The sequence below is a fragment of the Synechococcus sp. UW179B genome (assembly GCF_900474245.1).
GTDB lineage: Bacteria > Cyanobacteriota > Cyanobacteriia > PCC-6307 > Cyanobiaceae > Synechococcus_C.
Genome location: NZ_UCNZ01000006.1, coordinates 115,344 through 169,404 on the forward strand (window position 1 = coordinate 115,344; position 54,061 = coordinate 169,404).

At 58.9% G+C, this 54,061-nt stretch carries 60 protein-coding genes and 1 tRNA gene (2 of these 61 only partly in view); 29 read left to right on the forward strand and 32 right to left on the reverse strand.

Annotated features, from left to right (window positions below; all coding sequences use genetic code 11):
* On the forward strand, positions 1–98 hold the 3' portion of the coding sequence (locus DXY38_RS03175; RefSeq protein ID WP_115070439.1) for a nucleotide sugar dehydrogenase. 1,342 nt of this gene lie to the left of the window's left edge; the window shows 98 of its 1,440 coding nt (coding positions 1,343–1,440); its start codon lies beyond the left edge, outside the window; the stop codon is at positions 96–98.
* Complete coding sequence (locus DXY38_RS03180; RefSeq protein ID WP_115070440.1) at positions 95–1,147, forward strand: NAD-dependent epimerase; 1,053 nt, start codon at positions 95–97, stop codon at positions 1,145–1,147. The genes DXY38_RS03175 and DXY38_RS03180 overlap by 4 nt, the downstream gene beginning before the upstream one ends.
* On the opposite strand, the gene DXY38_RS13830 is transcribed toward DXY38_RS03180, so the two are convergent.
* The 7 genes from DXY38_RS13830 to DXY38_RS03215 all read right to left on the reverse strand — a co-directional run bounded on the left by DXY38_RS13830 (position 1,138) and on the right by DXY38_RS03215 (position 4,016).
* Positions 1,138–1,371, reverse strand: coding sequence for a hypothetical protein (locus DXY38_RS13830; protein WP_179948493.1), 234 nt, complete (start codon positions 1,369–1,371; stop codon positions 1,138–1,140). The two genes, DXY38_RS03180 and DXY38_RS13830, sit on opposite strands and share 10 nt — an antisense overlap.
* 321 nt (positions 1,372–1,692) lie before the next feature.
* The gene (locus DXY38_RS03190; protein ID WP_006853747.1) at positions 1,693–1,893 is read right to left on the reverse strand and encodes a photosystem II reaction center protein J; all 201 of its coding nucleotides are present in this window, start codon (positions 1,891–1,893) and stop codon (positions 1,693–1,695) included.
* An 11-nt stretch (positions 1,894–1,904) separates the two neighbouring features.
* A complete protein-coding gene (locus DXY38_RS03195) occupies positions 1,905–2,024 on the reverse strand; it encodes a photosystem II reaction center protein L (RefSeq protein ID WP_006853746.1) in 120 nt (39 codons plus the stop codon).
* 18 nt (positions 2,025–2,042) lie between these two features.
* Positions 2,043–2,180 carry a cytochrome b559 subunit beta gene (gene psbF, locus DXY38_RS03200; protein ID WP_006853745.1) on the reverse strand — a complete coding sequence of 46 codons (138 nt, stop codon included), beginning with the start codon at positions 2,178–2,180 and terminating at the stop codon, positions 2,043–2,045.
* A gap of 3 nt (positions 2,181–2,183) precedes the next feature.
* Positions 2,184–2,432 (reverse strand): cytochrome b559 subunit alpha, encoded by a 249-nt coding sequence (psbE, locus tag DXY38_RS03205; protein ID WP_006853744.1) that lies wholly within the window; start codon positions 2,430–2,432, stop codon positions 2,184–2,186.
* A gap of 109 nt (positions 2,433–2,541) precedes the next feature.
* Positions 2,542–3,552: a photosynthesis system II assembly factor Ycf48 gene (locus DXY38_RS03210; RefSeq protein WP_115070441.1), complete on the reverse strand. Its 1,011-nt coding sequence runs from the start codon at positions 3,550–3,552 to the stop codon at positions 2,542–2,544.
* A 17-nt stretch (positions 3,553–3,569) separates the two neighbouring features.
* Positions 3,570–4,016: a rubredoxin gene (locus tag DXY38_RS03215; protein ID WP_115070536.1), complete on the reverse strand. Its 447-nt coding sequence runs from the start codon at positions 4,014–4,016 to the stop codon at positions 3,570–3,572.
* 100 nt (positions 4,017–4,116) lie between these two features.
* Between DXY38_RS03215 and DXY38_RS03220 the strand changes: the two genes are divergently transcribed.
* Genes DXY38_RS03220 through DXY38_RS03230 form a run of 3 tightly spaced genes read left to right on the forward strand, consistent with a single transcriptional unit; the run spans position 4,117 to position 5,810 of the window.
* Entirely contained in the window at positions 4,117–4,479 is a 363-nt protein-coding gene (locus tag DXY38_RS03220) for an NAD(P)H-quinone oxidoreductase subunit 3 (protein WP_006853741.1), read from the forward strand.
* A gap of 3 nt (positions 4,480–4,482) precedes the next feature.
* Positions 4,483–5,262 carry an NADH-quinone oxidoreductase subunit NuoB gene (gene nuoB, locus DXY38_RS03225; protein ID WP_170952837.1) on the forward strand — a complete coding sequence of 260 codons (780 nt, stop codon included), beginning with the start codon at positions 4,483–4,485 and terminating at the stop codon, positions 5,260–5,262.
* On the forward strand, positions 5,259–5,810 hold the full coding sequence (locus DXY38_RS03230) for an NAD(P)H-quinone oxidoreductase subunit J (RefSeq protein ID WP_115070442.1): 552 nt from the start codon (positions 5,259–5,261) through the stop codon (positions 5,808–5,810). Before nuoB ends, DXY38_RS03230 begins: the two co-directional genes overlap by 4 nt.
* Here DXY38_RS03230 and yvcK read toward each other — a convergent pair whose 3' ends face one another.
* On the reverse strand, positions 5,811–7,166 hold the full coding sequence (gene yvcK / locus DXY38_RS03235; protein ID WP_115070537.1) for a gluconeogenesis factor YvcK family protein: 1,356 nt from the start codon (positions 7,164–7,166) through the stop codon (positions 5,811–5,813). It lies immediately after the preceding gene.
* Positions 7,167–7,306: 140 nt separating this feature from the next.
* Here yvcK and DXY38_RS03240 point away from each other — a divergent pair, with 140 nt between their 5' ends.
* On the forward strand, positions 7,307–8,134 hold the full coding sequence (locus DXY38_RS03240; protein ID WP_115070443.1) for an ABC transporter ATP-binding protein: 828 nt from the start codon (positions 7,307–7,309) through the stop codon (positions 8,132–8,134).
* A gap of 3 nt (positions 8,135–8,137) precedes the next feature.
* Positions 8,138–9,031, forward strand: coding sequence for an MlaD family protein (locus DXY38_RS03245; protein WP_115070444.1), 894 nt, complete (start codon positions 8,138–8,140; stop codon positions 9,029–9,031).
* On the opposite strand, the gene DXY38_RS03250 is transcribed toward DXY38_RS03245, so the two are convergent.
* Positions 9,028–11,127, reverse strand: a complete 2,100-nt coding sequence (locus tag DXY38_RS03250) for a putative cobaltochelatase (protein ID WP_115070445.1) — start codon at positions 11,125–11,127, stop codon at positions 9,028–9,030. The genes DXY38_RS03245 and DXY38_RS03250 overlap by 4 nt on opposite strands.
* Before the next feature lie 21 nt (positions 11,128–11,148).
* Here DXY38_RS03250 and folK point away from each other — a divergent pair, with 21 nt between their 5' ends.
* The 3 genes from folK (at position 11,149) to DXY38_RS03265 (ending at position 13,813) form a co-directional block, all read left to right on the forward strand.
* Positions 11,149–11,697: a 2-amino-4-hydroxy-6-hydroxymethyldihydropteridine diphosphokinase gene (gene folK / locus DXY38_RS03255; protein WP_115070538.1), complete on the forward strand. Its 549-nt coding sequence runs from the start codon at positions 11,149–11,151 to the stop codon at positions 11,695–11,697.
* A 77-nt stretch (positions 11,698–11,774) separates the two neighbouring features.
* Entirely contained in the window at positions 11,775–12,335 is a 561-nt protein-coding gene (locus tag DXY38_RS03260; RefSeq protein ID WP_115070446.1) for an NUDIX hydrolase, read from the forward strand.
* Positions 12,335–13,813: an FAD-binding domain-containing protein gene (locus tag DXY38_RS03265; RefSeq protein WP_115070447.1), complete on the forward strand. Its 1,479-nt coding sequence runs from the start codon at positions 12,335–12,337 to the stop codon at positions 13,811–13,813. Before DXY38_RS03260 ends, DXY38_RS03265 begins: the two co-directional genes overlap by 1 nt.
* On the opposite strand, the gene DXY38_RS03270 is transcribed toward DXY38_RS03265, so the two are convergent.
* The gene (locus tag DXY38_RS03270; RefSeq protein WP_115070539.1) at positions 13,792–15,006 is read right to left on the reverse strand and encodes a DegT/DnrJ/EryC1/StrS aminotransferase family protein; all 1,215 of its coding nucleotides are present in this window, start codon (positions 15,004–15,006) and stop codon (positions 13,792–13,794) included. The two genes, DXY38_RS03265 and DXY38_RS03270, sit on opposite strands and share 22 nt — an antisense overlap.
* 10 nt (positions 15,007–15,016) lie before the next feature.
* On the reverse strand, positions 15,017–15,634 hold the full coding sequence (locus DXY38_RS03275) for a thioredoxin family protein (protein WP_115070448.1): 618 nt from the start codon (positions 15,632–15,634) through the stop codon (positions 15,017–15,019).
* Positions 15,635–15,704: 70 nt separating this feature from the next.
* Between DXY38_RS03275 and DXY38_RS03280 the strand changes: the two genes are divergently transcribed.
* Positions 15,705–16,208: a hypothetical protein gene (locus DXY38_RS03280; protein ID WP_170952841.1), complete on the forward strand. Its 504-nt coding sequence runs from the start codon at positions 15,705–15,707 to the stop codon at positions 16,206–16,208.
* 24 nt (positions 16,209–16,232) lie between these two features.
* Here the strand turns inward: DXY38_RS03280 and DXY38_RS03285 are convergent, their stop codons facing one another.
* Together DXY38_RS03285 and DXY38_RS03290 are read right to left on the reverse strand one after the other, a co-directional pair.
* Positions 16,233–16,661, reverse strand: a complete 429-nt coding sequence (locus DXY38_RS03285) for a hypothetical protein (protein ID WP_115070449.1) — start codon at positions 16,659–16,661, stop codon at positions 16,233–16,235.
* On the reverse strand, positions 16,661–17,620 hold the full coding sequence (locus tag DXY38_RS03290) for an FAD-binding domain-containing protein (RefSeq protein ID WP_115070450.1): 960 nt from the start codon (positions 17,618–17,620) through the stop codon (positions 16,661–16,663). Before DXY38_RS03290 ends, DXY38_RS03285 begins: the two co-directional genes overlap by 1 nt.
* Positions 17,621–17,729: 109 nt before the next feature.
* On the opposite strand from DXY38_RS03290, the gene fabI reads away from it, so the two are divergent.
* The 6 genes from fabI to DXY38_RS03320 all read left to right on the forward strand — a co-directional run bounded on the left by fabI (position 17,730) and on the right by DXY38_RS03320 (position 23,747).
* Positions 17,730–18,512 carry an enoyl-ACP reductase FabI gene (gene fabI, locus DXY38_RS03295; RefSeq protein WP_006853726.1) on the forward strand — a complete coding sequence of 261 codons (783 nt, stop codon included), beginning with the start codon at positions 17,730–17,732 and terminating at the stop codon, positions 18,510–18,512.
* Entirely contained in the window at positions 18,509–19,408 is a 900-nt protein-coding gene (locus tag DXY38_RS03300; protein WP_244278987.1) for a bestrophin family ion channel, read from the forward strand. Before fabI ends, DXY38_RS03300 begins: the two co-directional genes overlap by 4 nt.
* A 54-nt stretch (positions 19,409–19,462) precedes the next feature.
* On the forward strand, positions 19,463–20,068 hold the full coding sequence (hisB, locus tag DXY38_RS03305; RefSeq protein WP_115070542.1) for an imidazoleglycerol-phosphate dehydratase HisB: 606 nt from the start codon (positions 19,463–19,465) through the stop codon (positions 20,066–20,068).
* 73 nt (positions 20,069–20,141) lie between these two features.
* Positions 20,142–21,629, forward strand: coding sequence for a carotenoid oxygenase family protein (locus DXY38_RS03310; RefSeq protein WP_115070543.1), 1,488 nt, complete (start codon positions 20,142–20,144; stop codon positions 21,627–21,629).
* 126 nt (positions 21,630–21,755) lie between these two features.
* Positions 21,756–22,508 carry an SIMPL domain-containing protein gene (locus DXY38_RS03315; protein WP_170952842.1) on the forward strand — a complete coding sequence of 251 codons (753 nt, stop codon included), beginning with the start codon at positions 21,756–21,758 and terminating at the stop codon, positions 22,506–22,508.
* 39 nt (positions 22,509–22,547) lie between these two features.
* Positions 22,548–23,747 (forward strand): MFS transporter, encoded by a 1,200-nt coding sequence (locus DXY38_RS03320; protein WP_115070451.1) that lies wholly within the window; start codon positions 22,548–22,550, stop codon positions 23,745–23,747.
* Here the strand turns inward: DXY38_RS03320 and DXY38_RS03325 are convergent.
* The 6 genes from DXY38_RS03325 to DXY38_RS03350 are packed head-to-tail and all read right to left on the reverse strand — an operon-like array spanning position 23,732 to position 30,715.
* On the reverse strand, positions 23,732–25,288 hold the full coding sequence (locus DXY38_RS03325; RefSeq protein WP_115070452.1) for a BCCT family transporter: 1,557 nt from the start codon (positions 25,286–25,288) through the stop codon (positions 23,732–23,734). The two genes, DXY38_RS03320 and DXY38_RS03325, sit on opposite strands and share 16 nt — an antisense overlap.
* An 18-nt stretch (positions 25,289–25,306) precedes the next feature.
* Positions 25,307–26,494, reverse strand: coding sequence for an FAD-dependent oxidoreductase (locus DXY38_RS03330; RefSeq protein WP_115070453.1), 1,188 nt, complete (start codon positions 26,492–26,494; stop codon positions 25,307–25,309).
* Positions 26,491–27,555, reverse strand: coding sequence for a Glu/Leu/Phe/Val dehydrogenase dimerization domain-containing protein (locus tag DXY38_RS03335; protein WP_115070454.1), 1,065 nt, complete (start codon positions 27,553–27,555; stop codon positions 26,491–26,493). Before DXY38_RS03335 ends, DXY38_RS03330 begins: the two co-directional genes overlap by 4 nt.
* The gene (locus DXY38_RS03340; protein WP_115070455.1) at positions 27,555–28,592 is read right to left on the reverse strand and encodes an SAM-dependent methyltransferase; all 1,038 of its coding nucleotides are present in this window, start codon (positions 28,590–28,592) and stop codon (positions 27,555–27,557) included. Before DXY38_RS03340 ends, DXY38_RS03335 begins: the two co-directional genes overlap by 1 nt.
* A 42-nt stretch (positions 28,593–28,634) precedes the next feature.
* The gene (gene rdgB, locus DXY38_RS03345) at positions 28,635–29,255 is read right to left on the reverse strand and encodes an RdgB/HAM1 family non-canonical purine NTP pyrophosphatase (protein WP_115070456.1); all 621 of its coding nucleotides are present in this window, start codon (positions 29,253–29,255) and stop codon (positions 28,635–28,637) included.
* Positions 29,252–30,715: a phosphoglucomutase/phosphomannomutase family protein gene (locus DXY38_RS03350; protein ID WP_115070457.1), complete on the reverse strand. Its 1,464-nt coding sequence runs from the start codon at positions 30,713–30,715 to the stop codon at positions 29,252–29,254. Before DXY38_RS03350 ends, rdgB begins: the two co-directional genes overlap by 4 nt.
* A gap of 52 nt (positions 30,716–30,767) precedes the next feature.
* Between DXY38_RS03350 and DXY38_RS03355 the strand changes: the two genes are divergently transcribed.
* Positions 30,768–32,255, forward strand: coding sequence for a TM0106 family RecB-like putative nuclease (locus DXY38_RS03355; RefSeq protein ID WP_115070458.1), 1,488 nt, complete (start codon positions 30,768–30,770; stop codon positions 32,253–32,255).
* Here DXY38_RS03355 and DXY38_RS03360 read toward each other — a convergent pair.
* Complete coding sequence (locus DXY38_RS03360; RefSeq protein WP_115070459.1) at positions 32,252–33,106, reverse strand: folate-binding protein YgfZ; 855 nt, start codon at positions 33,104–33,106, stop codon at positions 32,252–32,254. The two genes, DXY38_RS03355 and DXY38_RS03360, sit on opposite strands and share 4 nt — an antisense overlap.
* The gene (gene pyrE / locus DXY38_RS03365) at positions 33,103–33,672 is read right to left on the reverse strand and encodes an orotate phosphoribosyltransferase (protein WP_115070460.1); all 570 of its coding nucleotides are present in this window, start codon (positions 33,670–33,672) and stop codon (positions 33,103–33,105) included. Before pyrE ends, DXY38_RS03360 begins: the two co-directional genes overlap by 4 nt.
* Before the next feature lie 90 nt (positions 33,673–33,762).
* Here pyrE and DXY38_RS03370 point away from each other — a divergent pair, with 90 nt between their 5' ends.
* The 4 genes from DXY38_RS03370 to DXY38_RS03380 all read left to right on the forward strand — a co-directional run bounded on the left by DXY38_RS03370 (position 33,763) and on the right by DXY38_RS03380 (position 36,688).
* A complete protein-coding gene (locus tag DXY38_RS03370; protein ID WP_115070545.1) occupies positions 33,763–34,251 on the forward strand; it encodes an occludin/ELL family protein in 489 nt (162 codons plus the stop codon).
* 14 nt (positions 34,252–34,265) lie between these two features.
* Positions 34,266–34,338: transfer RNA gene (locus DXY38_RS13630), tRNA-Ile, on the forward strand.
* A 14-nt stretch (positions 34,339–34,352) separates the two neighbouring features.
* On the forward strand, positions 34,353–35,630 hold the full coding sequence (locus DXY38_RS03375) for a hemolysin family protein (RefSeq protein ID WP_115070461.1): 1,278 nt from the start codon (positions 34,353–34,355) through the stop codon (positions 35,628–35,630).
* 53 nt (positions 35,631–35,683) lie between these two features.
* Positions 35,684–36,688, forward strand: a complete 1,005-nt coding sequence (locus tag DXY38_RS03380) for a Gfo/Idh/MocA family protein (protein WP_115070462.1) — start codon at positions 35,684–35,686, stop codon at positions 36,686–36,688.
* A gap of 33 nt (positions 36,689–36,721) precedes the next feature.
* On the opposite strand, the gene DXY38_RS03385 is transcribed toward DXY38_RS03380, so the two are convergent.
* Complete coding sequence (locus tag DXY38_RS03385) at positions 36,722–39,970, reverse strand: glycoside hydrolase family 15 protein (protein ID WP_244278996.1); 3,249 nt, start codon at positions 39,968–39,970, stop codon at positions 36,722–36,724.
* Here DXY38_RS03385 and DXY38_RS03390 point away from each other — a divergent pair.
* Positions 39,963–40,748 carry a WecB/TagA/CpsF family glycosyltransferase gene (locus DXY38_RS03390; protein WP_115070463.1) on the forward strand — a complete coding sequence of 262 codons (786 nt, stop codon included), beginning with the start codon at positions 39,963–39,965 and terminating at the stop codon, positions 40,746–40,748. The two genes, DXY38_RS03385 and DXY38_RS03390, sit on opposite strands and share 8 nt — an antisense overlap.
* Here DXY38_RS03390 and DXY38_RS03395 read toward each other — a convergent pair.
* Both DXY38_RS03395 and tgt read right to left on the reverse strand, forming a co-directional pair.
* The gene (locus tag DXY38_RS03395) at positions 40,687–40,830 is read right to left on the reverse strand and encodes a photosystem II reaction center protein K (RefSeq protein WP_006853705.1); all 144 of its coding nucleotides are present in this window, start codon (positions 40,828–40,830) and stop codon (positions 40,687–40,689) included. The two genes, DXY38_RS03390 and DXY38_RS03395, sit on opposite strands and share 62 nt — an antisense overlap.
* A 30-nt stretch (positions 40,831–40,860) precedes the next feature.
* A complete protein-coding gene (gene tgt, locus DXY38_RS03400; protein ID WP_115070547.1) occupies positions 40,861–41,979 on the reverse strand; it encodes a tRNA guanosine(34) transglycosylase Tgt in 1,119 nt (372 codons plus the stop codon).
* Between the two features lie 58 nt (positions 41,980–42,037).
* On the opposite strand from tgt, the gene cobS reads away from it, so the two are divergent.
* Complete coding sequence (gene cobS, locus DXY38_RS03405) at positions 42,038–42,802, forward strand: adenosylcobinamide-GDP ribazoletransferase (protein WP_115070464.1); 765 nt, start codon at positions 42,038–42,040, stop codon at positions 42,800–42,802.
* Here the strand turns inward: cobS and DXY38_RS03410 are convergent.
* A complete protein-coding gene (locus DXY38_RS03410; RefSeq protein WP_115070465.1) occupies positions 42,759–43,895 on the reverse strand; it encodes a sensor histidine kinase KdpD in 1,137 nt (378 codons plus the stop codon). The genes cobS and DXY38_RS03410 overlap by 44 nt on opposite strands.
* On the opposite strand from DXY38_RS03410, the gene DXY38_RS03415 reads away from it, so the two are divergent.
* Both DXY38_RS03415 and DXY38_RS03420 read left to right on the forward strand, forming a co-directional pair.
* Positions 43,882–44,178, forward strand: a complete 297-nt coding sequence (locus tag DXY38_RS03415) for a hypothetical protein (RefSeq protein ID WP_206749674.1) — start codon at positions 43,882–43,884, stop codon at positions 44,176–44,178. The genes DXY38_RS03410 and DXY38_RS03415 overlap by 14 nt on opposite strands.
* Before the next feature lie 108 nt (positions 44,179–44,286).
* Positions 44,287–44,655, forward strand: coding sequence for a DUF3155 domain-containing protein (locus DXY38_RS03420; protein ID WP_115070467.1), 369 nt, complete (start codon positions 44,287–44,289; stop codon positions 44,653–44,655).
* Between the two features lie 34 nt (positions 44,656–44,689).
* Here DXY38_RS03420 and DXY38_RS03425 read toward each other — a convergent pair whose 3' ends face one another.
* On the reverse strand, positions 44,690–45,313 hold the full coding sequence (locus DXY38_RS03425; RefSeq protein ID WP_115070468.1) for an alpha/beta hydrolase: 624 nt from the start codon (positions 45,311–45,313) through the stop codon (positions 44,690–44,692).
* A 60-nt stretch (positions 45,314–45,373) separates the two neighbouring features.
* Here DXY38_RS03425 and purH point away from each other — a divergent pair, with 60 nt between their 5' ends.
* Both purH and DXY38_RS03435 read left to right on the forward strand, forming a co-directional pair.
* On the forward strand, positions 45,374–46,981 hold the full coding sequence (gene purH, locus DXY38_RS03430) for a bifunctional phosphoribosylaminoimidazolecarboxamide formyltransferase/IMP cyclohydrolase (RefSeq protein ID WP_115070469.1): 1,608 nt from the start codon (positions 45,374–45,376) through the stop codon (positions 46,979–46,981).
* 50 nt (positions 46,982–47,031) lie between these two features.
* Positions 47,032–47,493 carry a DUF4079 domain-containing protein gene (locus DXY38_RS03435; RefSeq protein ID WP_006853698.1) on the forward strand — a complete coding sequence of 154 codons (462 nt, stop codon included), beginning with the start codon at positions 47,032–47,034 and terminating at the stop codon, positions 47,491–47,493.
* Between the two features lie 20 nt (positions 47,494–47,513).
* On the opposite strand, the gene DXY38_RS03440 is transcribed toward DXY38_RS03435, so the two are convergent.
* From DXY38_RS03440 to sfsA, 4 genes are all read right to left on the reverse strand, one after another.
* Complete coding sequence (locus DXY38_RS03440; protein ID WP_115070470.1) at positions 47,514–48,140, reverse strand: DUF1997 domain-containing protein; 627 nt, start codon at positions 48,138–48,140, stop codon at positions 47,514–47,516.
* Positions 48,141–48,200: 60 nt separating this feature from the next.
* On the reverse strand, positions 48,201–49,397 hold the full coding sequence (locus DXY38_RS03445) for a 4-hydroxy-3-methylbut-2-enyl diphosphate reductase (RefSeq protein WP_006853696.1): 1,197 nt from the start codon (positions 49,395–49,397) through the stop codon (positions 48,201–48,203).
* 129 nt (positions 49,398–49,526) lie between these two features.
* Complete coding sequence (locus DXY38_RS03450) at positions 49,527–50,999, reverse strand: ammonium transporter (RefSeq protein ID WP_115070471.1); 1,473 nt, start codon at positions 50,997–50,999, stop codon at positions 49,527–49,529.
* A gap of 132 nt (positions 51,000–51,131) precedes the next feature.
* Entirely contained in the window at positions 51,132–51,884 is a 753-nt protein-coding gene (sfsA, locus tag DXY38_RS03455; RefSeq protein WP_115070548.1) for a DNA/RNA nuclease SfsA, read from the reverse strand.
* 80 nt (positions 51,885–51,964) lie between these two features.
* On the opposite strand from sfsA, the gene murJ reads away from it, so the two are divergent.
* Positions 51,965–53,572, forward strand: a complete 1,608-nt coding sequence (gene murJ / locus DXY38_RS03460; protein WP_115070472.1) for a murein biosynthesis integral membrane protein MurJ — start codon at positions 51,965–51,967, stop codon at positions 53,570–53,572.
* On the opposite strand, the gene DXY38_RS03465 is transcribed toward murJ, so the two are convergent.
* A complete protein-coding gene (locus DXY38_RS03465; protein WP_006853692.1) occupies positions 53,559–53,822 on the reverse strand; it encodes a hypothetical protein in 264 nt (87 codons plus the stop codon). The two genes, murJ and DXY38_RS03465, sit on opposite strands and share 14 nt — an antisense overlap.
* Before the next feature lie 25 nt (positions 53,823–53,847).
* Positions 53,848–54,061: the 3' portion of a DUF3181 family protein gene (locus tag DXY38_RS03470; protein WP_006853691.1), read on the reverse strand. The gene runs 77 nt beyond the window's last position; the window shows 214 of its 291 coding nt (coding positions 78–291); its start codon lies off the right edge, out of view; the stop codon is at positions 53,848–53,850.

Below are 54,061 nucleotides of genomic sequence, written 5' to 3' on the forward strand. Positions count from 1 at the left end.
AACCAGCCTGGGTGTTTGATGCCCGGGGGGTTGTGGACCCCAAACAATTGGAGTCCTCCGGTTTGAATGTCTGGCGTGTTGGAGAGGGCGACGCATGAGCCAGCTCTCTTCTCAATTGTCTTCGCGGCCGATTCTTGTCACCGGTGCTGCCGGATTTATTGGAGCCGCTTTGTGTGAGCGACTGCTCCAACGCGGTGATCGTGTGATCGGCATTGACAATCTCAATGATTATTACGACCCAGCCCTGAAGCAGGCACGCCTGGCTCGTATCGAGACGCTGGCCGCGCCAACGCCGGCAGCGTGGCGTTTCCAACGGCTGGCCTTGGAGGATGGTGAGTCCTTGCTCAAGCTGTTTGCGGCAGAGCAGCCGCGCGTGGTGGTGAATCTTGCGGCCCAGGCGGGTGTTCGCTACTCACTGGAAAATCCAGCTGCCTATATCCAGAGCAACCTCGTGGGTTTTGGCCACATTTTGGAAGGTTGTCGTCACCACGGCGTTGAGAATTTGGTGTATGCCTCGAGCAGCTCGGTGTATGGCGGTAACCGCAATTTGCCGTTCCACGAACAGCAAGCGGTGAATCATCCAGTGAGCCTTTACGCAGCCAGCAAGAAAGCGAATGAGTTGATGGCGCACACCTATAGCCACCTGTATGGGTTGCCAGCCATTGGCCTGCGCTTTTTCACGGTTTATGGCCCATGGGGAAGACCGGATATGGCACCCATGTTGTTTGCCAAGGCGATCTTGGCGGGTGAACCGATCAAGGTGTTTAATCACGGCAAAATGCAGCGCGATTTCACCTTCATCAATGACATCGTGGAGGGTGTGTTGCGCTGTTGCGATAAACCAGCCACACCGAATCTCAACTTTGATCCGATGCAGCCTGACCCAGCGACGGCAGCGGCTCCCCATCGCGTGTTCAATATTGGCAATAGTCAACCCACCGAACTGCTCCGTTTCATCGAGGTGATGGAAGAGGCTTTCGGCAGGGAAGCAATCAAGGATTTTCAGCCCATGCAGCCCGGTGATGTGGTGGCTACGGCTGCAAATACAGAGGCGTTAGAGGCCTGGGTGGGATTTAAGCCTTCGACCCCGATTGAAGAGGGCATCCAACAGTTTGCTGATTGGTATCAGCACTTTTATCAACCGTAAAAGCATTCCCCATCCACCCATTTTTGTTGGTGCCTGAGGGCTTGCTTGCGGGTGTATTTGCTCACGGTTGGATGGCCACGCTGGGGGTCAACATGGGTCACCTTCTCCCATAGATGCTGGGGCGCCCAGCGCACGCTGTATTGATCAGGGGAATATTTGGTGATGTGGTAATGATTGCTGCTGCATTGTTCGCAAAACAGCTCTTCAAACCACTCGTTGCTCAACGCAAAAACTGGAAAAGTATTGAACACGAGTCGAGCAGTTTTGGCTGCTATTTATACCCCGTTGCTGAAGGGCTTCTGTGCCCAATAAATGCAAAAAATATTTTTTTCCGTTTCCTCGCAGGATTTGATCCTGGTGCGATGGGACTCCTTTTCTGGTCGTGATCCACTGAACAGGACATGCCGTAACAGCCTTTTCTGTTACGGCTACAAGAGTCGGCTTAGTCTGTCCCTGACGGCGTGATGACTTGATTGTTTTATGGCCAAAAAAAATCCCATCCACAACAGTGAATGGGAAGCAATGAAGTCAATGTTGAATGGTGCTTAGGCGGAACCCACGCCTGTGTAGGAGCCGTAGAAGAAAAGACCTACAACGAAAATGACAGCCATCCCACCAGCCGTGGCAACAAGCCAAAGAGGAAGAGTGCCTTCAGTCCAGCGTGACTTCCAGGCAACTGCTGGTCGGCCATCGGGGAGACGATCTGGAATACGACCGTCAGGCAGATTAGATTTCTTGCCGCTCATGATTCAGTCCTTCAGTTGAAGAAGTAGCTGGAGAAAAGGATTCCAGTCGTAAAAACAATCAGCAGACCTAAGTAAAGGCTGGTTCGGTTGAGTTCAACCGGGAGATTGTTTGGGTTGGGATTGCGCTCCATGGAGATTTCGTTGGGTGATTAGCGGCGAATAAACTGCATCGCAGCTAGGGCACCCAAGAAAAAGACTGTGGGAACACCCAAGGTGTGCAAAGCAAGCCAACGCACCGTAAAGATGGGGTAATTGCGAGGCGTTGAGGTGGCGGGAGTCTGTGTCATGGCTTATTTCAAGCGCAGGTCGAGTTCAGATTTGCCCTCATAACGCTGGCTCACAACGGGAGCTTTGCTCTCAGAGGCTTGGAAATAAGCATCTGGACGAGGTGTGCCGAAGGCGTCATAAGCGAGACCTGTGGACACAAACAAGAAACCTGCCAAGAAAATGGATGGCAAGGTGATGGCATGAATCACCCAGTAACGAATACTGGTGATGATTTCAAAAAACGGGCGTTCCCCGGTGGAGCCGGCAGCCATAGCGTCGGGCGTATCAGCTGATTGATCTTAGGGCAGCTGCCCCAAACTCGCGCTGCTCAAACCGCACTGGTTACAGAGCGTTGTCAGAGCAGCTGTCGAATTCCTTGGATCAGCTGGTCGCCGACCAGCGCAGAAGGTTTCCGCGTTCGCCGAGAAGGAAGGCATGTAACTGATTGCCGCTGTGATCGAACACGAAACGGTTGAAATTCGTGGGGGTCTGATTGGCTTCAGGATCCCGCTCCCAGCTATCGCCGTTGTCACGACTCACCAGCAAGGTTCCATTGCCGCCACCTGCCCAAATCGCACCGTCATCGGACCAGGCCATGTCCATGTAGCCGTAGCCATTGGTGATCGGGATGATCGCCTTGCTCCAGTTCTCGTTGTCAACGTCGTCTTCGTTGAAACGAATCTGAGCCCCGCGAGCCACCATCCACAGCTTTCCATCAGGTTGGTAGCCGATGCTTTGCAGTCGCTGACTGCTTACTCGTTGGTGGACTTGCCAGACGTCTTGCCCAGGGGCCCATCCGGCATAGAAGTTGCCCAGGCTGCTCACGCTCACATATCCCCCTTCAGGGCCGCGGCGTAGGTCGCGAATTGCTCCTGCGGCATCACTCACTTCAGCTTCCCAACTTCCGCCTCCGTCACTGGTGCGATACACAGCGCCAACATTGGTGGCTAGTTCGGCTGTGTTGGGTCCAAGCGCCGTAATCAAATAGGGCTCGCCGGGAAGTTTCGTGTCAAGGAAGAGCCTGGTCCAGTTGTTGCCACCATCGGTGGTGTGCATCAGCAAACCAGGCTGACCGGCAATCCAACCATCGTCACCGTCGAAGGCAATGCTGATCAGGCGAAAGTTCTCTTCTTCTGGAAGATCCAGGCTGCGTTCATTCCAAGTGGCGCCGCCATCATTGGTCTCAAGAATCAGTCTGTTGCTGCCTACCAGAAATCCGTGATCCGCGTTCGTGAAGGCCACATCCAGAGGATTTCCCTGGGTGTTGAGGTCGATGGCTTGCCAGGGGCTGGACTGTGCCATCGGTAATCGCGTGGTGACACACCCGCCGAGACCGAGGCCGATGCAGGCCACCAAGACAAGGTTGAAGAGAGGGGTAAGCAGTTGCTTCATTGGGATCAGAGGGGGTCTCAGCGCAGGGAATAGAGGGAGAGGAAAAATGCAAAGCCAAGGGCTAGCCCGCCAAAAATCAGAACATTTTTTTGGCCAGGAGTGAGGCGGTTAACTCCAAGACCGAAATTAAGGTTCTCTTCAAAGCCACTGGCCTTGGAGCGAGGCCCGATATCGGTAAAGGCTCCGACCCTGCTGCGGCACACAGGACAACGGAAGCCGATCGGGTCGAGATCTTCAAAGGCCGTGCCGACAACGATCCCGAGCTTCTTAACCCCTTCATTGGGGTCGTAGACGTAACCACAGCTTCGGCACTCGAACCGGTGCGTGCGTGGGTCGGTTGTTTCGCTCTCCTTGCTGACAGGAGCCTCGTCTTCCTTCGCCATGGTTTCAGGCGCTACTGACAGCTCTGCAGGGGGGTCAACTTCGGCGGGAACTTCCGCTGATGGGCTGATCTCGTCGCTCACCGCTCCTCTTCCAGGTGACAAGACTCTATCGGCGTTGGGACGTTGAACGACAGAGGTGGTCTGCGAATGCCAGACTGAGTTCCACAAAGGGGCTGCCTTGATGTTTGTGCTGCCGGGTTATGACGCATTCCTGGGGTTCCTGCTGATTGCCGCAGCGGTGCCGGTCTTGGCGTTGGTGACCAACAAGCTATTGGCTCCACGCAGCCAGGGCGGAGAGCGTGAACTCACCTACGAATCCGGGATGGAGCCGATCGGTGGAGCTTGGATTCAGTTCAATATCCGCTACTACATGTTTGCGCTTGTTTTTGTCATCTTCGATGTCGAGACGGTCTTCCTCTATCCCTGGGCTGTGGCATTCCACCGCTTGGGATTGTTGGCATTCATCGAAGCCCTCGTTTTTATTACCATTCTGCTCGTGGCATTGGCCTATGCATGGCGCAAAGGCGCACTCGAGTGGAGCTGATTGATGACCAACCCCATCACCATGACTTCAACCGGCGATAGCCCTTCGATTCAGTCCCTTCGCGACCTTCGTGAAGCAAGTTGTGGGCCCGTTGGTGGTGCCGCAGACGGGTCGCCCACGGTCACCAATGACCTCAGCGAAAACGTCATCCTGACGAGCTTGGATGATTTGCACAATTGGGCTCGTCTCAGCAGCCTTTGGCCCCTGCTGTACGGAACGGCCTGTTGCTTTATCGAGTTTGCCGCTCTACTCGGTTCGCGTTTCGACTTTGACCGCTTCGGACTGGTTCCTCGCAGCTCACCCAGGCAAGCCGATCTACTGATCGTTGCTGGCACGGTCACGATGAAAATGGGTCCTGCTTTGGTTCGTCTCTACGAGCAAATGCCGGAACCGAAATATGTCATCGCGATGGGAGCTTGCACGATTACGGGGGGCATGTTCAGCGCTGACTCCACCACCGCTGTTCGTGGCGTCGACAAATTGATCCCGGTGGATCTTTATCTGCCCGGATGTCCGCCACGCCCGGAAGCAATTTTTGATGCGGTGATCAAGCTGCGCAAAAAAGTTGGGAATGAGTCGATCAGTGATCGCCGCCAGCTCAAACAAACTCACCGCTATTGCACTGTGGATCACGCAATGGTTCCGGTTGAGCCGATCGTGAATGGTTCTTACTTGCGCGCTGAGACGCAGGTGGCAGCCCTGGCCGCTGGAACAGGCGTTCCGATGGCTGCCCCAGAGCAAACTGAATCCGCTGAGCCCGTCTCCTCCGGTACGTCCTCATGAGTCCTAACTCTTCCGAGAAGCAGTCATCTGCAGAGGTTCCTGTTGCTGCATCTCCTCAGCCGGGGCCTGTGAGCCAATGGCTGAACAAGCAAGGCTTCGACCATGAGGCCCTCGACGCCGACCATCTCGGGATCGAGCAAATTGGCGTTGAGGCTCTCTTTCTGCAAGTGATCGCTGCTGCCTTGAAAAGCAATGGTTTTGATTATTTGCAGTGTCAGGGCGGATATGACGAGGGCCCTGGCGAGAGGCTTGTCTGCTTCTATCACTTTGTGGCGATGGCTGAGCTCATCGACGGCAAGAGAGACACCCTGCGTGAAGTGCGTTTGAAGGTGTTCTTGTCCCGGGAAGGAGAACCGAGTCTTCCAAGCCTTTACGGGCTGTTTCGTGGCGCTGATTGGCAGGAGCGTGAAACCTTCGACATGTTTGGCATCCATTTCGAGGGCCATCCCCATCCCAAGCGTTTACTGATGCCTGAAGACTGGACTGGTTGGCCGCTTCGCAAGGATTACGTGCAACCCGACTTCTACGAGATGCAAGACGCTTACTAATTAAGCGTTTTGATTGTCACGCTTATGCCGCCTGTAAAAGCGCATGACGGCTAGGGCGAGACTTCGAGGATCGTGGCGGAGTGTTGCGGTGGGGCGGCTCCCTTGAAGGGGGGCTTGCATCACGTCAAATCCTTCTTGTTGCAACTGCCTGCTGTCGCAGATCACGGGTTCTGCGCCCAACTTGCGATAGTGAGCCAACAGGGCAGATTCCCCGATGGGCTCCTGAGCAAGCACGCAGTCGAAAAGGCGTTTGCTCACACCGAGCGAAGCCAATTGCGCTTCGATGGCGCGAAGGTGACCACTCACATCCAACCCATCGGTTTCTCCTGGTTGGGTCATCAGGTTGCAGATGTAAAGCCTGGGCGCGCGGCTGCGTTGAATCGCCGTGACCAATTCAGGCACGAGCAAATTCGGGAGAAGGGAGGTGTAGAGACTTCCTGGTCCCAGCAAGATCAAATCGGCATGGGCAATGGCTTCCAGGGCTCTGGGCAACGCCGGTGGCTTTTCCGGAAGGCATCCCATCCGCACTATCGGACTACGAGCCTTGCCGATCGCCGATTCCCCTTCAATGCGGGTGCCGTCCTCCAGTTCAGCCCAGAGACGGACATCGGCATTGGTGGCAGGGACCACCTGGCCCTGAACGGCAAGGACGCGACTTGAGGCTGTGATCGCTGTTTCCAAGCTCCCCGTAATGGCGCTGAGGGCTGAAAGAAAGAGATTGCCAAAGCTATGGCCTTCCAGGCCGCTCCCGGCCGAGAAGCGGTATTGGAACAGACGGGTGAGCAAGGGCTCTTCGGTGGAGAGCGCTGCAAGACAGTTGCGGATGTCGCCTGGAGGCAACACACCGAGTTCGCGACGCAGCACGCCACTGCTGCCTCCGTCATCGGCAACGGTCACGATCGCAGTGATGTGGCTGCTGTAGCGCTTCAGCCCACTCAGCAGGGTTGATAAGCCTGTCCCACCACCAATCGCCACGATGCTGGGGCCTCGATTGAGGCGACTTTTGGCTCGCAGTGCATCCACCAACACCGTGTCTTTTTCCGGCGCTAAGGCCTGTTGGATGGAGCCAAAACTCTGGCTCTGCCCCCAGAGCAGTAGGCCAATGCCCAGCAGAAGAACGAGGGGCCCCGTGATCGCTCCCGGTAGCACCCTTGTGATCCAGCCAAGGGCTTCTTGGATCGCCCAGAGCATCCAATAGATCGGTTGCAGGTCTGCCCAAACAGCAGCGCCTAACAGGGCTAAGACCAATCCAAGCCCGGATGTGAACAGCCAACGCTTCACCACCAGTCCGGGTTGCAACCAGCTCATCGCTCTGCGGGAGCGCAGTATCAGATCGCGCTGCCGCTCCGCCTGCATGGCTCGGACGCGCTGACGATTTCCGCGGCGTGGAGGGCTGGTCAAAAGGAATCAGGTGCGATGGCGTCAAATCCATCGATATGGGTGAACTGTACGGAAGTTGAACCTGATGACCATCCTTTTACGGCAATCCAGGCAGGATGAGTCAACGTTCAGCCTTCAGCCCTTTGGTTCACGCGCGGGATTCCTCGTTCAAACCCGTTGTTGAGATGCGAGATCTCACGATGCAATGGGGTTCCCATCCGGTGCTGGACGGGGTGAATCTGTTAATGAAACCAGGAGAACGCATCGCGGTGGTCGGCCCGTCAGGAGCAGGGAAATCCACGGTCTTGCGCTTGTTGGCTGGTTTGCAAGTGCCCACATCCGGAGAACTGAGGTTGTTTGGCGAACCTCAGCCCTACCTGCGCCTCGATCAGCGCCGCCCGCCTGATGTTCGGCTGGTGTTCCAGAACCCAGCCCTGCTGGCCTCCTTAACGGTGGAGGAAAATGTGGGCTTCCTCTTGAACCGGCTTGGACGGATGGGTCCGGCCCAGATTCGTGAGCGCGTCATGGCCTGCTTGGAGGCTGTGGGTCTGTATGAAGTCGCCCATCAATATCCCGGCGAGCTCAGCGGAGGGATGCAGAAGCGAGTGAGCTTTGCTCGCGCTTTGATTGACGATCCAGATCGCGATGAAGCCGCGATGCCTCTCTTGCTCTACGACGAGCCCACAGCAGGCCTGGACCCAGTCGCAGCGACGAGGATTGAAGATTTGATTGTGAAAACCACCACCGTGGCGCAGGGGTGTTCGTTGGTGGTTAGCCATGTGCACAGCACCATCGAACGCACGGCGGAACGCATCGTGATGCTGTACGGCGGCCGCTTCCAATGGGACGGAACCGTGGACGATTACCGAACAACCGATAATCCCTACGTTGTTCAGTTCAGGACGGGTAACCTTCGCGGACCGATGCAGCCTGCTGAGCACTGAATTATGCGTAGGAGCGTACGTGAGGGGATTGTTGGATTTTCAGTGATTGCTGCTGTGGCTGCCTTTGCCGGCACCATGCTTTGGCTCCGGGGTGAGAGGGCCTTCTCGAAGAGCTGGAGTGTGACGGCCGATTTTGAGGATGCAGGCGGATTGGCGGTTCGCTCCCCTGTGACCTATCGGGGGATCATGGTGGGCAATGTCTCGGACATCAAGGTGACGCCCCAGGCGGTCAGGGTGTCGATCGAGATTTCTGAGGATGATCTCCAGCTAACCCTTCCTGTTCAAGCCACTGTGGCTTCAGCCTCGTTGTTGGGTGGCGATTCTCAGGTGGCCCTCAGCAGTCTTGGCCCGCCCCTGAAGAAGGATGCACCGATGCCTAAATCTGCACGCTGTAAGGGCCAGGGTGTTCTGTGTGAGGGCGCGACGATTCAAGGCAGCGAAGCCCCCAGCATCGCAACCATTACCAATTCACTCCAAGAGATTTTGGAACAGGTCAAGAAGGAAGACCTGGTTCCCAAATTGGTGGGATCGACCCAACAATTTGATGCCACATTGACGGATATTCAAAAGCTTTCAAATCAACTCAGCCTTGATTTGGCGAGGGCTGCGCCCACGATTTCCAACCTCAACGAAGCCACGGCCCAGGCCGCGAGTGCCAGCCGTCATATCAACAATGTGGTGAGTGCTTTCGACAATCCAACAACGATTACGGACCTCAAGCAAACGGTGAGCAATGCTCGATCGTTAACGGCGACGTTTGATGAAGTGGGTGGTGACGTTGAAAAACTCACGGCAGACCCCCAATTCATGGCGGCCGTGCGCAGCGTCACGATTGGTTTAGGGCAGTTTTTCCACGAGCTTTATCCAGCTGGCACCCCAGACGTCACCAAGCCTTAAACCGCGTTCAGCGCATCCATCGCGACGGCGGCAATCGCCTGATCGCTCGCTTTAGGGAGCTGCACATATTTTCCTCCGGCGGCTTCGGCAAGATCTTTGCCCATGCCACTCCCGATGAATTTGCGCTCGGTGTCGATCACCAGCAGCTTGAGGCCGAGCATGCGATAGCGCGTGGCAACATCCAAGACTTCTTGCTTTAAATCGGGCTTGTCCTCGCCCTCCAACACGGGTTGTCCAAGCGAGGTGCTGAGGGGAACGTTGCCTCGCCCATCCGTGATCGCCACCACCACCACTTGGCCGAGATCACCAGTCGCTAAGGCATTGGCTCCCACCCGTGCGGCTTGGGTGAGGCCGTGGGCGAGCGGTGAGCCACCGCCGCAGGGCATGGATTCCAGGCGTCGCCGTGCGGCCGTAATCGAGCGGGTAGGAGGCAGCAGCACTTCGGCTTGATCGCCTCGGAAGGGGATCAGTGCCACCTCATCTCGATTTTCGTAGGCCTCGGTTAAAAGTCGGATCACGGCACCTTTGGCACTCTGCATGCGGTTCAGGGCCATCGAACCACTGGCATCCACCAGAAAAATCACCAGGGCACCGGCCTGACGCTGCAACAGCTTGGCGCGCAGGTCGGATTCTTCCACGATCACGACGCGGTCAGGCTGCCGCGCTCGGCGCGCCTTTTGATACGGAGCGGCAGCGCGCAAGGTGGCATCAACGGCGATGCGGCGCACCGGGCCGCGGGGCAGCATCGGTTTCACATAGCGGCCGCGGCTGTCACTGAGCACGACGGAGCGGCTGCCGCTGTTGCCGCTTTTGCTCTTGGCAGCGTTGAACAGCAGCAGATCGGGATCAATCGCCACGGCTTCTGGGTCGAGCATGAATTCTTCTGGCACCGACGGTGGTGCCTGCTCTTCGGGGCTGTCGTCCTCGTCATCCTGATCACTGTTGTCTTCATCCTCTGGCTCCTCGCTCTCCTGCTCGTCCTCTTCCCCAGAGCCCTCAGGTGGCGGCTGTTGCTCTTCAGGTGGCTGTTGCTCCTGCGGCGGGGGCGGCTCCATCTGTTGTTCAGGGGGGGGCAGTTGAGAGGCGCGTGGGACGATTACCAGCGCTACGGCTACTTGCAAGTCATCGGCTTCCACCTGATCGCGCCCGCTGAGGGCGGCATGGGCTTTGGCGGCACGCACGGCATAGAGCTCAGAGCGATGCCCTTCCACACCTCCTCGAATCGCTTCGGTGACCAGATATTCGATCTGTTCACTACTGATCTGCACATCCGGCAGCCATTGCCGCGCCAGGAGCAGCTGAGTGGCGAGCGCGTCGGTTTCTTCGCTCCACTTGTCTGAGAAGCTTCGGCTGCACTGACCGTGGGCCAGCACCGCATTGGTGATCTCCACCCGTTGCTCGGTGCTAACGATTTGATTGGCAGATAAAACGATCGCAAAGCGATCCAGCAGGTGATCTCGGATGGCCCCTTCTTCAGGGTTGTAGGTGGCAATCAACAGCGGCCGGCAGGGGTGGCTCAGGCTGAGCCCCTCCCGTTCCACCTGATTTTCGCCACTGCCAACGGCAGCCAGCAAAAGATTGATGATCCCGTCGTCGAGCAGGTTCAGCTCATCCACGTAGAGCACACCGCGGTGTGCTTCCGCCAGCAATCCCGGCTGGAAAACGGGCGAACCACTGGCCAAGGAGGCGGCGACGTCAACGGAGCCCACCAGGCGATCTTCCGTAACGCCAAGGGGAATCTGGATGAATGGGGCTGGGATGACGGCTGTTGGTGGATCTGGCTGCCGTTCGCTCCAATCCTGGGCACTGTTCGGATCGAGGTTGCGTCCGGGCAGCTTGGTCTCTCCAGCCGCCTCAAGGTCAACGACGTCGATGGGAGGAAGCAGGGCATGCAAGCCGCGAGCCAGCACCGACTTTCCCGTTCCACGGCCGCCGGCAATGATCACGCCACCTAAGCCTGGATCGACCGCTGCTAGCAGCAGAGCCAGCTTGAGTGTGCCGTGGCCCGTGATCGCCGCCAGCGGAAAAGCGCGGCTGGCTTGATCCAGCGCCGCTGTGCTGATGACTCCGTTTGATGTCACCCCGCTTGCAACCATGGATGCGCCTTGACTCCACCTGTGAGAAACAGTCTCGCTGATCAGACCCACAGCCTTGCTGTGGCCCTGGGCGCCAATCAGGCCGGCCCTGGTGGTTCGCCGCTGCAGACTCTCAAGGCCGTAAGGCCCTTGCTGGAGGGTGTGGTCAGCAGTTGGGCGCAGACGGTTGAAGAGAACAACCCAGAGAAAACCGCTTCGAACAGGGTCTCTTCAGCGCTGACATTTTCTTGGTCCCCGTTGCAGCAGACCGTTCCGGTGGGTGGACCGCCCGATCAACCGTCGTATCTCAATGCCGTTCTGCTGGTGAAGGACCTGGAGCTGAAACCTGCCTCGATGGCTGCGTTGCATTTGTTGGATGCACTTCAACAGTTGGAGCGATCGTTCGGGCGCAACCGCTCCCAAGAGGAACGTTGGGGACCGCGATCGTTGGATCTCGATTTGTTGTTTTGGGGCGAGTTGCGTTTGGATCATGCGCGTTTAACGCTGCCCCACCCCCGCTTGCATTTGCGTTGTTTTGTGATGGAGCCCCTGCTGCAGGCGATGCAGGCTTCAACGCCTTGGCTGAACTGATTGGCGGAGCTGCGGGCCTGAGCGCACGGCTGTGGACCTGAACCCGTCATGCTGGTTTTAACGATTGCGCCCCTTGCATGGCCCCGCTGCCCGCGCCTGAGCCCTCCACCTTGTTGGAGACCCTCGAGACCATGGATGCGCGCAAGATTCGTTTCGAGCGCAATCGCATCCGTTTGCCGATGGGAGTGGAGGGCACGTTTGGGATCATTCGCCACCCCGGGGCTTCACTGGCGGTTCCGATCACCGCTGACGGCCAGGTGGTGATTTTGCGTCAATACCGTTTTGCGGTGCAGGCCCGTCTCCTTGAATTCCCTGCGGGCACGCTTGAACAGGGTGAAGATCCTTTGGAATCGATGCAGCGCGAGCTTGGGGAAGAAGCTGGATACAGCGCGGCCCGTTGGGATTCGCTCGGTCCGATGTTGCCTTGTCCCGGCTACTCCGACGAGGTGATTCATTGTTTTTTGGCGCGGGAGCTCACGCGCTTGGAGCATCCACCCGCTGGCGATGACGATGAAGATCTTGAGGTGATCCTGATGCCTCCGTCCGAACTGGATGCCCGTCTGGCGTCGGGTGCTGAATGGCTGGATGGCAAGAGCGTCACCGCCTGGTTCCGTGCCAAGCAACTGTTGGGTCTCTGATGTCAGCGTCTCGCGTTCTGTTTTGGCATCGCCGCGACCTGCGCTTGGCCGACAATCTCGGCTTGCAGGCGGCAGTGGAGATCAGCCCTGCGGTGACGGGCGTGTATGTGCTGGATCCAGCGCTAATTCACCCGCCTGAGTCCTTGCCACCGATGGCTCCGGCCCGGCTTTGGTTCCTGGTGGAAACCCTGCGCGAGCTTCAGCAACGCTGGCGAGACGTGGGAAGCCGTTTGCTGGTGGTGGCTGGCGACCCGGTGCAGGTGATGCCGCGGCTGGCGTCTTTGCTTGAAGCGCCTGCGGTGGTGTGGAGCCGGGACGTGGAGCCCTACTCCCGGGAGCGTGACCGTCAGGTGGCCAAAGCCTTGCAAGCCGATGGGCGCAAGGTGCTGGTGGATTGGGATCAGCTCCTGCTGGCACCGGATCTGATCAAAACGGGTGGTGGTGATCCTTACCGGGTGTTTGGCCCTTTTCTGGGCAATTGGCGCGGTCAGGTGGAGCGCAGCCAGCCCAGAACCGCGGAGGCTCCCATCGCGTTGATCGATTTGGAGGCCGAGTCGCTAGAAGACCTTCTTGGCGGTGAGGGGGCTCTCGGAAGTTTGTGCGCGGAGGGTCAGCGGCAGCTGGAGCAGCTGCAGGCGGAACACGGTTTTCGAGGCACGGATCTCTGCCCGAGCCGCCCAGGAGAGGTCGCGGCTGCGAGGCAGTTGGCCACGTTTGCTGATCGGGCGTTGCTGGCCTATGAACCCGATCGCAATTTTCCGGGGATTCCCGGCACTTCTTATCTGAGTGCGGGCCTGAGCGTGGGTACGGTGAGTCCACGACAGGCCTGGTGTGCTGCCCAAGGGGCCAAGGAGATGGCCCGCAGCGATGAGCAGCGCCAGGCGATCACGGTGTGGGAGCAGGAACTCTGCTGGCGTGAGTTTTACCAGCAGGCCCTATTCCATTTCCCTGAACTGGCGGATGGTCCTTACCGCGAGCAATGGCGGCGTTTCCCTTGGGAAAACAACCGCGACTGGTTTGAGGCTTGGAAGGAAGGACAAACGGGGATGCCGATCATCGATGCGGCGATGCGACAGCTCAATCAAAGCGGCTGGATGCACAATCGTTGCCGCATGATCGTGGCCTCATTCCTTGTGAAGGATTTGATCTGTGATTGGCGCTGGGGCGAGCGCGCCTTCATGGAGCTTGAGGTGGATGGAGATTTGGCTGCCAACAATGGTGGCTGGCAATGGAGCGCCAGCAGTGGCATGGATCCCAAACCTTTGCGGATCTTCAATCCAGCCACCCAGGCCTCAAAATTTGATGCTGAGGGCGAGTACATCCGTGAATGGGTGCCTGAACTGCGGCACGTGAACACCAAGGATTTGATCAGTGGTGAGATCCCTGCCTTAGAGCGCAGGGGCTATCCGGAGCTGCTGATTGATCACAAGGTGCAGCAGGCCAAGTTCAAAGCCCTTTACGCCACCATTCGCTCTTGAGTCTGAGCAACAAGTTGCTGGCGCAACACCGTGATCACCCGTTCCTGTTGCTCGGAGGTTAATTCCGGGAAAATGGGCAGGCTGAGCACCTCGCTGCACAGTTGATCCGTAATTGGCAGGTTGCCGTCAGCCTGAGCTTGGTCTTCGTAGGCCGGCTGGCGATGGATCGGGATGGGGTAATAAATGATCGTATTCACCCCTTGTTCTTGGAGGCTTTGCTTGAGCCAGTCACGGCAACGACTGGGGGGCAAACCAAAATGGCTGGCTGACTCTGAGCAGGTTTTCCTGCAGGACGGCTGGTTGTCAGGGCAGAGGCCAACGCGCACCACAAACTGATTCCAGCCGTGCCCCACGCTTGCATCAGTGGCGGAATCGGGGAGTTGGACGCCGGGGAGGTCTTTGAGCGCTTCGAGGTAGCGCTTGGCAATCGCTGCGCGCTTCTCAACCCAGCCGCTGAGGTAAGGCAGCTTCACGTTGAGAACGGCGGCCTGAATGGAATCCAGGCGGCTGTTGTAGCCCAAGGCGGTGTGGAGATAGCGGCGGGGCATGCCGTGCACGGCGAGTTCACGCATGCGTTGGGCCAGATCGTCGTCTTGGCAGGTCATGGCGCCGCCATCGCCTGCAGCTCCGAGATTTTTCGTGGGAAAAAAGCTGAAGCAACCCACATCGCCCCAACTGCCAACAGGCTTGGAGTTCCAGCTGGCACCGGTGGCCTGTGCGCAGTCCTCCACCACCTTGAGCCCATGGCGCTGGGCGATGTCCATCAGGCGGGCCATATCCACCGGACGACCAAACAGGTGGACGGGGATGAGCGCTTTGGTGGCGGGTGTGATCGCGGCTTCAATCAGGTTGAGGTCGATCAGATAGGTCGCAGGATCCACGTCCACGAACACCGGCGTTGCGCCCACGGCACTGATCGCTTCAGCCGTTGCAAAGAAGCTGAAGGATGCGGTGATCACCTCATCGCCGGAGCCGATACCCAGGCCTCGCAACGCCAAGACAAGGGCATCGGTACCGCTGTTACAGCCCACGGCATGGCGACTGTTCACGCTTGCGGCAAACGCGTCCTCGAATTTTTTAATTTCGGCGCCACCGATGTATTGCCCACTGCGCAACACCCGAAGGACGGCATCATCGAGCTCCGATCCGAGGTTGGCGAGCTGATCTGTGAGGCTGAACGGAGGCACCTGCATGGCGGGCACCTTAAGTCGACTGACCAAACCATGGCGGTTCTTGGCCCGGCTCCCATTTGATATTGCAGCCCACCGAAGGCTGCTGCCTCTCGATCACAGGGGTTCCAGCCAAGATATTTATGAGGGCCGCCCGTAGATCTGCTCCGTCGAGCGGCTGGTGATTCCCAGGTCGGCTCGCATCCAGTTGGCCGCGATAGCGGAGGGTTTGCGTGCCATCAGTGTCCGGTGCGAAGGCATAGAACTCAGGCGTGCAGGCGCCACGGAGGTCTTTGGCCAGCGTTTGCTGCTCATCCAGGAGATAGGGGAAGCGCCAACCCTGCTGTTCGGCCTGTTGTCGCAACCCATCACGACCGTCTTGCGGATGGGTGGTGAGGCTATTGCTGGAGATGGCGAGCAGGGTGACGTTGTCTCCGAAATCCGCCTCCAAACGGCTGATCTCTGGCTCCACGTGTTTCACGAAGGGGCAATGAGCACAGATCAGCATCACCAACACAGGCTGTCTTGGCAGGTCCCCGCTCCTCACCAGGTCATCCCGCGAGGCCCAGGGCGCATGACCTGACACCAAGGGCAGTGAAAATTGAGGCAGAGGATGCTGAAGAGGCAGCATCGTGGATGGCGTCAGAACCATGGCGTTGAGCGATGGTGGTTGTTGCCATCCTGGGCCGGTCAGAATGGCCTGTCAAAAGAGGATCGAGTTGATGGTGCGGGTGCTGACAATGGTGGTCATGGCAGGACTGTTCAGCGCCTGCACGCAGAAGAAAGCAACCACCTGGAAAGTGTTTCCTCTCCAGCGCCAGACACCCCACGACGGACTTGCTGTTGTGAGTCAACCCGATGGCTATGGGGTTCATCTCTACCTGGAGACCGACACCAGCGATCCCGCTGTGTGTTCCCCGCGTTGGCTTCCAGACCCGGCGCGATTATTCAATGGCAACGGAACGGCTCCGTTTAGTTCGGGATTGGCGCCTCGCTCAGAGTTCCTTGCAGCGGTGAATCGAAGAGATGTTCGCAACACCCTGAAGCAAGAGCTCGAGGCGCTGTGCAAGCTTCGAGCTCCTCAGGCGCGTTGGCAATGGCTGGAACCACCGCTGAAGGCATCAGAGCTGACGCCCGTGAGCCTGCCAGCCTTGGAATATCCAGACCTTCTCATCGATCCTGCTGAGGAAAAAGAGCGTGAGGACAAGCTTTTGAAGGAGAACTAATGAAGGAGAACTAATGAAGGAGTATTAAAACCCTTCCCAGACCACAGCTTCCGCCTCTCGCCAATAGCGGCTGAAGCGCCCCAGCCGCGGGGGTTTGGCTAGCGAGACAAAGGGATCGGGATCGAGCATCCAGAGGGGCAGCTCCCGATCAATGGCCGCAGCGATGCGTTGCAGGCGGGGATCCACCACGGCGCTGGTGACCACAGCATCGGCTCCGTGGCGCTGGGCAAAGCGCAGCACTTCACTCGCAACGTCGCCTCGGCGCAGGGTGAGCGGCAGGCTTAAGGCGGATTCGTACAAAAATCCGATGCGTTTGCGGCTGATGGCCTGCTCTTGAATCCAGGCGTCGTCGAACACGAACAGACCTGGTGCGTCTGGATAGTCCTGAAGGGCTGGGTTGGCTGGTCCCAGGGCTTCTTCATGCACCCAGAGGATTGGTTTGCGGGGGTCCATCAAAATCGCTGGGTGCTGGGGCGTGAGTTGGGGTGTTGAGTTGACTTTTGGTTTGGCTTTTGGTTCGAGCGGCTGCTGGATCGCGAGGATCGCCGAGCGCTCCCCTCACGGATGGCTGGCTGAACCTTGAAGAGCTGCTGCTCTAACTGCTCGTAACTGCCATCAAAGGGGCAGGAATCGTGGCTTGGACAGTCCTGGCAATACCGCCCATTGCTGTAGCGCTCCAAATTTTGACGATTAAAGAAATAGGGCTTGTGACTGAAGCAGCTGGCCACCCACTGCCAGCTGAGGTGGTTGCTGGCGGGGTCGCCATCCAGCAGATGTTCGAGGAACCAGTCAGCCCCTGCACGCCAGTGCACCCGTCTCCAGTGCACGAGGTAGGCCGCCATCCACATCCGCGCGTGGTTGTGGAGCCATCCGTGGCTCACCAGTTCGTTTCTGAAACCGTCGATGCAGGCCAGTTGTGTGCGTCCTTCTCGGATGTCATCGGGAAGAGCTTGCTGATACTCAGCGGCGGCAAAGCCAGTTTTGTGCTCTTCCTGATCGTCATGAATGCGATCGCCGAGATCAAGCCACATCCGCTGCCAGAAATCACGCCATCCCAGCTCGTTAATTAGTTTTCCGCCGTCATCCCTCCCTTGGTTGTTCTGTTTCAGCTGTAAGAAGACAGCATCTCGGACCTCCGCAAGCGTGAGAATTCCGTGGCGGATGTAGGGCGATAGGCGTGTGACAGCGCCATTGAGGTGGTTGCGACTGCGGCCGTAGCGCTTGGCATCGATCGCAGCGAGCTGCCGGTCAGCTGCGGCGCGACCGCCTTCGATCGGACTCAGCTCCCCGGAGGCGGTTGGAAATTCCTGCAATAACAGCGAATTCAGCGCCGAGCGCTCGTTGAGATCTCGGGGCAGATCTGTGGATTCGCTCGGCCAACTGAGCGGTGCAGCGTGCGGCAGCCTGGACACCGGTGCATGTCAAACAACACCACACCATGCTGTCGATGTGTCGTTGTGAGCGTGAGTGCCCCGGCATGGGAGAGAATCGCTCGAATCAACCACTCCGGGATGCGGCCTGATGCTTCTTGATCTCACTGGTAAGAAGATCCTTGTTACTGGCATCGCCAACAATCGCTCCATTGCCTGGGGCATTGCCCAGCAGCTCAAGGCGGCTGGAGCCGAGCTCGGGATCACCTACCTGCCTGATGAGAAGGGCCGGTTTGAAACCAAGGTGCGTGAGCTCACGGCTCCATTAGAGCCTTCCTTGTTTTTGCCTTTAAACGTCCAGGATGCCGCTCAAATGGAGACGGTGTTTGCTGAGATCAAAGACAAGTGGGGGCAGCTCGATGGCCTCGTGCACTGTTTGGCGTTTGCAGGAAAGGAGGAATTGGTGGGCGACTTCAGCGCCACCACGGCCGAGGGGTTTGCGCGTGCTTTAGAAATCAGCGCCTATTCCCTTGCGCCTCTGTGTCGGCACGCCAAGCCATTGTTTAGTGAGAAAGCAGGTGTGGTGACCTTGACCTACCTCGGCGCTGAGCGGGCAATTCCCAACTACAACGTGATGGGTGTGGCGAAGGCGGCTCTGGAAGCCTCCGTTCGCTATCTCTCCGCTGAGCTTGGCCCCGAGAAGCAGGTGCGCGTGAATGCGATCAGTGCTGGTCCGATCCGCACGCTGGCGAGCTCTGCGATCGGAGGCATCCTCGACATGATTCACAACGTGGAGGAAAAGGCGCCCCTGCGCCGAACGGTCACTCAGAACGAAGTAGGAAACACCGCTGCTTTCCTGCTCAGTGATCTGTCGAGCGGCATTTCTGGCCAAACCATTTACGTGGATGCGGGCTACTGCATTAACGGGATGTGATTCGACCGCGCGGATGTCTTGATTACCTGCAGCTCTCCTGGTGGCTGATGAGACGCCAGGGGAGGAGCTTGGGCCTGGCAACGTTGTTATGCGTGCTCAGCCTCCCCTTAAACGAAACGATTGCGAAAACGTTGCTACCGGAATCGTTGGCGCAGGTTCTTGGCTTGCTTCTCGGCCTGTTCCTTAGTTTTCGCTATGGCCAGGCCTTCAACCGCTGGTGGGAAGCGCGTGTGCTCTGGGGCGTTTTGGTGAATCAAAGTCGCAATTGGCGAGATTTGCTCACGCGCGTTCTGCCTAACGAGTTGCCGCTGTCTTTGCGGCGGCGTCTTCTGAAGCAGGTGGTGCTGCTGATGTGGTGCCTGAATGCTGAGTTGAGCGGCTCTGATCGTGAACAGCCAGTGCTGGCTACCCAAGCCCAGGCGCTTGCCCTCAAGCTTGGATTCCGCAATCCATCCGTTCAGGATCTGCTTCGGCAAATGGCAGAGGAGCAGTTCAAGCTGCATCAGGCCGATTGGCTCGACAGTGTCGAAAGCCGTGAGTTTGGACACGTGCAGCAGGAGATCACCAATGCCCTTGGTGGTTTGGAACGGATCCGTCACCAGCCCCTACCTGCCTCATCGACCTTGTTTATCCGGCTTTTGACATGGGTGTATGGCTATTTGGTGTTCCTCAAGCTGGATGCGATCGGCCCGACTCCTTCAGCGTTGGTGGGGTGGCTGGTGTTTCTTGTTTTTCTGATGGCTGAGCGCATCGGCACCTTCCTGGAGAACCCATTCGTTGATGCACGCTTCGCCTTGCCCATGGACCGCTTGTGTGCCCTGATCAGCTTGGATCTTCTTGGGGCCTCCGACCCACTGGCCCAACCTTCCCCTTCGGAGGGCCCCTGGCTGCGCTGAAGGTCATTCGCGATGATCAAGGCAGTCACGGGGCGTCGAGCGGCGCCGGAACGCATGCGTACTGGGGAGATTCACCGTGTTACTGGGGAGACCGATGTCAACGTGCGGCTCGGACTTGACGGCGGCGGCCGCTGCCAGGCCAGCACGGGTGTGCCTTTTCTCGATCACATGCTTCATCAGATCAGTAGCCATGGCCTGATCGACTTGGAGATCACGGCCACTGGCGACACGCATATTGACGACCATCACACCAATGAGGACGTCGGGATTGCCGTTGGCCAGGCGCTCTCGAAGGCCCTTGGTGATCGGCGCGGGATTTACCGTTTTGGCCATTTTGTGGCGCCGCTGGATGAGGCCTTGGTGCAGGTGGTTCTTGATTGCTCCGGACGCCCCCATCTCAGTTGGGGGCTCACCATCCCAACGCAGAAGATCGGCACCTACGACACCGAATTGGTGAAGGAGTTTTTTGTGGCTGTCGTCAATAACTCAGGCCTCACCTTGCACATTCGTCAGTTGGATGGGGTGAACTCCCACCACATCGTTGAGGCCTGTTTCAAAGCCTTCGCAAGGGCGCTGCGGATGGCCACGGAGATTGACCCGCGCCGCTCTGGATCGGTGCCCAGCAGCAAGGGGGTGTTGGAGCAAGCGGGTGGCTCCTAGCCAACGGATCTTCTCTCAAGGCCACGCTTCATGGTCTGTTACGAGAGGATGGTGATTGCCTCTGGGTAACCCAGTGACCGTTGCACCCTCCTCTGTTCGTTTCAATCGCTCGGAGTGGTCCAGTGCCTTCCGCAACGTGGACGAAGAACTCACGGATGTGCCCTTGAAGCCCGTGCGTGGCGCGCTGCCGGATGCGTTGCGCGGTTCGCTCTATCGCAATGGGCCTGGCCGTTTGGAACGCGATGGTCAGCGCGTGCATCATCCCTTTGATGGTGACGGGATGATTACGGCTCTTCACTTTGATGCGGACGGCGCGCGCTGCAGCAACCGTTTCGTGCGGACCAGTGGCTGGAAAGCGGAGGAGGCTGCCGGGAAGGTGTTGTTCCGCGGTGTTTTTGGCAGCCAAAAACCTGGAGGTCCGCTGGCGAATGCGTTTGATCTGCGGCTCAAAAATATTGCCAACACCAATGTGGTTCGGCTTGGAGATGATCTCCTGGCTCTATGGGAAGCCGCTGAGCCCCATGCCTTAGATCCCCAAACCTTGGAGACAAGAGGCATCTCTCTTCTTGGCGGGGTGCTCAGCAAAGGGGAGGCCTTCAGTGCACACCCCCGTTTCGACCCAGGTCATCACGGTGACCCGCGGATGGTGACCTTCGGCGTGAAAACCGGGCCTCGCAGCACTGTTCGCTTGATGGAATTTGCGACCGCAGATGATGCTGCGGCTGGGATTCGAGCCGGTGATCTGCTCAGTGATCGTCGCGATACGTTTGCCGGATTCGCCTTCCTGCATGACTTCGCTATCACCCCGAATTGGGCGGTGTTTCTGCAAAATTCGATCAATTTCAATCCAGTCCCCTTTGTGCTCGGACAAAAAGGAGCGGCTCAATGTCTCACGTCCAACCCCAATGGAAAGGCCAAGTTTTGGTTGGTCCCCCGAGATAGCGGCGCTTTCGCGGGTCAGCAACCTCGCGTCATCGACGCTCCTGATGGCTTCGTGTTCCATCACCTCAATGCCTGGGAAGAGGACGGGGAGGTGGTCGTGGAGAGCATCTACTACAGCGACTTCCCATCGATCGGTCCTGATCAGGACTTCGCTGATGTGAATTTCGACCTCATCCCCGAGGGCTTGCTCGAGCAATGCCGCATCAACCTTGATTCAGAGTCGATTCAAACCACCCGCCTGAGTGAGCGCTGTTGTGAGTTCGCCATGGTGAACCCCAAACAGCAGGGTCTTCCTTGCCGCTTTGCCTGGATGGCGGCCGCGGCGCGAGAACAGGGGAATGATCCCTTGCAGGTGATTAAAAAACTCGATCTTCAAACCGGCGAACGACACATCTGGAGTGCAGCCCCCTCTGGCTTCGTGAGTGAACCTTTGATGGTGCCTCGACCCGGCGCCAGTGCAGAGGACGACGGCTGGGTGTTGGACCTCGTTTGGAATGGAGCGAGACAGGCCTCCGATCTGGTGATTCTCGCCGCTTCTGATCTCGCAGAAGTGGCCGTGTTGGAGCTCCCCCTAGCCATTCCTCACGGACTTCATGGCAGTTGGGTGCCAGAGGCCTGAACGCAAAGGGAGGAGGTCATGGTTAGACACATCTCAAGGGATGGTTAGCCGCTCTTTTTCCGTCTTTCCCTTCAGGCTGGGAATGGATTGAGAACGTTCTAGATGACTGCCTCGATGACTGCCTTGATGACTGCCTTGATGACCGCTGCCTTAACGCGTCGGATCGTTTGCTCTCGGCAGAGACGGAGATCAGGATCGGCGGTTTTGATTCCGGTTGTTGTTGGTGTTGGCCTTGGCGCAGCGACGCCTGCCTTGGCGTCAGCTCAGGTCTGCAAAGGCACCTTGTTGGAATTACAAGTGCAAGAAAGTGCAAGCACCGCCAGTGATCGCTTTCGCTTTTCGCTTGGATTGCTAGCGGAAGCTTCTTCCAAAGCGGCTGCGATGGCGCTTCTCAACCAGCGCCTTGATCGGGCGCGCCAAGACCTGAAGCCCCTCGTTCTTGGTGCCCTGAACATTCCCGCTCCACGCAGCTACTCCTTTGGTGGTGGCAGTGCCTCCAGTCCCAAATTGGAGCGCGCCTCGACGAATGTTCGTGGTGAGGTGAGTCGCGGGAATTACGATGCGCTGATTCAATTGGCTGGTCGCTTGCCTGGCGTTCGCCTCCAAGGGATGACATCCCTGGCCTCCAGCCGTGGGGGTGTGGCCTTGGAGGATCAATTGCTGAAACAGGCCCTGAAGGAGGGGCGTCGCCGCGCGAACGTCACGGCGAGCGCCTTGGGGTTAGGCCGCGTGGACCTGCTGCGAATCAACCAACGCGCTGGTGGTGTGCGGCCCGTTGCCTATGCAGAGGCAAGGATGTCCAAGCCAGCGTTTCGTCCTGACGAGGCCCCAAAACCTATGCGGTCGCTCACGCTTGGCTTGGATTATTGCCTGCGCTGATGCTGGTGGACACACTCAAGGGCTGGTGCCTTTGCCCGGATGCCCCATCGCCGCCTCTGGTTGGTCAGCTTGCTGTTTGTGGCCTGGCTGGTCTGGGCAGAGACCAGTTTTCAGTTTTACGACCATGCCCTTGGCCGTGATCTTCAGCTCTCGGCAAGTCGGGTCTCGCTGATTGCAGGCAGTTTCCTGGTCCCCTACGGCTTGTTGCAGATCCCCGTCGGGCGTCTGCTTGACCAGGGCCGAGTGGATCGCTGGATCTGGATTGCCGCCCTGATGGCCTCCGGGTTCAGCTTGACGTTTGCATTCAGTACGGATCTTGTGGGGCTGATGCTCAGCCGGATGGGAACCGGGGTGGCCTGTGCCGTTGCCTTTCCTGCCTCGGCTTTGCTCGCTCGTCGCGCCTTGCCGGCGCACAGATTTGCCTTGGCAATGGGCCTCACCGATAGTTTGCTCGGCTGGGGTGCTGTCTTTGCTGCCCTGATTCCGCTGGTGTTCCCCTGGACGGTTTGGCGTCAGTTGGTGGTTTTCCAAGCGCTGTTTCTGGCCGTCATGGTGGTGGTGCCGGTGATCGCCCTTGGCCGAGGGGTGCCATCCCCTGAGCTGCCCCAAAACCTGGGGGGCTTGGCCTCCCCTGCCCCCCCGATCCAGTGGGATCGCGCTGGTGTTGGCAAGGTCATCAAGGCTTGCTTGATGTATGCCTGGGGCGGTGGGTTTGTGTTTGGTTTGGCCCAGTACGGGCTGATTTCAGGATTGCGTGTTTGGGGCGTTGAGCGCACGCAGTGGATGTCCCTGACGATGTCGTTTGGGATTGGTGTTGGGATGGTGTTGGCTGGTTGGATCGGGAGCGTCGCAAGCCGCCGGGGGCTGGTGCTGCTCACAGGCACCGGCATGAGTGTGTTGGCCTTGATCGCCTTGCTTCAGCTCCCGAATGCCATGGGAGGCCTGTTGTTGCTGGCAGCCCTCGGACTGGGTCTTGGGCTTGGATCCTCGGTCCTGGCGTTCCCGATTGCTGAAGACGCAGCACCTGCGGGTCAAACCGGCCTGATCGTGGCCATCGTGAACACCACTGGCACCGTCACCGGCGGGGTGATGTCGGTCGTGTCGGGGTTGATCCTCGAGGCCTCAGGACCGGGCGATCTCAACCCGGTCCTTGTTGTTTATGGCCTCTTAGGTCTGTTTGGTGTCGCGGTCGCGGCTTGGATTCAGTCCAGTGGCGTGCCCGCTCAATCAGCAGCCTGACCATTGCGTTGCCATTCCTTAAACGCCAACCTTGGCGCGCTCCACAGCGTGAATAACACCAGCGGTGTGACGGGTACGGCTGTGATCACGATGAAGGCCTGGAGGGCGTCAATCGAGGTGCTGTCGCCTAATCCCGTCCCGATTCTCAACAACACCAAGGTGAGGCTGCCGATCATCAACGCCCAGAACAGCCGCAGCCGCTGCGATGGCTCATTGCGTCCGCTCACCACCATGGCGGCGGCATAACTCATGGAATCGGCACTCGTGCACATGAACAGCACCACCAACAGGAGGCCAACGGGGATGAGCAAGCCTGAGATGGGCAGGGCACTCAGGATCGCGAGCAAGGCGGCAGCAGCCCCGTTTTGTGCCAGGGCATCACTAATGCCTGCCCCGGCGAGTTCCAGGTGCATTCCCGTTCCGCCAAGCAAGGTGAACCAGAGATTCGTCACGATCGGGCAGAGGATGGCTACAGCGAGAACCAGTTCACGGATGCTGCGGCCGCGGCTGACTCCGGCCGTGAAGAGACCCATGAGCGGCGCATAGCCCAAAAACCAGCCCCAATAAAACACCGTCCAGCCGTTCAACCACGGTTCCGTGACTTCAGATCGAGGCATCAAAGCCATCTGAGGCAGATGCACCAAGTAGGTCCAAAAACCGCTCAAAAAATGCTGGAGTAGCCAGATGCCAGGTCCGAGTATTAGCAACCCCGCCCCGAGTAGAAGGGTGAGCCAGACGTTGAGTTCCGAAAGCCACTTAATCCCCTTTTGGATGCCGCTCACGGTGGATGTGGCAAACACGGCTGTGAGCAGGACCACCACTAGGGACTGAAGCCCGGCACTGTCGCTGAGCCACGGGAGTTGTCCCGCTGCATTGCTGAGTTGAAGCGACAGGAAACCGAGAGGCCCAACGGTGCCGGCGATAGCAGCGACAACCGAAAGGCCGTCAGCAAGATGGCCGATGGGGCCGTTCACCCAACCCTTGGGAAGGATGTTGACGAGGAGAGTGCGAGGCCGCAGCGGTTCTCCCCGCTGTTCCAGCATTGAAAACGTGATGGTGGTGGTGGTGGCCACGAGCGCCCAGGCGAGGAAGCCCCAGTGCAGGAAGCTCACCGCCAAAGCAGGATCGACAGCGGCCGCGGTGCTCCCCACCACGCCTGCAAAGACAGGAGAGGGTGTTTGAAAGTGGTACAGCGGCTCCGCAGCAGACCAGAACACACCCCCGCCCGCCAGCAGGGTGCAAATCAAGACCGCGCACCAATCAAAAAATTTCAGACTTGGCTGCGCTGTTGCTCCCCCTAGCCGCAGTTTTCCTACCGGGCTGATTGCAATGGCCAGGGCGATCAGGAACAGCAGCATCACCATCCATTGCCACAACCCCCCGAGCGACTGGCTAACGATGGTTTTGCCGGTTTCCGTGAAGTGCTTCGCTAACGCCAGATCGATGGCGGAGACCAGCAGGAAAATCAGCAGCGGAATGGCTCCAACCCAAAGGGGTGGCTGGGTTAAGGACGAGCGAACTGGGGTGGGGGATTCAGACAAGGGTCGTAGGAGAGGGGGTCAGGCGCGGACAGCGTCGCGTTGATGGCTCCAGCAGGAGATGTCTGCAGCGGGTTGATCGCCGCTGGCAAGACGGGCCAGCGAATCACCGATGAGCGGCGCAAATTTGAACGATTGCCCGGAACCGCCGGCAAACAAGCTGAGTTTGGGGGTGAGCCGATCCAAGACGAAATTCACATCGCTCGTCATCGAATAGGGGCTCATCACCGTTTCCACCCGCTCTTGCACGCCGTCCAGCTCGTTGAACAGGAAGGTGTCCAGGAGCTCCAGGAGGCGGGCAGGCGCCTCGGTGCACATGGCGTTGGGTTCAGCGACGCGGAGCTCCTTGGGAGACCAGTCGATCCCGGCTTTGATGCGAGGACGCCCGTCAGCAGTTGTGCTGAGAGAGGGGAAGCCGTAATAGAGGCCGCCGTCATCGCCGCGCTCTTTCTGGAAACAAAACCACTGGGGATAGCGGCTGGCGAGCGCTGGATCCACGGTGTAGTGGGCCCAGAGCATTGGCCAGATTTCCAGCTTTGGTGCCAGTCCTAATGGGGCCAGCAGGAGTTGACTCCAAATGCCGCAGGCCACAACAACATGGCCAGCGCTGATGTGATGACCAGCTTCGAGGGTGACACCGCCCCCATCGGCATCAATGCTGCTCACCGGACAGTGCTCTTCGATCTGATGGCCTGCTTGACGGGCGGTCCGAACCCAGTGAGCAATCACCTTGTCGCTGCGGACGGCACCAGCGGTGGGTTCGAACAGTCCGGTGAAATCGGCCTTGGGTTTCAGCGGGAAGCGCTCGGCGATTTGAGCGGCACTGAGGGCTTCGTAGGGGATCCCCTGATCATCCATCACTTTGCGGGCTCCGGGGATCGATCCTTCGATCGTCTCCTCATCCCAGCTCTCTCCGTAAAAAAGAAGCCCATGGGTGTCTCGCAACACTTCCCCGGCATGGGTCTCCTCTTCTCGCCAAAGGCGATTGGCTTCCTGCGCAAGGCGGCAGAGCACCGGGTCGGAATACATCTCCCGGAACATTCGGGTTTCTCCGAAGCTGCTGGCTCGCGCGTGGGCCAGGGTTTTGCCTTCAAGAAGAATCACGTCGCCGATTCCTCGGCGCGCGAGCGATGCGGCACAGCTGAGGCCGGCCATGCCGCCACCGATGATCACGACGGCGGCGCTAGCTGGGAGCGAGGTGGATGTCATGCGGCTGTTCCGAAGCTGAGTCCAATGGGATCTTTGCCGGTGTGGGCGGCAACTTCAACCAGAGCGTCACTGACGGTGAGGCCATCGCCACGCTGTTTTAAAAAATCCGTGGCGCGCTGACGCACTTCGTGGCGTACGAAGTCGTACACCTCTTGAGCTGAAGCCTGGTCCCAGGCCTCAGGGGAGAAGCGCTCGATGGAGTCGGCGATGACGGCGCCAGCATTCACGAGTGGATCTGGCAGGACGCGAATGCTGCGTCGACGCAGATCATCGGCAATCTCAGGTTGCTGGAAAGGAGCATTGGCCGCTGGAACAATCGCGTTGACCTGCATGGCGTTGGCCATTTCCGTGTCGATCAAACCGGAGATGGAGCAAGGCAACAGCAGGTCGAGTGGTTTCTCCCACCAGGAACTGCTCGGTGGCAGAGGTGTTGCGCCCTGAAGCCCCGCCCGCTCGGGGTTCATATCAACGGTGAAAACGTCCCAGCCATGCTGAATCAGCGTTTTCGCCACCGTTCCACCCACGGCCCCACAACCGTGCACAAGCGCTTTGCCTGGCTGCGCTTCCGTTAACGATTGCGCAAGCACGGCTTCAATGGCACCCACGGTGCCGAAGGCAGTGGCGGCGCTGGCATCCACAGGACTTCCGACGGCAGCCAAGACATGGGGTGTGAGCGACATCAATCGCTCCATGTCTTCCAGGCTGGTGTTGAGATCACAGCCCGTGATCATGGCGCCGTTCAAGGATTGGAGCAGTTCAGCGGTGACGCTGATCAACTCATCTTTCACAGTGGCGGGTTCCGCAGCCCTGGCCACAATTTTTCCGCCCGCAAAGCCCGTTCCGTAGAGGTCGTGCTTGTGCGTCATCAGACTGGCCAAGCGATGCCCATCGGCGATGCAGGCCTCATCACTGGAGTAATTGAGCAGCCGCAGGCCACCGTTAGCGGGTTTGCCGGTATCGCTGCTTTCGGCTACGACAAACACCGAAAGATGATCGGAGACGTGTTGAGCCAGCACCGACACCTCAGGGGGGCCGGCGGATTGCAGAGAAGCCATGGTCATCAGGCCACGCGCTCCATGATCTGGTGGTGCTCCACGTAATCGAGGCTCCACTCCTCTGGAGAGGCTGCGATGCGCTGCTTCAGGCGCTCATAGACAAGATCGGCTGTCTCATCACCAGCGACGGAGGCAAAACTGTGGCGGCTCCAGCTGCGGATGGTGGCCATCAGTCCCTCGGCGAACGCCGCGGTGTCTGCGTCTTCGTTCCAGCGCTTGCGATAGGGGCAGGGCACGTAAACGGTGCGCTCGTCAACGAGCCTGAGGCCATTGAGATAGGCCGCTGAAGTCTTGTCCTTCAGGGGGGCCATGAATTCGTCCGGAGACTTGTAGAAATTCAGGATCGTGCCCTTGCGGTAGATCTCTTCGCTGATCACTCCCTCATCAGCAAGGCTGCGCCAGATTTGATGGAGCTGGTCGTGAACATTGCGGGTCACCCCACCGTTGTGACCGAGGTATCGGCCCTCCTCATCACGGGACAAATTCACGGTGAGCAGGCGGCCGCCCACGGCGAGTTCAACGCTGCGGAGCTCGAGGATGCTCGCCCAATCCTTCATGGCCTGAGCCGTGAACCGCGCAAGGGCCTCTTTGTCGTCTGATGCGAGCACATGGGTGTGCGTGTTGAGGGGTCCAGGGGATTCACTCAACCAATGCATGGCCGTTGCTGAGAAGCCGAAGCTCACGGTCTCAGGGGCCACAAGGGGTTCGTAAAAGCTACGAGCACTCACCAGGACGGTGGGATTGGGCGCGCGGCCCAGCTGCTTGGCAATATTTTCGGCCAAGGCAACGTTGTCGTTGCTGGGGAGATCGTTGCCGATCAAGGTGAGATGGGCCTTGGGCTGACGTTGGTGCAGCCGATCCAAAACCTGGGACCACAGCCCTACAGCGGTGCCTCCGTCGGCAGCGCCGTAATCCATCAGCACGTGGCTGCAATCGTTCGTTAATTGTTCAACACAAGTCAGGGCCCAGTCCGAGGCTGCATCAATGCAGAGGCGTGCGCCTTCGGTTTGAGCGCTGTAACCCGTGGTCATGGCGATGGCCATAGACCTCGTCAGCAGCAAGGGGCACCGTACAGGGTTGTTCCGTTAGGGATTCGACGGGTTGTCGGCGTCTTGGCTGGGGTTATGGGCGAGAAGCTTCTCCAGTTCTGGCGTTAGCAGGGCAAAGGCGCGCCCTCGATGTCCGTGTTTTTTTTTGTAATCCAGACTCATTTCCGCAAAGGTGAGTCCAGTGTTTTTGACCTCAAACACGGGGTCGTAGCCGAACCCTTGCGTTCCCCGGGCGCTGAAGGTGATCGAGCCTTCGCAGTGCCCCTCCACGGCTGCAAGCACGCTGCCGTCCGGTGCTGCGATGCAAAGCGCCGCACTGAAGCGCGCCTGGCGGTCGTTGCGGTCTCCCAGCTCTTGGAGGAGACGTTGAATCCGTTCAGGGTCGGAGTCTGCGTAGCGGGCCGAATAGACCCCAGGGGCACCCCCCAGTGCATCCACGCTCAGGCCCGAATCATCGGCGAGTGCCCAATGGCCAGTGGCTTCTGCAACGGTCCTGGCCTTCAGCAGGGCGTTGTCGCGGAAGGTGCTTCCGGTTTCCTCCACCTCGATCCCCTCGGGTTGGGGTTCCACTTGCAATGGCCAGGGTTGCAGCAGGTTCGAAAATTCTCGGATTTTGCCGGCATTGCCGCTGGCAATCACCAGGACGCGGTTGCTCATATGGCGGCAGCAAAGGTGCGGGCCCAGCTCAGAACCTCCTCTACCCGCGACGGGCTTGGGGCTTCGCAATAAAGGCGAAGCAAGGGTTCTGTCCCAGAGAAGCGGAGCATCAGCCAATGGCTCGGCCCCAGTCTGAGTTTGACGCCGTCTGTGGTGACCACCTCGAGCACAGGGGATCCAGCAACCTCCTGGGGAGGCGTGTCTGCCAGCAGGGCTTCCAGCCGCCGGCGGGAAGCCATATCGGCGAGGCGGAGATCGAGTCGGTCGTAATGGGCCTCGCCTCCACACCGCTCCTGGATGGCTTTCATGCGCTCGCCAAGGGGCTTCTTCCCTTCCACCAAGGCCTCCAGCACGAGCATCGCGGCAAACAGGGCATCCCGTTCTGGCAGGTGCATGCCAAACCCCACGCCGCCCGACTCTTCGCCGCCGATCAGCACCTCTCCGGCCAACATTTCAGCAGCGATGTACTTGAAGCCCACAGGCAGTTCAAGAACCTCCCGCCCCAGATCTTCCGCCACTAAGCGCATGAGGTCGGAGCCGCTCACCGTTTTAACCACCGATCCAGGAAGATTTTTGGCGCGTGCCAAGTGATCGATCAGCAGGGGCATCAACTGCTGGGTGCTGCAGAACCGTCCGTTTTCATCCACGGCGGCGATGCGGTCTCCATCGCCATCAAACACCAGCCCAACGGCATCACGGCCGGCTGCTTTTGAGTCCTTCAGCGCTGCGATCAGCTCCCCAAGGTGAGGGGCCAGGGGTTCCGGTGCACAGCCGCCAAAGAGGGGATCACGGTTGGTTCGGATCTCGGTGATCAGATCCTTGGCGTCGTCTCCCAGGAGGTCTGCAACGCAACCGGCCGCCGACCCATGCATGGGATCGACGAACACGTGCAGCCCCATGGCCCGCAGGCCAGTGGTCAGAGCTTTGAGGTCCAGTTTTGTTCGCAATCCTGCGAGATGTTCCTCGCGGCCATCAAAGCGTTCGCAACGTCCAGCTACCGGTGCTGTGATCCCTCCAGCGGCGAGCCGGCGCTCCACCGCTGCCGTGAACGTGCCCTCGACCGATCCACCAAAAGGGCCCTTGATTTTGAGGCCAAGCCATTCAGGAGGGTTATGGCTGGCCGTGATGACCAGGGCTCCGAGCGATTGGCGCTCCACCACAGCCCAGCTGCAGGCCGGTGTGGGAACAGCTGTATCGGTGAGAAGCGGCTCCAGGTCGCAGCCACGGACAGCTGCCGCGACGACTTCGGCCAGTTCAGGGGCGAGGAAGCGTCGGTCGTAGCCGATCACCACCGTTCGGCTGTTCAAGCCTTCAGGTGCCTGGTGGGCGAGCTCCTGGGCTGCCGCGACGGCAACAGGAAGCAATCGCTCCACGGTGATGTCCACCCCCAAAATGCCTCGCCAACCATCGGTACCAAAACGGATCGGGGAGGCATCCAGTGGGAGCGGGGAAGACACCATGGGTTGCAAGCGATGCAGAGGATCTAGCAGCTGGCCGCCTTACCGTCTGTTGATGGGTGCCACCCCTCTCGCTGACAAGCCGCTCACGGACAGGTTGCTGCGGAGCTGGGTGCGCTGCCGGCGGAGGGCATGGCTCGACCGCCATGCCAATCCAGATGATCGGCTTTACACCGCCCATCGCACCCTGCAGCTGGATGACCAACAGCGCAGTTTTGTGGCCTTGCTGCCAGGGAAGCCAGGGCATGGCCAGGCGGCTTGCGAGCGCGGAGAGGCCGGCGTGGTGGGGGTGCGTTTGCGCGGGGTCTTTCCTGATGTCTCAGCCCAGAAGGATGCGGCTCTAGAGGCCCATCCGCCTCTGCTTGAACGGGTGAAAGGGTCCAGTCGCTGGGGGGATTTTGCCTATCGGCCCGTGATTGCTCGGCAGGGCCGCCGCTTAACCCGAGAACATCGTCTGCAGCTTGCCTTGGCTGGACGCTTGTTGGCTGAATTCCAGGGTGGGCCAGTGCCGGATGGCCTTGCGGTTGCAGGCTCGGGGCGCCGCTTAGAGCGGGAGCGTTTACCGCTTGGCAACAGCTTGAATCGTCAGCTCGATGAGACTCTGCTGAGGTTGTCGGCCGACTTAACCAGAACCGATCCGCCTGCTTTGGCAGCTGATCGCCGCAAGTGCACGCTTTGTAGTTGGCGGGGGCTCTGCAACGACGTGGCGTCTCAAGAAGGGCATCTCAGTGAGGTCAGTGGAATTGGGGCCAAAAGGCGCGAGATGTTGCAAGACATTGGGGTGAATAGCCTCCAGGCTCTGGCCGCAGCCAACACCACGGATCTCGCTGGGCAGCTCAAGCGCTTCGGCGAGCAGCATGCAGCGATGGCGGCCCCTTTGGTGGCCCAAGCCCGTGCCCAGCGAGATGGGGTGGTTGAGCGTCTTGATGCATTCCCAGCAATCCCTGAATTGCTGAATGCTCCAGGGGTGTTGCTCTACGACATCGAATCAGATCCAGATGCCCGCGATGACTTTTTGCACGGATTTGTGCGCTTGCCCAAAAACGGAGGTCAAAGCTGGGATCTCACCCGTGCCACCTACCACCCGCTGCTGGTGCTTCAAGAGCATGGTGAGAAGCGCTGCTGGCAAAGGATCCAACGCTTCCTTGCCACCTATCCCGATTGGTTGATCCTTCATTACGGCGAAACCGAGTCGCTGGCTCTGTTGCGCATGGCCAAACGCCAGGGCGCTTCAGACCAACAACAGCAAGCCCTGCGAGAGCGCTTGATTGATGTGCATGCTCGCTTGCGTGCCCATTGGCGGCTTCCCCTCAGCAGCTATGGCCTCAAGGCCGTTGCGGGTTGGAGAGGATTTAAGTGGGGCCAGTCAGGGGCCGATGGCGCCAGGGCCCTGTTGTGGTGGCGTCAGTGGCGCGGTGAGGGAGTGAATGCGCGGGGCTCCACCCATGCCTTGCGTTGGATCCTCACCTACAACCGCGACGATGGATTGGCCACATGGGCTGTGGCCCAATGGTTGTTGAGCGGTGATCTAGGTCTGGTTTAAGGGCGTGTGGGTGGCTCGGAAAATGCCTGTGGCTTGGATAGCTGAATCGAGCCTTGATCGTTGTCGAGGCTGAGCTGGGGGTCTGCCAGGGCTTGCCGGCGCACGAGGGCGAGGCCGATCCATTCCGCTGGCGTTCCCTCAGCAGGCGCAATCTCCATGGCGGAGGTAATGACACCAGCGCGTTCACCCTGGCGTCGCAGCACGGTGCCCCGTTGAGGGACAGCCCCTTGAAGGTCGCTGGTGGGGGTGCGCCAACGCCGTAGTTGTTGCTTGACCTCCCCTTTTGAAGCCAGCTTTGCCACCGTTTCCTGCCCCAAATAACAGCCTTTGTTGAGATGCACCCAGGGGGAGAGGCCCAGCTCAAAGGGGTTGGTGGTTCCATCCAATTCACCAGGGCTGAGAGGCCACCCCTGCTCCAGACGCCAACGCTCGAGTTGCTGGGCGTTGGCGGCCTCATTGGTGGGAAAACGATCGCTTGCGTCCGGTGCATCCTCTGCCCAAGAGACGTTGACCGGATCAATCGGTTGGCCTTGAACCAGCAGCTCTTGTCTTCGTTGTTGTCGGGTGCCTTTGAGGCGGACGCGGTCGGCTGGAAAAATCACACGGTCGAACCCTTGGCTAACGGCTTCCACCGCCCCAGCCAGCACGAGCACATCAGCGCCTGTGGCATCCACTCGGATTTCAAGCAGAGCCTGCACCCGTCCTGTGGCATCCAGCCAGCAGGCCGGCAGGGGGACGCCCTCCTCCGCTTGCTGGACGTCGGCACTGGTCTGACCTTGAAGAAACGTGCGAGTGCCACTCCCCTCGAGACGCAAGACCGGGAAGCGTTGATCCCAAAGGAGCGTGTTCATGCTTGGAGTTCACGGGACTGGGCGGCCACCTCTTCCAGGCGATAAAGGCTGAGTAACTCAAGTCCAGCGGCTTGCATGGCAGCAGCCCCTCCCTCTTCACGGTCCACAATCGTCACCACCCGATTCACGCTGTAGCCCGCCGCTCGGAGTTGTTCGACAGCCTTGATCGACGACCCACCGGTGGTGACCACGTCCTCAAGAACGGTGACGAGCGCGCCTTGCGCAGGCAGGGGACCCTCCAGCCAAGCCCCTGTGCCGTGGCCCTTGGCCTCTTTTCGCACGATCAGAGCGTCCAGCGGGCGTCCACCTTGGGCGGCAACAAGGGCAACGCCACTAACGAGCGGATCGGCTCCCAGGGTGAGACCCCCAACGGCGGCCGCGTCGGCTTCCACGAGAGCCAACATCGCTGGGCAGAGCAGGGCTAGGCCTGAACCACTCAAGCTGACCGGCTTGCAATTCACGTAGTGATGACTGCTGCGACCGGACGCGAGCGTGAAGCTGCCGTGGCGGTAAGCCTCTTTCGCTAATCGCTCCAGCAGAGGGTCGTGTTGAAAACGTTGAGACATCGGGGCTGGTGCGCAGCGAATCCTCTGCCTAGTTTGCGCGCAGTGGTGACGGTTTTTGTGCGCAGGCTCCCGTTTGGTGTTCTGGTGGTCATGGGCCCACTCGCTCTGTGGCCGGCCGGCCCTGGTCAGGCCAATCCTGTGGTTTGCGAGACAAGCCTTGAAGCTCCCGCGTCTTCAAGCCGTTCTGGCGAGGTCCTCGCTCCCGTGGAGGTGAGCCGTTGCGGCCCTGTCAAAACCACGGATGCGCTTGTGACTGAGCGGTTTTATACCTGGACGGCACCCTTCGCTCGTGGTGTGGATGTGATGCACCAGATCACCGACCTACTTGGCATTGCAGTGGCGGGGCCTGAGGGCAACAGGGTGATGGGATTTGGCTTCCCCGATCAGACGATTGTTTGGGATGGATCGGCCATTCAATCCACGTATCAGGTGTTGCTGGAGGAGCAAAGTCCGGCCATTCCCTGGCGCACTGTGGATATTTCCAACGGATTCACGAGCAGCTTGGCGGAGGAAGGTCAGGTCAGAATGCCCATTGAGCGGGAGGATCCACCCTCAGCACCCATTCGTGCCTTGTGGTAAACCCGTGATAACGCGGGGGTCTAGCAATCTGGTGAATGCAGCGAACTCATAATTCGCCTTAGCCGAGTTCGATCCTCGGGACCCCCATTCATTCATGACTCATGCGCAACCTGCTGCTCATCGCGCTTTTGGTGTTACCGGCGTTTTTTGCAGCGGCGGAAGTGGCATTGCTGCGACTGCGGCCGAGCCGCGTTCATGAACTTCGAGAGGAGGGTCTGCCAGGGGCTCCAGCGGTCGAGCGCCTCCAGCGCCGGTTGCGAACGGCTCTGCTGATGACCCAGTTCGGGACCACCTTGTCGTTGGTGGCGCTCGGTTGGATTGCGAAAGGCTTTGGTCAGCGTTGGTGGCCGATGGAAAACCCCGCCGGTCGTTGGTGGGATCTGGCCTGGTTCCTTGTGTTGGTGGTCTTGGCCACGTTGTTATCCGGGTTGCTCCCACGGGCTTTGGTCCTTAGCCGTCCGGAGCCAGCTGCCTTGCAGTTGTCTCCGGTCCTGGAAACCACCATGCAGGTGTTGCGTCCCCTGCTGTCAGCCCTCGAGGTCATCGCCTCCCTTCTGCTTCGTCTTGTGGGCTTGAAGCCTCGCTGGGATGCACTCGTGCCGGCACTCACAGCTGGTGAGCTGGAGACCCTGGTGGAGAGTGGTGGAGTGACGGGACTTCGGCCGGATGAACGCAACATCCTCGAAGGGGTGTTTGCCTTAAGAGATATGCAGGTGAGGGAGGTGATGGTGCCTCGCTCTGGGATGGTCACCCTGCCAGTGGAGGTGCGTTTCGCCGAGTTGATGGAGGCCGTCCACCGCACTCGACATGCGCGTTTCCCAGTGATTGGGCAGTCGCTGGATGATGTTCGTGGCGTGCTCGACTTACGCCGCTTGGCTGAGCCGATCGCGCGTGGCGAACTGCAAAAAGATTCCGCGCTTGAACCCTATTTAAGTCCTGCCGAGCGGGTGCCTGAGACCAGCAACCTCGCTGAATTGCTGGCGATTATTCGATCTGGACATCCGTTGCTGTTGGTGGTGGATGAACACGGAGGAACCGAGGGATTGGTCACTGCCGCCGATCTCACGGGTGAAATTGTTGGGGATGAGCCAGAGCATGAAAGTGCCGAGCCTGATCTGCAGGCGATTGAGGGGCAGGAGGGTGCCTGGTTGGTTGCTGGTGATTTGGAGATCTTCGAGCTCAATCGCCAACTCGACCTTGACCTGCCTGAGGCCTCGGACCATCACACCCTTGCGGGCTTCTTGTTGGAGCGGTTGCAGCACATTCCTTCCGCCGGAGAAGCGCTGCGGCACAACGGAGTTCAATTTGAAATCGTCACGATGAGAGGCCCGCGCATCGTTCAGGTGAAACTGGTGATTCCCGGAGTGACGCCCCTCTGAAGCAGTCCTAGCTGTTGATCACCGATAATCAGCTCTGACCTGCATTCCCTCCGATGACCGACCCTATGGTTCCGGTAAAGGTCGGAGTAATTGGAATCGGCAACATGGGTTGGCATCACGCCCGTGTTCTCAGTCTTTTGAAGGACGCAGACCTTGTTGGCGTCTCAGATCCGGATGCCGAGCGAGGCGCGTTGGCAAAAGACCAGTTCGATTGCCGTTGGTTCGCGGATTATCGCGAGATGCTGTCGGAGGTCGAAGCGGTTTGTATCGCTGTGCCGACTTTGCTTCACCATGCCGTTGGTTTGGCCTGTTTAGAGGCTGGGCTGCACGTTTTAATCGAAAAGCCAATTGCGGCTAGTCAGGATGAAGCGGCTTCACTCAGCGAGTCGGCGAGCCGGGTGGATCGGCTGCTGCAGGTGGGGCATATCGAGCGCTTCAATCCTGCGTTTCGTGAGTTAACGAAGGTGGTGGCGAATGAGGAAGTTGTCGTACTGGAAGCCAGACGTCACAGCCCCCATTCCGATCGTGCCAATGATGTTTCGGTCGTTCTGGATTTGATGATCCACGATTTGGATCTGGTCTTAGAGCTTGCCGGCGCGTCGGTTGTGCACTTATCAGCGGCCGGAGGCCGGAGCTCTGAGGGCCCTATCGATTACGTCAACGCCACCCTGGGCTTCGACAACGGCGTGGTGGCCAGCTTGACGGCCAGCAAAATGAGCCATCGCAAGATCAGGAATTTGAGTGCGCACTGTCGCGGGAGCCTGGTGGAAACAGATTTTTTGAATCACACTTTGCATATTCATCGGCGTGCCCATGAGTGGTATTCCGCTGATCACGGCGAGCTGCTGTACCGCAATGACGGTTTCATCGAAGAGGTGAGCACCACGTCGATTGAGCCGCTTTACGCCGAGTTGGAGCACTTTTTGCAGTGCGTTCGCGGCCGTGAAACCCCTGCTGTGGATGGCCAGCAGGCTTCTCGGGCCCTGCGCCTCGCCGACCTCATTGAGCAGGCGGTGGAGCGGCCAGGGGTTGGCATTGCTCTCGACGCTCCTATTTGATTTAAAGAAAGTTTGATTTAGGGCAGGTTTGATTTAAAGCAGGCCTTCCTGTTCGGCTAACTCCCTCAGCGCTTCGATTTGCCATTGGCGGCATTGCGCCGGAGAGGCTTGGTAAAACTGCTCCCACGCCGCGGCTTTGTGCTGGCTGTAAGTCCCGATGTCTTGTTGGGGATGGGTGCTTTGCCATCCCACCCGCACGGCATGACCAATCATCACGTCGAGTGCGATGTCGTCTTCAAAGCGCATGTCTGGATTGGTCATGGTGAAGGCCATCAGCGAGAGCAGGCTTTCGGTGCACAGTTGGCGGTATTCCGCGGCTTCGATACGACTGAGTAGGTGCTCGACCTGAATGGCGAAGTTGCGTTCGCCTGGGGTTTTTTCCAGCACTAAAGCGCTGGTTAGACGGTTGCGTCGCTCCAATTTGTCTCCGATCACCAACCCACGGCAGTGATGCAGGAGGGACCAGATGCCGGCATAGAACTCCTTCGGGACTTGTTGTAGGGAGCCCAAGCGCATGCGGTGTTGCAGCCAGTCGGATCCGCTGGGTCGTTCCTCAAGGGGCTCAGGCACGGTCCACTGCACATGTCCGCGCAGGTGAAGCAGCTCTCGTCGCTGTAGGGCTGCGCGGGCGTGGTCGACGTCATTGAGCAGGGCTTGAAGGCGCAAGCTGATCGCATGGGGGGCTTCGCTGCACAGGGCTTCAAAGGCTTCGTCCTGGCTGAGTTGCCTCTCGGCTGCGAGTTCTGAGGTGAGCAGAAGCAGCAATTGCCCCAGCTGCAGGGTGAGCGTGCCCTTGAGTTTTTCTGGTTCTCGGCGGGCAAGGCCATCAAGAGCCACGAGCAATTCCTGCTGCAGCATCCGTTCTCGGCCGTCATTGCCACAGGTGCGTTCAATCAGCGCGGCGATGGCCGGGCTGGAAGCCGGGGCGCTGAGACGGGAGTCGCTGGTGTAGTTCCTTCCCACCACCACTTGCTTCTGGCGGCTGAGTAGGTCGATGACGGCATCTTCCAGTTGGGGATGGACGAGCCCCATCGCCCCGGCACAGCGGCGGGCCACATTCCAATCCTCCTGGCTGAGCCCGCGGTGGTAGATCTCCTCCAGCAGGGTGACCAGCTCAATCGGTGTGCCTTGAGGGCCACTGAGAATCGCTCGATGGCCCAGTTGGCGCTTGAGCAGTTCAAGCACTTCGGCTTGTTCTCGGAGCGAGTGGCTGCTCCAGAGGCGATCGCGGAGCTGAGCGAGGGGGATGTCATCGAGCTCCTGCTCCTGGGCTGCGGTGAGGTCGCTGAAGTCGGTGGAGTCTTGAAGGTAGTGCGCTGCATCGCTCCGTTGCTGGGCGTTGCTCTTGGCTGTTGTGGTGGGCAGAGTCACCCACTGAGCGCTGAGGGCGAGTGTCTCAAGGTCGCTGAAGCAAACAGGAACATCCTCGATGCGTCCGGATTGCAGACGCGTGGTGAGATCGACCAGCAGCTCTGGGTTGTTCTCAAGAAGGTTGGCTTCCACTGGGATCAGCAAGAGCGGTGAACCTTCACCGCGCCAGTGCCGCTGCAGCAGGTGCAGTTCATTGATGACCGTTTCCATGAGCTGGCGTGGGTCATGACTGACGAAAAAGGTGTCTTCTTCCAACACGGCCGGTAAAACGGCAAGCTGCTCGTCGCCCTGGCGGTAGAGGCGGGCTGTGTCCGAGGTGTCGGCGCGGAGCATCGGCTGACCGCTCAAGCGCAAAGCTTCATCTGCCCCGACGGCGCTGAGGCGATCGTTGAGGTTGCTGGATGGCACCACCTGGATGGGGCAGCTCTGGGGATCGCTGACCGGGAGCCCCCGTGCCGCGAGTTCAGCGGCGAGGGAGCTGTTGGGGGGTGCAAGGGCCACCAGAACCTGCTCCGCACCGATCTCGGCGGGGAATCGGCGACCGCAGGGATCCAAGTCTCCTGGCTCGATCAGGCCTGCCATCAGCATGTCCCCCAGCCAGGCAAGGCTCTGGGTCCAAAGCAAAGGCACGTTCTCGTTGGCTAGGCGTTGTTGGCTGCCTGGTGCCCGTCGTTCCAGTTCCACCGCACTGTCTGGGACCAGATAGAGCTCGGGGTAGAGCTGCTGTCCATGGCGTTCAACCTGGAGGGTCTTGAGCCTTTCTTGCCAGTAATGCGCGTCTGTCCAGCGCTCTTCGCAGCAGGCTGTCAGCTGCTCATAGGCCAAGAAAAGAGGCCATTCCGATTCCACGCCTTCGAAATTCACGAGTTCGGCCCGTTCGTAATGCAGCCGACTGACGTCTTCGACAACGGTTTGATGGCCGTCGCGGCGGAAGCGTTTGTATCCGTAGGGGCCACCGAGCTCGCGTCGGATGCGTTGGACGGTTCGCTCCACCAGCTCGTGCTCTTCCACCGCCCAGGCTGGGTAGCCGATGATCGAGAGACAGGCGCTGTCGACTTCCTTGCTGGCGGATTCCCTGGGCAGAAGTCCTTGCAGGGCCCGACGCAAGCGGACGACAGCCCCTTGCGGCACCAGCACCTGCACCGATCCATCCCCGTGGGAGCTGAAAAGATCCACGCCATCAAGGGCCTCGAGTGCCGCTTTGGCCATGCCAATGGAACTGGCGTTGCGTTCGGGTAAGCCTTGATTTCCCTTGTCTCCCCGCTCCCAAATTCCGTAGTCGGGCACCCGGTAGGCCCGGGCCACGTAGTAGACGAGGTTTTGGATGAACGCCACTTCGTGGCGATTGCGAATCACGGCGAGACCGCCGCGGCTGAGTTGAGCGAGCTGCAATAAAAACAGCGATGTCGCATCGAGCTGCAGATGCCCCCAGCCGTCATCGGCCACAACCTGATCGCCATTGGCGCTGTTGTATTTGGCATGCAGGGCGTCGAGCGGATCGAGGCTGTACTTGAAGCGCTCCACTTTTGAGGCTTGGCGCATCATGCTGTTAAGCAAGCCGCGCATCAGCCCCAGAACCCGTTGTTCGAGTTCCCAGCTGCGTTGGCTGCTGCCTCCGTGAAGGCGACGATGGGCGATCGCCAGGCCCCAAACGCACTGAATCGAGTACACGCAATCGCGAACCCAGGCGTCTCCGTAGTTTCCGTGCACGGTGTTTGCCGTGCTGGCTGGAAGCAATCCGCTCACGGGATGCTGACGTTCTAAGACCACCGCTTCGATGGCCACATCCAGGTTCTTTAGTTTTTCAAGGCGTAGCTCGTGCTGCTCCTGAGGGGTCGGATGCGACAAAACCGTGGCCTTCCAAGCGACCGGATCTAGATTCTCGCTCGCAGTCGATTTAGGGATGGACATCACCAGCACCGGTCCGCGTGATCAACGTCGCTTCCAAGTGCTGGGGGTGCCAGTCGATGCTTGTCGCGATGTCACGGCAGCAGCCATCGGTGTGCATGCCGACGGGGGAGGTCAGATCGTGACCCTGAATGCCGAAATGACGATGGCGGCACGTGCCAACCCACGCTTAGGTGCCGTGATCGCTGACGCCGATCTTGTGGTTCCCGACGGTGCAGGCGTTGTTTGGGCTCTTCGTTTGCAGGGTGTGCGGGTTCGCCGAAGCCCTGGCATTGAACTGGCGTGGGAATTGTTGGCTTACGCCGAGGCCCATGGTTGGTCGGTGGCGCTCGTGGGGGCTGCGCCGCAGGTGATGGAGCGCCTGTGTGATCGCTTGGTGGTGGAGCGCCCTGAATTGCGTCTGGTGCTGGCGCAACATGGATATCTCAGCGAGGAGGAATGGCCCCAGCTGGAAGCCAACTTGTGCAAGCTGAACCCGGATTTGGTGCTTGTTGCTCTCGGCGTTCCCCGTCAAGAAGTTTGGGCTCAGCGCTTGAAAGCCACGCAAACCGGTATCTGGATGGGTGTTGGTGGCAGCTTTGATGTCTGGGCTGGCCTCAAGGAACGGGCACCACGATGGGCCAGCCGTTTCCAGGTGGAATGGCTTTACAGGCTTTTGCAGGAACCAAGCCGTTGGAGGCGTTATCTCGCCCTACCCCAGTTTGTTTGGGCTGTTTTGGTCAGCGAAAGCCGACGGAAGCCTGCCAAACAAAAGCAAGCAACAGGAAGAACAAAGGAATGATCGGCAGGATGTCGATCAGCGGACCAAAGGCTTGATAGGCCTCAGGTAGCTGGGCCAGCAAATCGAGGGTGTAAGCAGCCATCCCGGCGAATTCAGGGTCGGAGCACGGACGCTACCACGTGTGATGGGCTCTGGAGCTCGGCTCCCACGGAGCGAAATCCTCTGAAAAGCAACCATCACGAATGGCTTGCCCCATGGCGGTGGTGAATCGGATCAGATGGGTGAGGTTATGGAGACTCAAGAGTGTGAGGCCGAGCAGTTCCTCACTACGGATTAGATGGTTGAGGTAGGCACGGGTGTGATGGCGGCAGGCCATGCATGGGCAGCTTGCGTCTAAAGGGGTGTGGTCGTGCCGGAACCGAGCATTGCGCAGGTTCCAGCGCTCGCCTCCCACCAAGGCGGTGCCATGTCTGCCGAGACGGGTGGGCAGAACGCAATCAAACATGTCAATGCCATTGGCGACGGCGACGGCCATCTCGCGCAGGGTGCCAATGCCCATCAGGTAGCGGGGGCGATCCGCGGGCAACAGGGGTGTGACCTGACGCACGATCTGATGCATCTCCTCCACCGGTTCGCCAACGCTGACGCCGCCGATGGCGATGCCGGGCAGGTTGAAGTCCGCCACCGTACGTGCGCTGAGATCACGAAGGTGGGGAAAACAACCCCCCTGCACAATCCCGAAGAGGGCTTGGTCGTCGCGTTGATGGGCGTCTGCACAGCGGCCCAGCCAGGCGTGAGTGCGCCGACAGGCTTCCGCAACATCGTTCTCGGTGGCTGGATAGGGCGGACATTGATCGAAGGCCATGGCCACATCGGCGCCAAGGCGCATTTGGATCTGCATCGACCGCTCGGGGGTCAGCAAGATTCGGCTGCCGTTGCGAGGGTTGCGGAAGTCGACCCCTTCATCGTCAATGCGGTTGAGGTCGCCCAGGCTGAACACCTGGAAGCCACCGGAATCGGTCAGCATCGGTCCGTCCCAGCCCATGAACCGATGCAGCCCGCCGGCGTCGGCAACGATCTCTTCCCCCGGCTGGAGATGCAGGTGATAGGTGTTGGACAGCACCATTTGAGCGCCGGTCTCTGCCAACTGAGAGGTGGTCACCCCTTTCACGGTGCCCAGCGTGCCCACGGGCATAAATCGTGGCGTCGTGACGGGACCGTGAGGTGTGTGGAAGCATCCACAGCGAGCAGCCGTGTGGCGGCAAGAGGCCTGAATCTCGAACTGGAACACAGGCCCTCGGGCAACGGACCAATTTACGGTGAGCCCTGTTGGTGCATGGGTCGAGGTCATGGCTTCAGCCCCCTTCTGGCTGCGCGATTTAGTGGGTGCCTGGATTTTTTATTCGGTGCTGCCGGCCTGGCCCTGGCCGCAGCCTCGCTTTGAGCGCATCGCCCGCTTTGCGCCCTGGATCGGCTTGGTGATTGGGGGCATGCAGGCGGGATTGTGGTGGCTTTTGTCTGCTTTGGGATGGCCTCAAGTCGCGCTCGTCCCAGTTGTTTTGGCCTTGGGGTTGTGGTTGACCGGTGGGCTCCATTTCGATGGACTGATCGATACGGCTGATGGTCTCGCTGCAGGACCGGAGCGCTGCCTAGAGGCGATGGAGGACAGCCGTGTGGGTGCCAGTGGTGTGCAGTTGTCTGTCCTGGTGCTGTTGCTGCAATTTGCTGCTTTGGTGCGTTTGGGCTCCCTGGCGCCAATCGCCTTAGTGGTCACGAGCGCTTTGGCAAGGGTGTCGCCCCTTTGGGCGATGGCGCGTTTCGCCTATTTGCGCGTGAATGGAACGGCTGGGTTTCACCGCCGTCACCACAAGGGTCTTGGCGATGCTGTCCCCACCCTTGTTTTGTTGGTGGTGGTGAGCCCCCTGCTTGGGCAGCTGCCGCTCTTGACGGTTCCTGTTTGTTTCCTCAGTGCATTGATCGCGGCTGAGTGGCTCGGCCGGCGTCTAGGGGGGATGACGGGAGACGGCTACGGAGCTGTTGTGATGCTCAGCGAGACCTCTAGTTTGTTTTTCATCGCCCTGCTGGCGCCTTTGCTGGGCTCGGGGGGAGGCTGAGAAGGAAGGCATTGCCGCGGCTTGGCAGGCTCGGGTCGAGCTGGTTGGGTGTGGTGTGCAAAACCAGTGATCCACCCCGTTCTTCGGCGAGATGTCGGGCGAGTGCGAGGCCTACTCCGGATCCGGATTGATCCCTGCTGCTGCTGCCCCGTTCTCCTTTGCGGAAGATCAGCTCTTGTTCTTGATCTGGGATGGGAGGTCCCCCGTCCCAGATCAAGATGCTGCATTCCAGCAGGCTGAGTCCGAGTGGACAGCCTGTAGGGCTGTATCGAAAGGCATTTTCCAGCAGATTGGCCACGATCTCTGAGATCACGGCATCGTCATCTGGCCGAATTTCTTGTGTCCAGGCAGGCCAGTTGGCTGGTGTTTGCCAGACGCGGTTCTGGAGGGCTGCGGTTGCGGCAGCCCGTTCAATCAGAGGCTGGAGTAGTTGTTCGATCGTGAGCCCTGGGCCCTTCGTTTGCACCTGCGGAAGCAGCAGCGGGGCAGGCGCCTCGGGGCGATGCGGCAGGTTCTCCTGACCGATCAGGTCTAGGGATGTGATGTAGCGGTCGAGCTGGGCCTGCTCTTGAAGGAGTCCCGTTACCAGTGGGCGTTGGAGATGCTCGGGCCCCAAGCGACGGAGCAGAAGCTGGGCATAGGTGCGCAAGGCTGCCAGTGGGTTGCGCAGCTGATGCACCACAAGATTCATCTGTTGGCGTTGCTGATGGAGCTCTTCCCGTAGGCGACTGCGTTCGAGTTCCAGGCCAAGGCTGTAAGCCAAGGCTGAGGCGCTGGCTTGCAGGCGGCGATCGAGTTGGTCGGACCATTCCGTTTCGCGCTGCTGCTCTGCCCTGAGAACTCCTAACAAGAGGTCGTCATGGCGGAGGGGAAACCAGTGACGCTCTGGCGCTGGAATGCGCAGGATGGGGTCGTCGGCAATCTCTGGTAGTCGGCCACCATCGGGAGGCCATTGATCCAGCATCGTGAAGCTGGGCGCGTCTCCTTCACTGCTTTGCGCGATGTAGACAACGAGCTTGTCCAAAGCCTCATCGCCAGAAAAACTCTGCAGTTGTTGCTGGACCAGGGTGAGGAACCGGTTGGACAGCTGCATTCGTAAAGTTGTGTGCCTGGATACAGCCGGGGAGGCAACTCAAGACCTGACCGTCTTGCCAATTCTGGAAAAAGTCTTAAGATCAGAAGATCGACCGACGGCGCTCTTCATTGCGGTGCCGGTTTCCTGTCGATTCTGCTCGGGTTGCACTTTCGTTGCTACCAAGGTTACAGCAGAGGTTGATGTGTCTCCTGTTGTCATCGGTTTTATGCCGTTGAAAGCGATGGTGTTTGTCGGTTTGTCTCGCAGCTTTGGTTGCGCGATCGACCCTCCGATTCGCTGACGTCACGATGCTCTTTATGAGCGTCTCACTTGATCGAATGCCGTCTCAAAACGGTGCCGGTCTTTCTTGACAGCCCCCTCTCACTCCCTCAACAGGGATTTTTGCTCAATGTCCAAAAAACGTAAGAGGATTAGTTGTCGTCGCCTTGCTGGCCAGCGTGTGCTCGCACACGTGCCGACTCACCATCTCGAAACTGGTGAACACAAGCCTGTGACAGCGGCTCGTCGCTACATCGCTGAGGGCGTCCTTATGCCCCCGGCTCTAGTCAACGTTCGCCGTAACGAACACACCACAGATCGATTCTTCTGGGGTGAAAAAGGACTTTTCAGTGCTCAGTACGCCGAGGAAAATCATTTCCTGTTCCCTTCCCTCCGTTCCATCGTTGATCACGTTGGTGAAGAGGTCATTTTTGAAGGCCTAGACCTGGCGTCTGACGATTGGGAGGAAATGGAAGAGTACGAATACGCCTTCGTCTGATTCCCTTTCATTCCAACCCTTGATCGCAAAGCCCTTAAGCGTTTTGAGCTGTTTGATCCAGCCAGCGCTTGAGGGCTTTTTTCATTTCAGCCTGAGCCTCAACGGGGATGGCATGCCCATTCTCAAAACTGAACAGATCACAGGCTTGCTTGCTGGGCGACAGCTCGTTTTTTAGCGCTAAGGCTGCGGAATGCGGCACAACATCGTCATGCCGTCCATGCAAAAGAAGCACAGGAGGGCGAATCACAGGAGCTTGCCAGTGGGGATGGGGATAGGCACTGCATGCGATTAATCCGGCAAGCGGTAAGTCACAGCCCGCGGCCATGGCCATCGCGCCTCCTTGAGAAAAGCCCAACAGCACGGTTGCTTCCAGTGGGATCTCCGCCGAGCCCAGATTGTTGATGCGTTCTTTTAATCCTTCAACAGCTGCTGGCACGGCGGCCCAGTCGGCTGGGAAGAGGCCGTACCACTGGCGTCCTGATCCTTGGGTTTGCTGTTCGGGAGCTTGTAGGGCCACCAGCTCGAGGGGTGTCGCGATCGCCTCGGCGAGCGCTTGTCCTAGGGGCATCAGGTCGCCGGCATCCGCGCCCCAGCCATGAAGGAGAACCAGGCGTGCTCGCGCCTTCGCTGTGGATTGGCGGAGCAGATCGGCGGCCATGGCATCAGGTGAGCGGTTGCTGCGTAGGTTGGCTCAAGCCCTGTCTTTCGTCCTGCTGCCATGGCTCCAACTGCCTTGCTGAGCGTGTCTGATAAGCGGGGGGTGGTGCCCCTTGCTGAGGCTCTCAATCGGCTCCATGGCTATCAGCTGCTCTCCAGTGGTGGAACAGCCAACGTGCTTGAGGAGGCTGGATTGCCGGTCACACGCGTGGCCGATCACACCGGTGCTCCTGAGATTCTTGGCGGTCGCGTGAAGACACTCCACCCTCGAATTCATGGCGGAATCTTGGCGCGAAGAGGAGATCCGGCCCATGAGGCCGATCTCCTCGCACAGAAGATCGATCCCATCGATGTGGTGGTGGTGAACCTTTATCCGTTCAGGGAAACCGTCTCAGACCCTGATGTGAACTGGGATACGGCCATTGAGAACATCGACATCGGCGGACCCACGATGGTTCGCTCTGCGGCCAAAAATCATGCCCATGTCGCGGTTCTCACCAGTCCTGAGCAGTACGACGGTTTTTTGCAATCGCTGTCTCGATCGGCTGGAGGCGTGGACGCGAATGTGCGCCGGCAGTTGGCTTTAGAGGCGTTTGCCCATACGGCGGCGTATGACGTCGCGATCAGTCGTTGGATGCAAGCTCGCCCTGAGCTGCACCCCGCTGTGGATGCCAGCTCTTCCGTCGAGGCCAAAGCTCCAGCCGAAGCCCTGCCATGGCTCGAAGCGCTGCCGCTTCGGCAGACGTTGCGCTACGGGGAGAACCCCCACCAGAAGGCGGCTTGGTATAGCAGCAGCGTGGGCTGGGGGGGTGCCAAGCAGCTTCAGGGGAAGGAACTCAGCACCAATAATTTGCTCGATCTGGAAGCGGCCCTGGCCACCGTTCGTGAGTTTGGTTATGGCGTAGAGGGCCTTCATCGCGCCGAACAAGCGGCGGCTGTGGTGGTCAAGCACACCAATCCCTGTGGAGTGGCGGTGGGTGATGGCGTGGCGACCGCCCTCACCCGGGCTCTCGATGGTGATCGAATCAGTGCCTTCGGCGGCATTGTTGCTCTGAATGGCGTGGTTGATGGCTTTGCGGCTAAGGAGCTCACAAGCTTGTTCCTGGAGTGTGTTGTGGCGCCTGGGTTTAGCCCAGAAGCGCGTGAAATTTTGGCCGCCAAAGGCAATCTCCGCCTCCTCGAGTTGGCGCCTGAGGCCATTGATGCGGCGGCCAAAGATCATGTCCGCAGCATTCTTGGTGGTGTTTTGGTGCAGGATCTCGACGATCAGCCAATCGACCCCTCCGCTTGGACGGTGGCGAGCCAGCGTCAACCCACCACGGCTGAATACGCCGATCTCCGCTTTGCTTGGCAGCTCGTGCGTCACGTGCGCTCGAATGCAATTTTGGTCGCACGTGATGGACAGAGCCTGGGTGTGGGGGCTGGTCAGATGAATAGGGTTGGCTCTGCCCGACTTGCTTTAGAGGCTGCTGGTGAGCAAGCGCTGGGGGCTGTGCTCGCCAGTGATGGCTTCTTCCCTTTCGATGACACCGTTCGCCTCGCCGCAAGCCATGGAATTAAGGCTGTGATCCATCCAGGCGGCAGCCTTCGGGATGCCGACTCGATCAAAGCCTGCGATGAGCTCGGTTTGGCCATGGTGCTGACCGGACGCCGTCACTTTCTTCACTGAGAACACGGGCACCTAATCTCGCTTTACTCGTCCACTCAACGAACTGATCCATGACCCTGCCAGCTCTGCCTTTTGCCGCCAACTTCATGCACCCCCTAATGATGTGGGGGCTCTTGGCGGCGGGTGGTTATTCCATGTTTCTTGGCATCAAAGCCAAGAAGGTCCGGACAGGGACCCCAGAGCAGCGCAAGGCCCTGCTACCAGGCAAGTTTGCCCAGCGTCATTACCGCTGGGGAAGTCTGATCCTTGCGGTGATGGTGACCGGAATGATCGGTGGTATGGCCGTGACCTACATCAACAACGGCAAGTTGTTCGTGGGTCCGCATCTGCTCGTGGGCTTGGCGATGACCGGAATGATCGCCCTTGCCGCGTCCTTGGCTCCCTTCATGCAGCAGGGGAATGTGATTGCCCGGAAAGCTCACGTTGGGCTCAACATGGGCACCCTCACGTTGTTCCTGTGGCAGGCGGTGAGTGGAATGGAGATTGTGAACAAGATCTGGGTGAATCGCTGATCGTGTTCAGCTGAGCTTGTTCAAAAGGCTGCCCGTCGTCTTGGCGGGCAGACAAGACCATGGCTTGCATGGAAATCTTCTTGCACTTTCCAGGTGAGACGCCTGGAAATTTGCCGCACAATTTGGCGCAAAAGGTGATCACCACTGGACTGCACTAACCCGTCAGGGAGCAGGGTGATCATCTTGGGCAGGTGAATCCAAACGGATAGATCAAGATCCCAGCTCACCGCCGTGAGCTCCTCGGAGGCGTCACTCGAGCTGTTGTCCTCAAGGCTTAGGTTGGCCTGGAAATCAACGTCGTACAGATCCGCTAGGGCTGGATCTTGATTGCTGAGAGGCACCGTAGTGATCGCGTAATTACCAGCGTTCTGCGGTAAGAGGCGCAGGCCGATCGTGGGTTCTACCTCAAACCCGAAGTTGCCAAAGCGTCCGAGCGTGAGGGCATAGGCCTGCTCGTCAATGGCCTTGACCTCCATGGGAGCGGCACAACGGCGAAACCAGCCTTCGTGCCGATCGAGGTAGGCCCCGACGGTTTGAAAGTCAGCACGCATCTCCATGCGATCGCGAAATTCACTGCGATAACAGCGGACTTGACGGCTATCGCTACCGCGCAATGTGTCGGTTGAGGGTCTCGTCAAGAGCAGCACGTAGGCAGGTCCCCGGTTGGAGAAGTCTCCATGATGAACCAATGTAAAGGGAGCTGGGGGTCAGTTTTCGCTCAGGGCGATCAGTCTCTGAATGACATGCTCCACGACCCGATCTGGCGTGGAGGCCCCGGAGGTGATTCCGACGGTGACGGGCCCCTCGGGCAAGAACAGCTCTTCAAGGGTGAGTTCTTCGCCAAGGGGCTTGTGTTCAATCGAGTTATCGGAGTGAATGCGCTCTGGAGTATCGATGTGGAAGGAACGGATCCCTCGGCTAACAGCAATTTCTTGCAGGTGGGTCGTGTTGGAGGAGTTGTAGCCCCCAATCACCACCATGAGATCCACGGTTTCATCAACGAGCGAGAACATGGCATCCTGCCGCTCCTGGGTGGCGTCGCAGATGGTGTTGAACGCTAAAAAATGCTCATTGAGTTCTGTGGGCCCGTACTTGCTGAGCATGGTGCGCTCAAACAAGCGGCCAATTTCTTCGGTCTCACTTTTGAGCATGGTGGTTTGGTTGGCCACACCCAAGCGTTCAAGATCACGATCGGGGTCAAACCCTGGCGAAGAAGCGTTTGAAAACCGTTTCATAAACGCTTCGCGATCGCCATTCCCGAGAATGTATTCAGCGACAAGCCTGGCTTCCTCGAGATCGAGAACAACGAGATACGTACCGGCAAAGGAACTCGTTGCCAGCGTCTCTTCGTGTTTCACCTTGCCGTGAATGATCGAGGTGAAGGATTGCTTCTTGTGCTTCTCCACCGTTGTCCACACCTTTGAAACCCATGGACAGGTGGTGTCAACAATGTGACAACCACGCTCATTGAGAAGTTGCATCTCCTGAACGGTTGCACCAAAAGCCGGAAGGATTACCACATCGCCCGAGGCCACGCCAGAAAAATCCTTAACTCCCCCCTCGACGGAGATGAACAACACGTCCATTTCCCGCAGGTGGTCATTCACCGATGGGTTATGGATGATTTCGTTGGTGATCCAGATCCGTTCTTGCGGGTAGTGACGTCGCGTCTCGTAAGCCATGGCGACAGCCCTCTCCACGCCCCAGCAGAATCCAAACGCTTCGGCAAGGCGGACCTGGAGACGGCCATGGGTTAAGCGATACCCGTTGTCTCGAATGGACCCGATCAGGCTGCTCTGGTAAGCCTGCTCCAAACTGCCTGCCACCTCTTCGGCTCGACCGAAGCCTCGCCGGTTGTAGCGATCGGAGTGATGCAGGGAGCGTTTGAAGGCGTGAGTATCCATATCTGTAACCACAGTGGTTTGACTCTATGGGCTGTCTGGCACTAGCGACTGATCGCGGATGCCAATAAAAAACCCTGTCCCATGGAGGGACAGGGTGAAGTGCAGATCAAATGCTGCAAATGGAACGGTTTATCGGCCTGATGACACGAAATCTGGATAGGCCTCCATGCCGTGCTCACCAATATCAAGGCCTTCCACTTCTTCCTTCTCGGTGACGCGGATGCCCCCGAACAACCCACCGATCACAGACCATGCAATCCAGCAAGTCACGATCGTCCAAATGGCGTAGGCCGCACAACCCAGTGCTTGGATTCCGAGTTGACTGATGCCACCTCCGACGAACAGGCCCAGAGGTGAGCCATCGCCTTGGATGTCAAAACCCCAAAGACCAACCACCAAGGTTCCCCAGACGCCACAGACGCCATGGACGGAGAAGGCTCCGACTGGATCATCAATGCCTGCTGAATCCAAAGCTGAAACGGCGAAGACGACAATGATTCCGCCGATCAGACCAGCAACCCATGAGCCCACAAACGTCAGGTTGCCGCAGCCTGCCGTGATGCTCACCAGGCCGGCAAGGATGCCGTTGATGATCATGGTCAAATCAGGTTTCCCTGAAGTCAGGGTTGAGATCACGGTGGCCCCAATCGCACCACCAGCTGCAGCCAATGTTGTGGTTACAGCGACGTAAGGAACCCACTGATCCATGGCGAGCTGGGATCCAGGGTTGAATCCATACCAGCCAATCCAAAGAATCAGTGCACCAAGAGTGGCGATAGCCATGTTGTGGCCAGGGATCGCCTGAGGCTTGCCATCAATGAATTTGCCGATACGGGGGCCAAGCAGCATGGCTCCAATGAGGCCAGCCCAGGCTCCAACGGAATGAACGATGGAGGACCCAGCAAAATCAATAAATTCTTTGTCACCAACGGAGTTCAGCCATCCTCCATTCCATTCCCAACTCCCTGCAATGGGGTAAATGAATGCAGTGAGAATGAGCGAAAACACCACGAATTCGCCAAATTTCACGCGCTCAGCTACGAGGCCTGAAACGATTGTTGCTGCCGTTCCAGCGAAAGCCGCCTGAAACAAGAAGTCGACGCTTGGAACAAGGCCAGCTTCAGAGATCAGTTCTGGCGTAACAGCCGGATCAAAAAACAGCCCGTTGAAGTAGAGCCAGCCAGCGGCTATGGGATCGCCGTACATCAACGAATAACCGACAAACCAATAGGCGGTTACTGCAAGTGCAAAGACAAACAGGTTTTTAGCGAGAATATTGACTGCATTTTTTTGGCGACACATTCCGGCTTCCACCATGGCGAAACCGGCGTTCATGAAAATCACCAGGATCGTCGCAACCAGCAACCAAAGGTTGTTGGCTAAAAAGGCGGCGCTGAGTTCTGGCATCTCTGCGGCATGAGCCGACAGGTTGAACAGCCCAAGCCCAAAAAGGGCCAGCGGCACGCAGCCAAGCCACAAGAGTGAGCGATTGGTTTTAAACCCACGAATGCTTTGAAGGAGAAGCATCGGGCCATCAGCAAGACTCGCCTCCTGAAGGCGAGATTTGCGTCGCTTGTTCGGCGACTCGTAAGCAGTTGTCATAGAAAGAACCAAGACTGCAATTTGAGCTGGACAAAAAGATGTCCGCTTGAACCACCTAAAACTGCTCGCTAAGGCACACTTCTCAAGTCGCTGTTGCTACCAAATCTGGATTTAATAAAGTTCTAGGTCTTTTTACTGACGGGGATAAACCGGCTGGAGGCCTTCCCAAGTGATCTGATCAAGCTCAAAGTTGAAGCGGCAAGGCAGCACTTCCACTCCTGCTGCCATAGCGACCCTGAACAGATCTCCATAGTGGGGATCGGCGCTGTCCCCGGGGGCAAAAGCAGTGACATCCGGCCGGCTTAGGCAGGGAATCAAGACCCCTCTTGCCTCAGGAATGAGTGCCGTGAGTTCCTCCAGGTGTTTTTGGCCCCGTTCCGTCACCGTGTCGGGGAAGAGCGCAATGTCGCCGCGGCTCCAGGTGGTGTTTTTAACTTCGACATAAATGGGGCGTTGATCGTCTGCGCTGTCGTCTGGAGTGAGCAATAAGTCGATGCGACTTCTGCGATTGAGGCCGTAGGGAACCTCGGCGCGGATGGTCTTGATCGGGCCGAGTTGGTTTTTGAGTTCTCCGGCTTCGATCAGGGCCCGAATCAGTTTGTTCGGCAAAGCCGTATTGATGCCAGCCCAACACAACGTTCCGTCGCTGCTTGGGACCTCGGCCTGCTCCCAGGTCCAAGCCAACTTGCGCTTCGGGGAAGGGGCATGACGGACCCGGACCCTTCCACCGGGATGGAGCACGCCTTTCATGGGCCCAGTGTTGGCGCAGTGGACGGTGACGACCTGTCCATCGTTGAGCTCCACATCAGCCAGAAAGCGTTTGTAGCGCTTCAGGAGCACGCCTTCGCTGAGGGCAGGAAACTGAAGGATCGACGTGCCGGTCATGGCTGCTGGCTGAATCCGCCCATGGTGGCCTGGCACAGGGTTGAGAATGCTGGCTCGGAAGCGCTGTGAAAAGACGACGAATGGCGAGATCTCTCAAGCGCATTGCCCTGGTCGTCACCTACGGCACGTTGTTGAGCAAGGTTGGTGGCTTGGTGCGTCAGTTGGTGATTGCAGCCGCCTTTGGGGTGGGTGCTGCCTATGACGCTTACAACTACGCCTACGTCCTCCCTGGCTTCCTATTAATCCTTTTGGGCGGGATTAACGGGCCCTTCCATAGCGCGATGGTGAGCGTGCTCAGTCGCCGTCCCCGGGAGGAGGGAGCGCACATTTTGGCCACGTTGAACACGATGGTCAGCACGCTGCTGCTTGGGGTAACCCTTGTGCTGGTCGTGGCGGCTGATCCCCTAATCACGCTCGTGGGCCCTGGTCTGAGTTCGGAGTTGCACCGCATCGCGGTGGTGCAACTGCAAGTGATGGCGCCGATGGCTCTGTTGGCCGGCCTGATCGGCCTTGGCTTTGGATCGCTGAATGCTGCTGATGAGTTCTGGATCCCAGCGATTTCGCCGTTGATGTCCAGCCTTGCTCTTATCCTGGGCATCGGTTTGCTCTGGTGGCAGGCGGGATCTGCGATCTCAACGCCCGCTCTCGCGCTGTGGGGAGGGGTGGTGTTGGCCTTATCCACCCTGGTGGGGGCGGTTCTGCAATGGCTTCTGCAGCTGCCTGCCCTTATGAAGCAGGGCTTGGTTCAATTGCGTCTCGCCTGGGATTGGCGCCATCCCGGTGTTCAGGAGGTTTGGCAGGTGATGGGCCCGGCCACCCTGTCGTCGGGAATGCTGCAGATCAATGTGTTTACCGATCTGTTTTTCGCTTCGGGGTTGCTTGGAGCGGCGGCAGGGCTTGGTTACGCCAATTTGTTGGTTCAGACCCCGCTGGGGTTGATTTCCAACGCGTTGTTGGTGCCACTGTTGCCCACCTTTTCCCGGTTGACGGCTCCACAAGATCGCCCAGAGCTGATCGCTCGCATCCGCCAGGGTTTGATGTTGTCGACGGCATCAATGCTTCCCCTTGGTGCCTTGTTTTTGGCCCTCGCAACCCCAATTGTGGCTCTGGTGTACGAGCGGGGTGCGTTTAATCAAGGTGCGGTGGAGCTTGTTACGGGCTTGTTGATGGCCTATGGACTTGGCATGCCGGCCTATCTCGGCCGAGATGTGTTGGTGCGCGTGTTCTATGCCCTGGGCGACGGCACCACACCCTTTCGCCTTTCGGTCATCGGTATTGGCCTGAATGTGGTGTTCGATTGGGCCCTGGTGGGTGGGCCAACGCCTTGGGGACCGCAACTTCCCTTCAATTTCGGAGCAGCAGGTCTGGTGCTGGCCACGGTCTTGATCAATGTGCTGACCTGCGTTGCGCTGTTGTTAGCTCTGCAGCAGCGCTTGAAAGTCTTGCCGTTAAAGCAGTGGTGCTTGGATGGTTTGCGCCTCACGGTTGCAGCCGCTGGAGCTGGGATCGTGGCCTGGGGCTTGAGCCAAGGGGTGCGTTGGCCCGTTGATCTAGTGGGCCGACTCCTGCAGGTAGGCCTGTCGGGATCGCTAGGGGGGTTGGTGTTTGTGGCGTTAGGGCAAGCCTTTGCTGTTCAAGAGGTTCGCGAGATCAGCCAAGGTCTGTCGCGTCGCTTCATTCGTCGCTGAGGCGGACGTCTCGGTCTTCACGCACCTGGATCGGTAATTCGAGGTGTTGTCGACCGACGAGTTGGGGTCCTTGCACAGACAGGATGCGCGCTTCAATGCCGAAGTCTCGGAAAGCGGTTTCCATCTCTTGAATGAGCGCTTTTTCCACCTGGGCTTCGGGATCAACAACCTTCCCGATTAACCGTTCGCCGAGGCGGCCGATCCGTTGCCGGACCACATCGCGGGCATTGGTGACCTCGATGATCAGCACGGCAGAGTCCAACAACGGTTCAACCTTATCGGCAGTGTCCTTCGAGAATCTCTTCGAGGTCTGAAAGTTGAGAGGACGGCAACAGACGCGCCATCGGCAATCGCGCACTTCCTCCCCCAATCGGCACTTGAACTGCCTCGAGGGCTTGTCGTGCTGCCACCACGGCGCCTTGATCGAGCAGCGCACTGCATTCAATCGCAAGGGCTTCGGCTAAGCCGGCATCTCCCAAATACAAGTGC

Bases quoted from the DNA above. Each gene is read 5' to 3' on its own strand.
- DXY38_RS03435 (WP_006853698.1), top strand. From the start codon at position 47,032: ATGACCCTGCCAGCTCTGCCTTTTGCCGCCAACTTCATGCACCCCCTA.
- DXY38_RS03230 (WP_115070442.1), top strand. From the start codon at position 5,259: ATGAGTCCTAACTCTTCCGAGAAGCAGTCATCTGCAGAGGTTCCTGTT.
- DXY38_RS03355 (WP_115070458.1), top strand. From the start codon at position 30,768: ATGGGTGCCACCCCTCTCGCTGACAAGCCGCTCACGGACAGGTTGCTG.
- rdgB (WP_115070456.1), bottom strand. From the start codon at position 29,255: ATGAGCAACCGCGTCCTGGTGATTGCCAGCGGCAATGCCGGCAAAATC.
- DXY38_RS03375 (WP_115070461.1), top strand. From the start codon at position 34,353: ATGCGCAACCTGCTGCTCATCGCGCTTTTGGTGTTACCGGCGTTTTTT.
- DXY38_RS03410 (WP_115070465.1), bottom strand. From the start codon at position 43,895: ATGCAGCTGTCCAACCGGTTCCTCACCCTGGTCCAGCAACAACTGCAG.
- DXY38_RS03335 (WP_115070454.1), bottom strand. From the start codon at position 27,555: ATGACCATGGCTTCTCTGCAATCCGCCGGCCCCCCTGAGGTGTCGGTG.
- DXY38_RS03265 (WP_115070447.1), top strand. From the start codon at position 12,335: ATGTCAGCGTCTCGCGTTCTGTTTTGGCATCGCCGCGACCTGCGCTTG.
- DXY38_RS03240 (WP_115070443.1), top strand. From the start codon at position 7,307: ATGAGTCAACGTTCAGCCTTCAGCCCTTTGGTTCACGCGCGGGATTCC.
- DXY38_RS03285 (WP_115070449.1), bottom strand. From the start codon at position 16,661: ATGGACCCCCGCAAACCAATCCTCTGGGTGCATGAAGAAGCCCTGGGA.
- murJ (WP_115070472.1), top strand. From the start codon at position 51,965: ATGGCGAGATCTCTCAAGCGCATTGCCCTGGTCGTCACCTACGGCACG.
- DXY38_RS03275 (WP_115070448.1), bottom strand. From the start codon at position 15,634: ATGGTTCTGACGCCATCCACGATGCTGCCTCTTCAGCATCCTCTGCCT.
- yvcK (WP_115070537.1), bottom strand. From the start codon at position 7,166: ATGCAGGCGGAGCGGCAGCGCGATCTGATACTGCGCTCCCGCAGAGCG.
- DXY38_RS03390 (WP_115070463.1), top strand. From the start codon at position 39,963: ATGGACATCACCAGCACCGGTCCGCGTGATCAACGTCGCTTCCAAGTG.
- DXY38_RS03380 (WP_115070462.1), top strand. From the start codon at position 35,684: ATGACCGACCCTATGGTTCCGGTAAAGGTCGGAGTAATTGGAATCGGC.
- DXY38_RS03395 (WP_006853705.1), bottom strand. From the start codon at position 40,830: ATGGCTGCTTACACCCTCGATTTGCTGGCCCAGCTACCTGAGGCCTAT.
- DXY38_RS03315 (WP_170952842.1), top strand. From the start codon at position 21,756: ATGACTGCCTTGATGACCGCTGCCTTAACGCGTCGGATCGTTTGCTCT.
- DXY38_RS03190 (WP_006853747.1), bottom strand. From the start codon at position 1,893: ATGAGCGGCAAGAAATCTAATCTGCCTGACGGTCGTATTCCAGATCGT.
- nuoB (WP_170952837.1), top strand. From the start codon at position 4,483: ATGACCAACCCCATCACCATGACTTCAACCGGCGATAGCCCTTCGATT.
- pyrE (WP_115070460.1), bottom strand. From the start codon at position 33,672: ATGTCTCAACGTTTTCAACACGACCCTCTGCTGGAGCGATTAGCGAAA.
- DXY38_RS03220 (WP_006853741.1), top strand. From the start codon at position 4,117: ATGTTTGTGCTGCCGGGTTATGACGCATTCCTGGGGTTCCTGCTGATT.
- DXY38_RS03385 (WP_244278996.1), bottom strand. From the start codon at position 39,970: ATGTCCATCCCTAAATCGACTGCGAGCGAGAATCTAGATCCGGTCGCT.
- DXY38_RS03195 (WP_006853746.1), bottom strand. From the start codon at position 2,024: ATGGAGCGCAATCCCAACCCAAACAATCTCCCGGTTGAACTCAACCGA.
- DXY38_RS03210 (WP_115070441.1), bottom strand. From the start codon at position 3,552: ATGAAGCAACTGCTTACCCCTCTCTTCAACCTTGTCTTGGTGGCCTGC.
- DXY38_RS03245 (WP_115070444.1), top strand. From the start codon at position 8,138: ATGCGTAGGAGCGTACGTGAGGGGATTGTTGGATTTTCAGTGATTGCT.
- fabI (WP_006853726.1), top strand. From the start codon at position 17,730: ATGCTTCTTGATCTCACTGGTAAGAAGATCCTTGTTACTGGCATCGCC.
- cobS (WP_115070464.1), top strand. From the start codon at position 42,038: ATGGCTTCAGCCCCCTTCTGGCTGCGCGATTTAGTGGGTGCCTGGATT.
- DXY38_RS03320 (WP_115070451.1), top strand. From the start codon at position 22,548: ATGCCCCATCGCCGCCTCTGGTTGGTCAGCTTGCTGTTTGTGGCCTGG.
- DXY38_RS03450 (WP_115070471.1), bottom strand. From the start codon at position 50,999: ATGACAACTGCTTACGAGTCGCCGAACAAGCGACGCAAATCTCGCCTT.
- DXY38_RS03370 (WP_115070545.1), top strand. From the start codon at position 33,763: ATGGGCCCACTCGCTCTGTGGCCGGCCGGCCCTGGTCAGGCCAATCCT.
- psbF (WP_006853745.1), bottom strand. From the start codon at position 2,180: ATGACACAGACTCCCGCCACCTCAACGCCTCGCAATTACCCCATCTTT.
- DXY38_RS03425 (WP_115070468.1), bottom strand. From the start codon at position 45,313: ATGGCCGCCGATCTGCTCCGCCAATCCACAGCGAAGGCGCGAGCACGC.
- hisB (WP_115070542.1), top strand. From the start codon at position 19,463: ATGCGTACTGGGGAGATTCACCGTGTTACTGGGGAGACCGATGTCAAC.
- DXY38_RS03445 (WP_006853696.1), bottom strand. From the start codon at position 49,397: ATGGATACTCACGCCTTCAAACGCTCCCTGCATCACTCCGATCGCTAC.
- sfsA (WP_115070548.1), bottom strand. From the start codon at position 51,884: ATGACCGGCACGTCGATCCTTCAGTTTCCTGCCCTCAGCGAAGGCGTG.
- purH (WP_115070469.1), top strand. From the start codon at position 45,374: ATGGCTCCAACTGCCTTGCTGAGCGTGTCTGATAAGCGGGGGGTGGTG.
- DXY38_RS03250 (WP_115070445.1), bottom strand. From the start codon at position 11,127: ATGGTTGCAAGCGGGGTGACATCAAACGGAGTCATCAGCACAGCGGCG.
- DXY38_RS03270 (WP_115070539.1), bottom strand. From the start codon at position 15,006: ATGCAGGTGCCTCCGTTCAGCCTCACAGATCAGCTCGCCAACCTCGGA.
- DXY38_RS03360 (WP_115070459.1), bottom strand. From the start codon at position 33,106: ATGAACACGCTCCTTTGGGATCAACGCTTCCCGGTCTTGCGTCTCGAG.
- DXY38_RS03260 (WP_115070446.1), top strand. From the start codon at position 11,775: ATGGCCCCGCTGCCCGCGCCTGAGCCCTCCACCTTGTTGGAGACCCTC.
- DXY38_RS03350 (WP_115070457.1), bottom strand. From the start codon at position 30,715: ATGGTGTCTTCCCCGCTCCCACTGGATGCCTCCCCGATCCGTTTTGGT.
- DXY38_RS03330 (WP_115070453.1), bottom strand. From the start codon at position 26,494: ATGACATCCACCTCGCTCCCAGCTAGCGCCGCCGTCGTGATCATCGGT.
- DXY38_RS03280 (WP_170952841.1), top strand. From the start codon at position 15,705: ATGGTGCGGGTGCTGACAATGGTGGTCATGGCAGGACTGTTCAGCGCC.
- DXY38_RS03420 (WP_115070467.1), top strand. From the start codon at position 44,287: ATGTCCAAAAAACGTAAGAGGATTAGTTGTCGTCGCCTTGCTGGCCAG.
- psbE (WP_006853744.1), bottom strand. From the start codon at position 2,432: ATGGCTGCCGGCTCCACCGGGGAACGCCCGTTTTTTGAAATCATCACC.
- DXY38_RS03340 (WP_115070455.1), bottom strand. From the start codon at position 28,592: ATGGCCATCGCCATGACCACGGGTTACAGCGCTCAAACCGAAGGCGCA.
- DXY38_RS03180 (WP_115070440.1), top strand. From the start codon at position 95: ATGAGCCAGCTCTCTTCTCAATTGTCTTCGCGGCCGATTCTTGTCACC.